The 57,671-nt window shown below is 61.4% G+C and carries 50 protein-coding genes (1 of these 50 running past the window's edge); 36 read left to right on the top strand and 14 right to left on the bottom strand.

Going from position 1 to position 57,671, the window contains the following annotated elements:
- The 7 genes from GY725_10465 to GY725_10435 form a co-directional block, all read left to right on the top strand.
- Positions 1-38, top strand: the end of a protein-coding gene (locus GY725_10465; GenBank protein MCP4004608.1) for a CpsD/CapB family tyrosine-protein kinase. 859 nt of this gene lie to the left of the window's left edge; only the last 38 of its 897 coding nucleotides appear in the window; the start codon falls outside the window, past its left edge; the stop codon is at positions 36-38.
- 65 nt (positions 39-103) lie between these two features.
- On the top strand, positions 104-1,273 hold the full coding sequence (locus GY725_10460; GenBank protein MCP4004607.1) for an undecaprenyl/decaprenyl-phosphate alpha-N-acetylglucosaminyl 1-phosphate transferase: 1,170 nt from the start codon (positions 104-106) through the stop codon (positions 1,271-1,273).
- 120 nt (positions 1,274-1,393) lie between these two features.
- Positions 1,394-2,725 (top strand): O-antigen ligase family protein, encoded by a 1,332-nt coding sequence (locus GY725_10455; GenBank protein MCP4004606.1) that lies wholly within the window; start codon positions 1,394-1,396, stop codon positions 2,723-2,725.
- An 89-nt stretch (positions 2,726-2,814) separates the two neighbouring features.
- A complete protein-coding gene (locus GY725_10450) occupies positions 2,815-3,846 on the top strand; it encodes a hypothetical protein (protein MCP4004605.1) in 1,032 nt (343 codons plus the stop codon).
- A 2-nt stretch (positions 3,847-3,848) separates the two neighbouring features.
- Positions 3,849-4,589: a polyphosphate polymerase domain-containing protein gene (locus GY725_10445; GenBank protein MCP4004604.1), complete on the top strand. Its 741-nt coding sequence runs from the start codon at positions 3,849-3,851 to the stop codon at positions 4,587-4,589.
- Positions 4,586-5,290, top strand: coding sequence for a DUF4956 domain-containing protein (locus tag GY725_10440; protein ID MCP4004603.1), 705 nt, complete (start codon positions 4,586-4,588; stop codon positions 5,288-5,290). The genes GY725_10445 and GY725_10440 overlap by 4 nt, the downstream gene beginning before the upstream one ends.
- Positions 5,277-7,832: a hypothetical protein gene (locus GY725_10435; GenBank protein MCP4004602.1), complete on the top strand. Its 2,556-nt coding sequence runs from the start codon at positions 5,277-5,279 to the stop codon at positions 7,830-7,832. Before GY725_10440 ends, GY725_10435 begins: the two co-directional genes overlap by 14 nt.
- Before the next feature lie 129 nt (positions 7,833-7,961).
- Here the strand turns inward: GY725_10435 and GY725_10430 are convergent, their stop codons facing one another.
- On the bottom strand, positions 7,962-8,963 hold the full coding sequence (locus GY725_10430) for a glycosyltransferase family 2 protein (GenBank protein MCP4004601.1): 1,002 nt from the start codon (positions 8,961-8,963) through the stop codon (positions 7,962-7,964).
- Between the two features lie 246 nt (positions 8,964-9,209).
- Here GY725_10430 and GY725_10425 point away from each other — a divergent pair, with 246 nt between their 5' ends.
- Positions 9,210-9,905 carry a sulfotransferase gene (locus tag GY725_10425; GenBank protein ID MCP4004600.1) on the top strand — a complete coding sequence of 232 codons (696 nt, stop codon included), beginning with the start codon at positions 9,210-9,212 and terminating at the stop codon, positions 9,903-9,905.
- Between the two features lie 56 nt (positions 9,906-9,961).
- On the opposite strand, the gene GY725_10420 is transcribed toward GY725_10425, so the two are convergent.
- On the bottom strand, positions 9,962-11,503 hold the full coding sequence (locus GY725_10420; GenBank protein ID MCP4004599.1) for an oligosaccharide flippase family protein: 1,542 nt from the start codon (positions 11,501-11,503) through the stop codon (positions 9,962-9,964).
- Positions 11,504-11,505: 2 nt separating this feature from the next.
- Complete coding sequence (locus GY725_10415) at positions 11,506-12,426, bottom strand: sulfotransferase (protein ID MCP4004598.1); 921 nt, start codon at positions 12,424-12,426, stop codon at positions 11,506-11,508.
- A 519-nt stretch (positions 12,427-12,945) separates the two neighbouring features.
- On the opposite strand from GY725_10415, the gene GY725_10410 reads away from it, so the two are divergent.
- The 11 genes from GY725_10410 (at position 12,946) to GY725_10360 (ending at position 25,411) form a co-directional block, all read left to right on the top strand.
- Complete coding sequence (locus tag GY725_10410; GenBank protein MCP4004597.1) at positions 12,946-14,631, top strand: HAD-IIIC family phosphatase; 1,686 nt, start codon at positions 12,946-12,948, stop codon at positions 14,629-14,631.
- 235 nt (positions 14,632-14,866) lie between these two features.
- Entirely contained in the window at positions 14,867-16,279 is a 1,413-nt protein-coding gene (locus GY725_10405; protein MCP4004596.1) for a sigma-54-dependent Fis family transcriptional regulator, read from the top strand.
- A 47-nt stretch (positions 16,280-16,326) separates the two neighbouring features.
- A complete protein-coding gene (locus GY725_10400) occupies positions 16,327-16,959 on the top strand; it encodes a polysaccharide export protein (protein MCP4004595.1) in 633 nt (210 codons plus the stop codon).
- Positions 16,931-18,574, top strand: a complete 1,644-nt coding sequence (locus GY725_10395) for a hypothetical protein (GenBank protein MCP4004594.1) — start codon at positions 16,931-16,933, stop codon at positions 18,572-18,574. Before GY725_10400 ends, GY725_10395 begins: the two co-directional genes overlap by 29 nt.
- A 241-nt stretch (positions 18,575-18,815) precedes the next feature.
- Positions 18,816-19,769, top strand: coding sequence for an NAD-dependent epimerase/dehydratase family protein (locus tag GY725_10390; protein MCP4004593.1), 954 nt, complete (start codon positions 18,816-18,818; stop codon positions 19,767-19,769).
- Entirely contained in the window at positions 19,766-20,707 is a 942-nt protein-coding gene (locus GY725_10385; GenBank protein MCP4004592.1) for an NAD-dependent epimerase/dehydratase family protein, read from the top strand. Before GY725_10390 ends, GY725_10385 begins: the two co-directional genes overlap by 4 nt.
- Before the next feature lie 8 nt (positions 20,708-20,715).
- A complete protein-coding gene (locus GY725_10380; protein MCP4004591.1) occupies positions 20,716-21,213 on the top strand; it encodes a VanZ family protein in 498 nt (165 codons plus the stop codon).
- Entirely contained in the window at positions 21,086-22,399 is a 1,314-nt protein-coding gene (locus GY725_10375) for a UDP-glucose/GDP-mannose dehydrogenase family protein (GenBank protein ID MCP4004590.1), read from the top strand. Before GY725_10380 ends, GY725_10375 begins: the two co-directional genes overlap by 128 nt.
- Positions 22,261-23,478 (top strand): NTP transferase domain-containing protein, encoded by a 1,218-nt coding sequence (locus tag GY725_10370; protein ID MCP4004589.1) that lies wholly within the window; start codon positions 22,261-22,263, stop codon positions 23,476-23,478. Before GY725_10375 ends, GY725_10370 begins: the two co-directional genes overlap by 139 nt.
- Positions 23,479-23,488: 10 nt before the next feature.
- Positions 23,489-24,151: a Crp/Fnr family transcriptional regulator gene (locus tag GY725_10365; GenBank protein ID MCP4004588.1), complete on the top strand. Its 663-nt coding sequence runs from the start codon at positions 23,489-23,491 to the stop codon at positions 24,149-24,151.
- A 72-nt stretch (positions 24,152-24,223) separates the two neighbouring features.
- Entirely contained in the window at positions 24,224-25,411 is a 1,188-nt protein-coding gene (locus tag GY725_10360) for an acyl-CoA dehydrogenase (protein ID MCP4004587.1), read from the top strand.
- Positions 25,412-25,433: 22 nt separating this feature from the next.
- Here the strand turns inward: GY725_10360 and GY725_10355 are convergent, their stop codons facing one another.
- The 5 genes from GY725_10355 to GY725_10335 all read right to left on the bottom strand — a co-directional run bounded on the left by GY725_10355 (position 25,434) and on the right by GY725_10335 (position 33,026).
- A complete protein-coding gene (locus GY725_10355) occupies positions 25,434-26,417 on the bottom strand; it encodes a branched-chain amino acid--2-keto-4-methylthiobutyrate aminotransferase (protein MCP4004586.1) in 984 nt (327 codons plus the stop codon).
- Positions 26,418-26,440: 23 nt separating this feature from the next.
- Positions 26,441-27,949, bottom strand: coding sequence for an NAD(P)/FAD-dependent oxidoreductase (locus tag GY725_10350; protein MCP4004585.1), 1,509 nt, complete (start codon positions 27,947-27,949; stop codon positions 26,441-26,443).
- Between the two features lie 74 nt (positions 27,950-28,023).
- Positions 28,024-30,186, bottom strand: a complete 2,163-nt coding sequence (locus GY725_10345; protein MCP4004584.1) for a molybdopterin-dependent oxidoreductase — start codon at positions 30,184-30,186, stop codon at positions 28,024-28,026.
- 74 nt (positions 30,187-30,260) lie between these two features.
- Positions 30,261-31,178 carry an alpha/beta hydrolase gene (locus GY725_10340; GenBank protein MCP4004583.1) on the bottom strand — a complete coding sequence of 306 codons (918 nt, stop codon included), beginning with the start codon at positions 31,176-31,178 and terminating at the stop codon, positions 30,261-30,263.
- A gap of 57 nt (positions 31,179-31,235) precedes the next feature.
- Positions 31,236-33,026 carry a response regulator gene (locus GY725_10335; GenBank protein MCP4004582.1) on the bottom strand — a complete coding sequence of 597 codons (1,791 nt, stop codon included), beginning with the start codon at positions 33,024-33,026 and terminating at the stop codon, positions 31,236-31,238.
- 173 nt (positions 33,027-33,199) lie between these two features.
- Here GY725_10335 and GY725_10330 point away from each other — a divergent pair, with 173 nt between their 5' ends.
- Together GY725_10330 and GY725_10325 are read left to right on the top strand one after the other, a co-directional pair.
- Positions 33,200-33,934 carry a c-type cytochrome gene (locus tag GY725_10330; protein ID MCP4004581.1) on the top strand — a complete coding sequence of 245 codons (735 nt, stop codon included), beginning with the start codon at positions 33,200-33,202 and terminating at the stop codon, positions 33,932-33,934.
- Between the two features lie 96 nt (positions 33,935-34,030).
- A complete protein-coding gene (locus GY725_10325) occupies positions 34,031-34,801 on the top strand; it encodes a class I SAM-dependent methyltransferase (GenBank protein ID MCP4004580.1) in 771 nt (256 codons plus the stop codon).
- Here the strand turns inward: GY725_10325 and GY725_10320 are convergent.
- Positions 34,782-35,519 carry a hypothetical protein gene (locus GY725_10320; protein ID MCP4004579.1) on the bottom strand — a complete coding sequence of 246 codons (738 nt, stop codon included), beginning with the start codon at positions 35,517-35,519 and terminating at the stop codon, positions 34,782-34,784. The genes GY725_10325 and GY725_10320 overlap by 20 nt on opposite strands.
- A 194-nt stretch (positions 35,520-35,713) precedes the next feature.
- Here GY725_10320 and GY725_10315 point away from each other — a divergent pair, with 194 nt between their 5' ends.
- Positions 35,714-37,021 (top strand): iron-containing alcohol dehydrogenase, encoded by a 1,308-nt coding sequence (locus tag GY725_10315; GenBank protein MCP4004578.1) that lies wholly within the window; start codon positions 35,714-35,716, stop codon positions 37,019-37,021.
- 21 nt (positions 37,022-37,042) lie between these two features.
- Here the strand turns inward: GY725_10315 and GY725_10310 are convergent, their stop codons facing one another.
- Positions 37,043-37,615 carry a helix-turn-helix domain-containing protein gene (locus tag GY725_10310; protein ID MCP4004577.1) on the bottom strand — a complete coding sequence of 191 codons (573 nt, stop codon included), beginning with the start codon at positions 37,613-37,615 and terminating at the stop codon, positions 37,043-37,045.
- Positions 37,616-37,805: 190 nt separating this feature from the next.
- Here GY725_10310 and GY725_10305 point away from each other — a divergent pair, with 190 nt between their 5' ends.
- Positions 37,806-38,399, top strand: coding sequence for a peroxiredoxin (locus GY725_10305; protein MCP4004576.1), 594 nt, complete (start codon positions 37,806-37,808; stop codon positions 38,397-38,399).
- On the top strand, positions 38,389-38,988 hold the full coding sequence (locus tag GY725_10300; GenBank protein MCP4004575.1) for a superoxide dismutase [Fe]: 600 nt from the start codon (positions 38,389-38,391) through the stop codon (positions 38,986-38,988). The genes GY725_10305 and GY725_10300 overlap by 11 nt, the downstream gene beginning before the upstream one ends.
- Before the next feature lie 345 nt (positions 38,989-39,333).
- Here the strand turns inward: GY725_10300 and GY725_10295 are convergent, their stop codons facing one another.
- The gene (locus GY725_10295; protein MCP4004574.1) at positions 39,334-40,179 is read right to left on the bottom strand and encodes a metal-dependent hydrolase; all 846 of its coding nucleotides are present in this window, start codon (positions 40,177-40,179) and stop codon (positions 39,334-39,336) included.
- An 81-nt stretch (positions 40,180-40,260) separates the two neighbouring features.
- Positions 40,261-40,761, bottom strand: a complete 501-nt coding sequence (locus tag GY725_10290; GenBank protein ID MCP4004573.1) for a YaiI/YqxD family protein — start codon at positions 40,759-40,761, stop codon at positions 40,261-40,263.
- A gap of 213 nt (positions 40,762-40,974) precedes the next feature.
- On the opposite strand from GY725_10290, the gene GY725_10285 reads away from it, so the two are divergent.
- The 5 genes from GY725_10285 (at position 40,975) to GY725_10265 (ending at position 47,894) form a co-directional block, all read left to right on the top strand.
- Positions 40,975-41,841, top strand: a complete 867-nt coding sequence (locus tag GY725_10285) for a hypothetical protein (protein ID MCP4004572.1) — start codon at positions 40,975-40,977, stop codon at positions 41,839-41,841.
- Positions 41,838-42,635, top strand: a complete 798-nt coding sequence (locus GY725_10280) for an enoyl-CoA hydratase/isomerase family protein (GenBank protein MCP4004571.1) — start codon at positions 41,838-41,840, stop codon at positions 42,633-42,635. The genes GY725_10285 and GY725_10280 overlap by 4 nt, the downstream gene beginning before the upstream one ends.
- Positions 42,636-42,742: 107 nt before the next feature.
- Complete coding sequence (locus GY725_10275; GenBank protein MCP4004570.1) at positions 42,743-44,125, top strand: sigma-54-dependent Fis family transcriptional regulator; 1,383 nt, start codon at positions 42,743-42,745, stop codon at positions 44,123-44,125.
- Between the two features lie 128 nt (positions 44,126-44,253).
- On the top strand, positions 44,254-46,689 hold the full coding sequence (locus GY725_10270) for a tetratricopeptide repeat protein (protein MCP4004569.1): 2,436 nt from the start codon (positions 44,254-44,256) through the stop codon (positions 46,687-46,689).
- A 98-nt stretch (positions 46,690-46,787) separates the two neighbouring features.
- Entirely contained in the window at positions 46,788-47,894 is a 1,107-nt protein-coding gene (locus GY725_10265; protein MCP4004568.1) for a LysM peptidoglycan-binding domain-containing protein, read from the top strand.
- A gap of 1 nt (position 47,895) precedes the next feature.
- Here the strand turns inward: GY725_10265 and valS are convergent, their stop codons facing one another.
- A complete protein-coding gene (gene valS, locus GY725_10260) occupies positions 47,896-50,535 on the bottom strand; it encodes a valine--tRNA ligase (protein MCP4004567.1) in 2,640 nt (879 codons plus the stop codon).
- A 32-nt stretch (positions 50,536-50,567) separates the two neighbouring features.
- Positions 50,568-51,260 carry a CPBP family intramembrane metalloprotease gene (locus tag GY725_10255; GenBank protein ID MCP4004566.1) on the bottom strand — a complete coding sequence of 231 codons (693 nt, stop codon included), beginning with the start codon at positions 51,258-51,260 and terminating at the stop codon, positions 50,568-50,570.
- A 51-nt stretch (positions 51,261-51,311) separates the two neighbouring features.
- Here GY725_10255 and dprA point away from each other — a divergent pair, with 51 nt between their 5' ends.
- The 7 genes from dprA to GY725_10220 all read left to right on the top strand — a co-directional run.
- Complete coding sequence (gene dprA / locus GY725_10250) at positions 51,312-52,400, top strand: DNA-protecting protein DprA (protein ID MCP4004565.1); 1,089 nt, start codon at positions 51,312-51,314, stop codon at positions 52,398-52,400.
- A 43-nt stretch (positions 52,401-52,443) separates the two neighbouring features.
- On the top strand, positions 52,444-53,763 hold the full coding sequence (locus tag GY725_10245) for a methylenetetrahydrofolate--tRNA-(uracil(54)-C(5))-methyltransferase (FADH(2)-oxidizing) TrmFO (GenBank protein ID MCP4004564.1): 1,320 nt from the start codon (positions 52,444-52,446) through the stop codon (positions 53,761-53,763).
- The gene (locus GY725_10240; GenBank protein ID MCP4004563.1) at positions 53,760-54,692 is read left to right on the top strand and encodes a tyrosine recombinase XerC; all 933 of its coding nucleotides are present in this window, start codon (positions 53,760-53,762) and stop codon (positions 54,690-54,692) included. Before GY725_10245 ends, GY725_10240 begins: the two co-directional genes overlap by 4 nt.
- 4 nt (positions 54,693-54,696) lie before the next feature.
- Positions 54,697-55,242: an ATP-dependent protease subunit HslV gene (gene hslV, locus GY725_10235; protein ID MCP4004562.1), complete on the top strand. Its 546-nt coding sequence runs from the start codon at positions 54,697-54,699 to the stop codon at positions 55,240-55,242.
- Entirely contained in the window at positions 55,239-56,561 is a 1,323-nt protein-coding gene (gene hslU, locus GY725_10230) for an ATP-dependent protease ATPase subunit HslU (protein ID MCP4004561.1), read from the top strand. Before hslV ends, hslU begins: the two co-directional genes overlap by 4 nt.
- A gap of 3 nt (positions 56,562-56,564) precedes the next feature.
- On the top strand, positions 56,565-57,428 hold the full coding sequence (gene argB, locus GY725_10225; protein ID MCP4004560.1) for an acetylglutamate kinase: 864 nt from the start codon (positions 56,565-56,567) through the stop codon (positions 57,426-57,428).
- Positions 57,412-57,671: ornithine carbamoyltransferase (locus GY725_10220; GenBank protein MCP4004559.1), on the top strand; the 260-nt coding region annotated here is incomplete at its 3' end. The genes argB and GY725_10220, both read left to right, overlap by 17 nt.

Genomic DNA, 57,671 nt, shown 5'->3' with positions numbered 1-57,671 from the left:
CGAAGCAGTCCCCGTATGGTACTTACGGCAAGGACTGATCCGGGAACTCGCCGGGTCGAAGAAATGAACGCCGGCCTTCGGGAAACTGTGAGATCCTAACGGTATGCAGACGTTCGGCCCCATTCTGATTGCGCCATGGCTGCTGGTCCTGGTCCTCACACCTCTGCTGATCCGCCTCGCGCATCGGCAGGGCTGGCTGGACCAGCCGGATGTGCGCAAGCAGCATCAATCCGCCACGCCACTTGTGGGTGGGGTTTCGGTCTTCATCTCGATCGTCCTCGGTCTGCTGTTGATCATCCCGGTCGTGCCAGACGTCGGAGCGGGGCTCTGGGGTCCGGGCTCGCTTTCCGCTCTCGCCGTCGGGGCTTTCGCGATGGTGGCGGTCGGTTTGTACGACGATTTCCGGGACATGGCACCCGTACTGAAGCTGGTCGCGCAGATCGGGGTCGGTGCACTTGCCTGGGGACTCGGTTTTCGCATCGATGCGATCTCGCTTCCCTTTGGCTGGATGATCAGTTCGGGCGGTGCGCTGTCCTTCCTGATGACCGTGGGTTGGATCGTCGTCGTCACCAATGCTTTCAATCTCATGGATGGAATGGACGGTCTGGCGTCCGGAGTGTCGATCATCGTCGCTCTTACGGTTTTCTTGCTCGCGCATGACAATGGCGCCACGGTGCCGGTCATCGCCGCATTGGCGCTTTCCGGCGCGCTCGCTGGGTTCCTGCGCTTCAACCTGCCTCCGGCTCGCATCTTTCTGGGCGATGCCGGATCGATGGGGATTGGTTTCACGACGGCCGTACTCTCGATGGCCGCATACCAGAAGGCGACCGCGGCCGTAGCCCTTGTCGTACCGCTTCTGATCCTGGGCGTGCCGTTGCTCGACATGATTCGCAGCGCGATTCGCCGGGCGATTTCGTATGTGAGAGATCCGGGTGAGAGCGGCTTGCGTCTGATCGAGGTTGCCCGGGCGATGTTCCGTGCGGATCGAGGCCACGTGCACCATCTGCTGCTCAGGGCTGGATGGAGCGTGCAACAGATCCTGATCGCACTCTACATTCTTTCGGCAGCGCTGGGCGCGCTGGGACTTTGGACCCGGACGGCCAGTTCGGGGGTTCGCTGGGGCCTGTGGATCGCGCTGTTGGCGGGCGGCTATCTCGCGTTGCAGATGTTGGAGCGCCGCGTCAAGCGCCTCGAGGCGGATGCCGATTCTGCTTTGAACGAGTCGTTGACAGCCGAGTCCGAGGTCCCTCAACGGGAGCGTGCCACAGGCTGATTGACGGTGCAGGGCAGGCATGGCACCGAATCTGCAAAAGAGTCAACCGCCCATTGAGAACCCACTCGGATGCGCCACGGACGGGCGCGCGCCAGAGTGGCAATAGGAGGACGATCGAGGATGGCGGAGGTACTGCAGTTCCCTGCGGGCGCGTTAGCGTTCATCGCCCTCGTTCTGTTGTTTTACAAGCCTGTCTGGGGCGTGATCGCCATCGCGGCGATCTACCCGATCAACCTCTGGGCGCCACGTCTGCCTGTTCCAGGTCTGAACACAGAGACCCTCCTCGTCGGTCTCGCAATGGCTTTTACTTTCTTGCGCTACGGCGTGCATTTCCCCCCGGTGCGCTACACGGGGCCGGTGGTTGCTTTCATCGGCATGATCCTGTTCGCCTTCCTCCTGGCCCTGCCCTGGGTTCGAAGCGTGCAGTTGGCCGGCGGCGAGTCTGCGCTCTGGAAGGTCTTCCAGATTTTCAAGAGCATGGTGTTTACCTCCTTCCTGTTCTTTCCCGCATTCTGGTTCTTCGGTGATCCGAAAGATCGGCGGCGTCTGATTCAAGCGATCTCGTTTGCGGGCCTCACGGTCGCCGTCTTCGGCATCTTCGATTACTTCATTCCGATCCATCCAAAGAGCGACGGCAGTCGTGCGCATGGGTTGCTCGACGATCCCAACGCCATGGCGCAGGTGATCGGCACGACCATGTTTGCGTCGCTGTATCTGGTGCTCCACGCCAAGGACCTCAGCCCCGTCAAACGCCTGTTTCATCTGGTTGCCTACGGGTTGAGCGGCGTCGCGATCGTGCTGAGTCTGTCGCGGGGGAATTGGCTCGCGCTGCTCGCATCGCATGCCTTGTTCCTTCTCTTCGTGAACCGACAGATGCTCGGGGTGGGCTTTGTCGGACTCGTGCTCGCGGCCACGATCGCGTTCCCGTTTCTGCCGAGTATCGTCCAGGATCGCGTATCTGGCGTGACTCAAAATCGCGGCCAGACCGTCTACCGGATTCCGGGGGGTGAGAACCTTGAGGGCTCGGCGGCGGCTCGCGTCGTGACCTACAGCGTGGGTCTCGAAATGTTCCAGGCTTCGCCCATATGGGGACACGGTCTGCACTACTTCACGCTAAAAACACCGGAGTGGGGAGCAAAATACGGTCTGCTCAAGATGAAGGATGCGCACAGCCTACCGGTCAAGATGGCGGCCGAGACGGGCCTGATCGGGCTGGCCGTACTTGCCTGGCTGTTCGGTTCCTGCGGATTGCACGGGCTCAGGCTTTGGTCGTCCAACACGCCTGAACGCGGTATGGGCACCATGTTCATCGGTGTAACCGCGTGGGTGGCCGTCGCCAACCTCACATCGACGGGTTTTCTCTACACCAAACCGATCGCCGCCTATTTCTGGCTCCAGTTCGGGATGACGGCGCGCGCCTACGTCGATCGTTTCAACGTCTCTCCAGACTAGCCCGGGAGCTTCTTGCGGTGCTCTCTTCGATTTCCTAATTGCTCGGAGATGCTCAGTTTTGAGCATCGCTCAGGAGCCCGGAGCCGACTTTGATCCAACTCAGAACCCTGTGGCCGGCCGCGCTTGCCCTGGTCTTGAGCCTGGGTCTCGTGGCCTGGCTCGGACCGGCAAACCGCGCCGCTCGCATGGCCAATCTGGACGTCGAGGCCTCTGGTTTCGCCAATACATTCCTCATGTTTCACACGACCGAGCGCGGATCCGGTTACGTCGTGGATCGCCGCGACTCCACCATGCGTCGTTCGGATCGCGGGCAGCCCGGCCGAAAGTGGAAGATCTTCCGCATCACTGGCGAAGACGGTCTGGGCGATCGCTGGCTGGTTCAATCCAAACGACGCGGCAAGGGCACCGTGTTCTTCGTTCCAGCTCTGAGTGTTGCGGACTGGACGTATCCCTATCTGTACGAGTTCGTACGCGAGCGGAACCCTGAACTCGCCTTGCCGCGCGTCGAATGGACCCAGTTGCACGTCGATCGCGTGTATCAGGGCTTGTATCTGCGGGTCGGGTTGCCCTTCGACGAGCGCAAGAAGGACGGAGGCAGCGGAATCTTGCGTGAGATCCTCACCGTCCAGGGCGATCGCGTGAATGTGGTCGATACTCGCTTCGACGATGCGCCGGGAATCTACATGGGTGCCGTCGCGTCCGGCAGCTTTCCGCAACTGCGCGCGCCGAGTGCACGGCTTGCCTGGCTGGCCCGGAAAAACCCTCTCCCCGAAACGGCCCTGTTGATGTCCAATCTCGAACCTCATGATCTCAGCCTCTTGCCCTTACCGATCTCGTTGCCGGAGTTGTTCGAGGCCAAGTCCGGTCGCCGGCCCTTGGAGGTGACCGACGAGCGCGCGCGTCGCTGGAGTGAGGGGGACTGGCGTGGCGCGGATGACTCACCCTTGTCCAAGGTAGACGAGCTTGATCTGGCCGCGGACTTTCCCGATTTCGCCCGCTCGTTGAGGGCTGCATTGCGAACTGACGCGGTTCTGCATCAGCGAGAGGAGCGGGTTCGCGTCGAGTTTACGAGGCGACGGTCGGCCGTTGCTGGTCTTGGTCTAGAAACGGGGGAACTCTGAAGATGAGTTCGATCATTCGGCCGTTTCGCGACGAGTTGAAGTTCCTGGTGCACCACAGCGTCCGGGAGATGCTGCTTGCACACTGGAGCCGCCACCTGGTACGAGCACCGTTTACAGACGAGCACGCGATGGCGCCGATTCTCAGTCAGTACTACGATTCTCCTCACCTCGACTTCTATGAAGAGAAACTCGCGGGTACGCAGAAGCGCAACAAGGTCCGGCTGCGCGTCTACGACATGCTCTACCGCAAAGGCACTACCGCGTTTCTAGAGATCAAGCACCGGTTCAACGATCAGGTGCAGAAGTACCGCTATCAGATCCGAGACTTCGACCCTTCCATTCATTTGGATCCCGACAACTGGCACTTCGACGATCCCGTCATGAAGAATTCCTTCCTGACCCTCAAAGAACGCTACCATCTGCGCGCTTCGGCTCAGACCTACTATCAACGCGAGGCCTATGAAGGGGTTGTCGAAGGCGACATCCGCGTCACGTTCGACAGCAATTTGATCGGCCTGTTTCCCGGCGAGAGGCTGACACCCGGGCTACTCTTGAACCGGTCGCGACACCTGATGCCCGAAACGCTGATGATCCTCGAGGTTAAGGCGACCAAAGGCATTCCAGGCTGGATTCACCAGGGAATCGTGCGCGCTGAACTCAAACAGCAGACGATTCCGAAATACATCACCGCCGTAGAAGTACTTCGTCTTCACGAGCTCAACGGTTCGGGAGTTTACGCATGAGCGAAGAGTCGAACTATTTCCTCGACAAGCTGTTTCAGCCGTCGCAAACGGATATCTTCAGCACCCCCGACCTCTTTCTCGCGATGACCGTGTCGACACTGCTCGCCTTTGTGCTGGCTCACGTCTATCGCTTCACGCATCGCGGCACGAGCTATTCCCAGTCCTTCCTTGTGACCATGTTCATGATGGCCGTGGCGACCAGTGTGGTCATGATGATCATCGGAAGCAATATCGCGCGAGCCTTCAGTCTCGTCGGCGCGCTGTCCATCATCCGTTTTCGCACCGCCGTCAAGGATTCTCGGGATACCGGCTTTCTCTTCACAGCGATGATCGCCGGGATGGGTTGCGGAACGCAGTTCTATCTCGCGTCCATCGGCATGACGTTCTTTCTGTCCGCGTTGTTGCTCGCTCTGTACTGGTTCGACTACGGGATCAAGCAGAAGCTGGAGAGCGTGCTTCGAGTCACATACAAGACCGATGAGGAGACGCTCCGGAAGATCGAAGCCGAAATCGATGATGCATTCCGCGAGTCACGTCTGATCAATCGGATCCTCGATTTCGGGGATGATGAGGAGACCAACGTCTATGTGGTGCGGCCGGATCCGGCCAAGCAGCCCGAAGATGTCGAACGGAGGCTGCGCGCGGTCGAGGGAGTCGTGAACCTCTCGATCTATCAGAGCGACCAGCATGCCCCATTCTAGGGACCTCTTCGACGGCGTCTACACGGGGCGCCCGGAGAAGTCCGCCAAGCTCAGAGTTCTCGTCGCAATCGGGGCCGCGGCCTTCGCCATCGCCGTGTTGTTCTTCGGCGGCGAGTACGTCCAGCGCTATCTGGCATACGGCGAAGCTCGCGTAGGCGTTCGGGGGGCCGAAGCTTTGCGCTGGAGCGATCCCCTGCGCACGATCGTCCTGAATACCAACGATCAGATACCGCGTCCCAGGGCCAGCCAGGCGCTGCTCGAAAGCGGCTTGCGTGTGTACGATCTGAGGATCGATCCAAAGGGCATGAAGGCACTTCAGACGATTGCCGAACGTGTGACCGCCCAACACATCTCTACCGACATCCCGCGCGACTACGTACCCGCGCAATTCCGAGATGCCGAAGGCTGGCGTCCGATCCAGGTGAAGTTGCGCGGTTTGTACAGCACACACTATTTGAAGAACCGTCCCTCGCTGCGTCTGAAGTTTCCGAAGGATCGACTCTTCGAAGGCAAGCGCCAGATCAACCTTACGGATCCCTACGACAAGGGTCTTACCGTCGACGTGACCACCAACTGGGAACTGGAACGCTACGGAATCCTGACCTGGGAAAGCCGTTTCGTGGTACTTCGGGTCAACTCCAGGACGGTGGGTCTCTTCCAGGAGATCGAACACTTTGGTCGCAGCATGGTGGATCGCACGGGGCGACCGGAGGGCTTTATCTTTTCGGGCTACGGTCAGCTCTTCGGCAAGCAGGGCGCAGCCTACGACAAGGCCGGTCCGGCCATGGAGCGACTCAAGTCTTGCAATACTGCGGAAGCGGCTGAGCCCGCACCACATTGCGCGCAGTGGTCATTCCTGCGCGACTATCTGGACGTCGATCGCTGGGCCTGGGCGGCTGCTCTCAAGCTCCTCCTGCACTCGAACCACGCCTGGCATCCCGACAACTTGCGAATGTTCTGGGATCCTGCACGAGGCAAATTCGAGCCCATCCCGTGGGACTATGCGGCGTATCCCCTGAATCAAGAACGCGACGTCGAGGGTGAGACTCTGGCCCGCGGTTACGGCCTGACGTTCTGCAGTGTTCCAGAGTTTCGTCGTTTGCGGGACCAGCGTGCCTGGGAGTTGATCACGAAACGCGTGGAGCCGATGATCGACCACGCTCAAAACCTGTTCGACAGGTTGACCGAACCCCTGCGTCACGACTGGCGCCACATGAGCCTGGAACTGGATCGGAAGCGCCAGGCGGACTATCTCGAAGCCCTGCGGGGAAATCGCGATTTCCTGCGTCTGTTGTTCGAACGCCGAGACATGCACGCGCGTTTCTGGAGGCTGCCTGCGGGGCGCGTGGCGATTGAGTTCGAGAATCCATCCAAGTCATTCGTTCGCATCACCGGATACACACTCGAACGGCCGCGAGGACTCGAGGAACGTCAGATGAACCAGCCGCTAATCGTGGATGGACTTTGGCAGGCGGAGCCGGGCCGGTCCGTGGTGGCGGTAAAAGCCCCGATCGACGCGAAGCTGGTCGGATTCGCGGCGAGTAACGGGATAACGGGGGAACCGATTGCGGACGCGGAGTTTTCAATCGAGGCGGGCAAGGGGCGTCCGCCCCAACAGCCGATGGTGGAGCAAGTCAGGCTGAATCTCGGTCTGGCCAATGTGAAGCAACGCGGCGATCTTCTGATTTTCGGTCCCGGACGAGTCGTGTTGAAGCACACTGTCGAGATTCCGGAGAACACAGATGTTCGCTTCGCGCCCGGGCTCGATCTGCAACTCGCAAGCGGCGTTGCGCTGATTCTGCATGGCGACCTAGAAGCGATTGGCAACTCCGATCGGCCCATTCGCGTGGGTGGGATCAAGGGTCGCCGGGATTGGGGTGCGGTCGCCGTACAGGGGACGCGCAGTGCGCCGAGCCGCGTTCATCTGGAGTATGTGCGGATTCGCGGAGGCAAGGGCGCGTCGAGCGAGCGGACCCATTTTACTTCTCCGTTTGCTGTCCACGATGGCGTTGTGATCCTGCGCGAAAACCGCTTCGTAGACGCTTTGGCTGACGATGGCCTGAACCTGAAGTACGCGGAGGTGCGGGTCGAGAACAACGTGATCGAACGTTCGCGCGATGATGCTTTCGACTGCGACTTCTGCGTCGGCGACGTATCTGGAAACCGTGTGATCGATGCGGGCGGTGACGGAATCGATTTCAGTGGGTCCGATGTTTCAATCGAACGAAACACCATCACGGGCTGCGGCGACAAGGGTATGAGTCTGGGCGAAGGCACCAGGGCACGGGTCGTGCGCAACCGGATCCGGGATGGCTACACCGGGATCGCAATCAAGGATCTTTCCGATGTCGAGATCCGAGACTCTTCCTTGTCGGAACTTCAGATCGGAATCGCCCTGTATGTGAAGAAGCCGACCTTTGGGCCGAGTAGGGCGTCGCTTTCCGGTGTCGACATGAAGAATGTGGCCACGCGCTATCTGCGCGATCTGGGTTGTGAGTTGACGCATCTCGACCCCGCGCCTGACGCCGAGGATGCTGGTTGATGTCCGACTTCGACTTGCGCGCCAACTGCCGAAGCACAGTTTCTGGTGGCAGCGCCAGCGTCAGCACTTCGTAGTTCGCGATCTCACTTCCAGCGGAGTTGTTCTGGAGAAACCTCGACCCTGGCTGCTTCAGTTCGATGATCTCGACGCGCCCTGAGTACCGAGGCGGCGTATCAACTCCAGTCGCGTCCTGCGAGTCGCAGCCCAGACCGACATCAGGAGGCGCCAGATCGGCTGTGGCGTCAAGAGCGCAATCGCGCTGATCGCACGCCAGCGCAGCGGAATCGCAGTCCCGTAGCTCTGCGAGATCTCGCGCAGTGCGGGAACATCCCGCTCGATCAGGGCGTTGCGCATGATGACCACGGTCCAGCGCACGATGAACGGGAGCGAACGTCGTTCCGCCTCGGGCCCGAGAGCGCGTGCGCGCTTCGCGCAGCTGCGAATGAACGCAACGGCTCTGTCGGGCGTGAAGAGTCCCTGCGTCATCAGCGATCCTTCGACTTCCCAGACGGTTACCGTGGCGCCAGGCCGATGACCGATCCTGGGAAAATGGAGGCCGATGCGGAACCAGAGATCGAGATCCTCGGCGATGAGCAGTTCAGTATCAAAACTGCCGACACGGGTGAAGACTTCACGGTGGATCACCGTGGCTGGAGTCGAGTTGCACCAGCTGTCCAACGTCTGGAAGTAGTCTTCGAAATAGTCTCCATCGACTAGATTCGAGGTGTCGGGTGCTGTCTGCAGACGCACCCCGCTCCTGATTTCCCAGTCGTAGGCGGCCCCGTACCACAACACCTCGGGGTGGTTTTCGAATACGGCGGCGGCGTTGCTGAGATGCGCGGGGTGCCATTCGTCGTCTGCATCGAGCAACGCGATGTACGTGCAACGCGCTTCCTCGATGCCGCGGTTTCTCGCCGACGACGCGCCACCGTTTTCCTGGCGGATGACGCGAACTGCACTCCCGAAGCTCTCGGCGATCTCGGTCGTCTTGTCGCTCGAACCGTCATCGACGACGAGGATCTCATCTGGAAGCCGCGTCTGGGCCAGGACCGAGCGCAGAGCGCGGGAGATGAACTTCTCCGCGTTGAAGGCGGGGATCACGGTCGAGAATGTCATCTCTTGCCCTTTCATGCACCGTCCCCGCCTGCTCGCCTTTCGGACGTGAATTGTAGGGCGGACCCGACCTCCTTTCGAGGCCGAGCGCCATCCGTCGCCGGCCTCAGCCAGGCGATGCGCCCGGATCTGCTCGGCTGGACCGCTTGGAATTTCCACGGTGTCTGGGCCGTCGAGGCTACAGCTCACACTCAATCAGGTGTTGCCCAGAGGCCTGCTAGACTATCGCTCCCGCCGAAGGCGACCCCACGGCTTGGAGATCCAATGGACACGATTCACCTCCTGATGCTCGGCGCACCGCGCAGTGGGACCACTCTTTTTGCATCGATGGTAGGGCGCCATACAGAAGTGGCGCTGCTGATCGAAAACGAAGCCTTTGCGATCTCTGAACTCGTGAGCAAGGGTGTCGTCGGCAACAAGCTCTGCACCCCGAATCAGATCGACTTCGGGCGCAAGGCCACCGCCTGGGTTCGAATGTTGCGCCGACTCGGCTTTCCACTGCGCAAGTCTCCGTCTTCTGTCTACTCGATCGAGGACTACCTTGCCCTCGAGAATTCTCGCGTGATGGTGATTCTGCGTGACGGCAACGATGTGCTCTCATCGATCGTCAAACGCGGGCACCAGACACTCGAACTCGCCGCATACCGCTGGGCCGAAACGGTGAGAATCACGTCCCGCCTGAAAGACGAGATCGGACCGAGGCGCTGCTTCGTGGTTGCCTACGAAAGCCTCGTCGAGAACCCCGAAGCCGAGATGCGTCGAGCCGCAGCCTTCTTGGGACTGGAGTACGAGCCCCAGATGCTCGAAGGGTACAAGTTCAATCCGATCTATCCCGGACGCGATGAGATCGACAAAGGTCTCGCCCATCGGGCGCAGCAGCAAGAAATCGATCACGGTCTCGCAGAGCGGTTCCCCGAGGAAGTTCGTCTCTATGAGGAGTTGCTCTCCAGCGTCGGTTGAGGCGTTGTGGAGCGTCGGCACATTTTTCGACCCAGATCACCACGACGCGACTCGTTCTAACTATCGGAACTCCGGAACACTCGGTTCAGACCGTCTCTGAGGTATTCGCGTGCTGTCTGACGATCGTCCGGACTCAATCCCACGAGCCAGATCAGCCCCAGGTAGACAGGAATACTCCCCGCCGCGGCGAGCACGAGGGCCAATAAGGGTTCGTCCGCCCATCTTCCAGAGATGAGCACCGTCATCGGAGCCAGAGCGGCCAGGCAGAGGGCGGGGCCGAGAAAGGAGTGGCGCAGATACCGAAGCACTCCGATCCGGCAGATTCGTGCGGAGTAGGCGATATAGATTGGCGAGAGAATGCACTGTGCTGCCAGCATGCCAATCGGTGGCCCGCTGATGCCGAGCTGAGTCGATTGCATCAGCCACACACCAAGTCCCAGGCCGAAAAACGCCACTAGAAGGTTGAGGACCGCCATCAGGCGCAGACGGCCCATGCCGACGAACAAGGTCCACGCCGGTCCCGTTGCTGACGAGAGCACCGAAGTAACACACCACAGCTTCAGAATCGTGGCGGTGTCCTCGAATCCCTGTCCCAGCCAGGCCGCGACGATAGGGTCGGCAAGCGTGCCGACGAAGACTGCGGCACCGCCCGACAGAAGCAGTGTATAGCGAGTACCGCGGATCAGGACGCGTTGGAGCCGTGCAAGATCGCCCGTGGCGTTCGTGCGCGTGATCACAGGCACGAGCTGCCAGATGAATGCGCGCGATAGGGGTTCCAGAGAAAGGACGAAAACCATTGCCGGCGTGTAATGAGCTACGGCCGAAACACCCAGGAACAAGCTCACGACCAGCGGGCCGCTGTTCTGGGTAAGCCAGGTGCCGAGACGCGATACCGAGGTGTAGGCCCCAAAACTAGCGAGATCGCGAAAGCCCGTTCGCGACACGAATTCGCGTCTGATCTGCAGCTCGGGACAGAGACGTCGGGCCTGATACCGCAGTACGAAGAATCCGAGCAAAGAGGCGACCAGCGAGCCGAGCGCCCACACGAACAGACGGGCGTCCCAGGCCAGGAAGACCACGACGATGAAACTCGCCCGTAAGAGCGAGCCCGCGATCTCGGTGTACCGGGAGATGTCGTAGCGGAGCTGGGATGCCAGTGCGGCGCCAAAGGGCGCGGTGAGCAGGGAGATGCTCAGCGCGAACGCAATCAGGATCACGGCCGTGGAGCTTTCGGGTAGGAGCGGCAGCGGTACGTTCATCCAGCGTAAGAATGGCGTGCCCAGAATGACGCTGATTGCCAGAAATCCCAGAGTGATCAGCGCGTAAAGCACCATCGCCGTGCTGGCCACCTGGTTGGCTCGCAGCGTGTTCTGCTGGGAGAGGAAGTGGGTGAATTGACGCGTGGCCGCCGGACGAATGCCTCCGTCTATCAGTACGATGAACCGCAGTAGTGCCGCAATTACGCCGATCACGCCGTAGGTTTCTTTTCCTAGATGGCTGAGCAGAAAAGGCACCATCAGGAATCCCACCACCGCGTTTGCGCCGCTGGTGGCGTAGGTGATGAGCGTGTTGAAGATGATCCGCGTCTGGTCGCGCAACGTCAGTCCGAGCTGGGGAGGTCGTATCCGAGTCGGGTCATGGTCTCGCCAGCTTCGGCGAGCATCCGCTCGATCACGTCTCGCGGTTGCTCGCGCCAGTTGCCGATGCTCGGCGAAAATCCGCGCGAGCGCGCGGCCTTCTCGTCTTGCAGGCCGATCCACTCGTCGTGTTCCTGTTCGTGGAAGCGAAGAACTTCGGGCTCCCATGCTTCACCCAGGAATTCGAACAAGCCTCGGACCGTCGGCTCGGGATCGCTCGCGAGCTGTTCGTAGCGGATTTCGTGGCAGCGATCGGGATGCGCGGCCTGGAATCCGAGCATCTTCTCGCACTGTGTGGACCAGTAACGCGCGGCACCAGCGTGGGCGTCGCCTTTGCAGGCTTCAACGAAGGGAGTGATGTCGCGATTGGGCATCTCGGCGATCGAGCACGAGGCATCGAGTCCGTGGCGATAGATCATCGGGTAGAGGCAGGCCGGCCCATACAGTTCTTCCAGCCGCGCAAGGTGCGACACGTAACTCGGAGTCTTGTCGGCCCAGCGCGGTTTATGTCGCGCTGCACAGTAGTTGTCGAAGAAGTAGGAGGCGGATTCTCGAATCCGCGCGATCACGTGTTCGCGCGAGAAACCCATCGCTTCAAAACCTTCCATAGCCTTTGCGTCATCGAGTACGGAAGCCAGCGGTGTGAGGAAGAATGACTCCGGTGGGCAGGCGAAGCGCGAATGGCTGTCGACGATCAGGCGCAATAGCGTCGTGCCGGAACGGTGCACGCCCGTCAAGAAGATGGGTGGCTCGCTGGGACTCGTGGATTCCGCGACTACGATCTCACGTCGTGTGCGTCGCATCTCGGCGAGCAGTTGGCTCACCCAGCGCCGCGCGATCCGGTCGATCTGCTTCAGGGGATTCGAATTGCCGTCATTGCTCAATGGGTTCTCGTTCCCGGAGAGGGTTCGGACTGTACTTGGGTCAGGCGCAGACGGATGTGTAACAGGCGCGGAAGGCGCCCGCGAGGGCCCGGAGCGCAGCTGCGGATCGAGCTCTTTTCTGGCTCGATGGGCAGGCGCACGACTTCCGCAGATCGTCGCACGGGTTGCCAGTGTCGGAGATCGCGCAACTGGGCCGCGCTCGGACATTCGAGGGATGCCCCGCAGGCTCAAACGCCTATGCGCAATTCTTCCGAGCGGACCGATGGAGAGGAAAGCGGGTGCGAACGAGGCTTGCCTGGAGTCTGGTCCGTTGGTAGAATTCGCTTTCAAAATAGCTACTTACGACGATTCTGGCGGCACTGGCAGGCGCGATCAGACGCGGAGTCGAAGTCTACTTGCGGCAGAGGACGGCATGAATCGGCAGCAGATCGCCCAGATCCGGTTCGAGATCATCGATCAGGTTTCCGAGACGCGCCCCGACGGGACTTTCGGGACGGTGGCCGCCGGGGTCCAGAGTTGATGGGGGATCAGAAGACATCGTGTCTGCTGATCTCCGATTTCAATCTGGGAAATCTGAGCGGCTATCTCGGCAATGATGACGAAGCGCCATCCGTGGTCGCGAAGCTGACGCCGTTTGGTCAGGTGATGCCGAGCCTGCTCGACGCCGGTGCCGAAGCGTGGCGGGACGCACACGATCTGGCGCTGGTCTGGACCCGACCCGAGGGCGTGATCGAGAGCTTTGCCGCTTTTCAGAGAGGTGAGTCGCACGATCTAGAGCGACCGCTCGAAGAGGTCGACTCTTTTTGCCGTGCGATCGAGGGCGCTACAGATCGCGTGAAAGCGGTACTGGTCGCGACCTGGACGATTCCCGGTTTTCGCAGAGGAACCGGGCTTTGCGACCTGAAAGGAGGCCTGGGCGATTTGCTCATGCGCATGAATCACCGCCTGATCGAGCGTCTGCGCGATGTACGAGGAGTGTGGGTGATCGATTCGCGTCGCTGGATGGAGGCCGCGGGTTCGGCCGCCTACGGATCCAAGTACTGGTACATGGCCAAGATTCCCTTCAGTCGCGATGTCTTCAAGGAAGCAACCGCCGACATCAAGGCCGCTCTGCGCACACTCGCGGGCGATACCCGCAAGCTGATCGTTCTGGATCTGGATGACACGCTCTGGGGCGGCGTCGTCGGTGACGAGGGCTGGCAGTCGCTCACACTAGGCGGGCACGATCCGGTCGGTGAGGCGTTTTGTGACTTCCAGCGGGAATTGCGCGCGCTCTCCAGTCGCGGAGTCCTGCTGGCGATTGCCAGCAAGAACGACGAAGCGATTGCACTCGAGGCGCTGCGCAAACACGAGGAGATGTGCTTGCGGGAATCCGACTTCGTCGCCCGACGCATCAACTGGAGTGACAAAGCGCATAACATCGCTGAGATCGTGAGCGAGCTGAACCTGGGTCTGCAGTCGGTCGTGTTCATCGATGACAATCCAGCCGAGCGCGCGCGGGTGCGTGAGGCCCTTCCGGAGGTGCTCGTCCCCGAGTGGCCGAAGGACCCGATGCTCTACTCCGAAGCCCTGCTCGGACTGCGCTGTTTCGACAGCCTGTCGATCTCCGATGAAGACCGGCATCGCACCGAGATGTACGCCAGTGAGAGCGAGCGCGGAAAGCTATTGGAATCGATCGGGTCGGTCGAGGAGTGGCTCTCCACGCTTCAGCTACGGGTACAGGTCGAAAAGCTCGGCGCCGCGAACCTGAAGCGTACCGTCCAATTGCTGAACAAGACCAACCAGATGAACCTGAGTACGCGGCGCATTACGGAAGCCGAACTCGGTGCCTGGCAGGACGATCCGGCGCACGAACTCTGGACCTTCCGAGTGGAGGATCGCTTCGCCGATTCCGGGCTCACCGGCATTGCCAGCCTGAGGTGTTCCGGTGACGACGCGAAGGTCGTCGATTTCGTGCTGAGCTGCCGCGTCTTCGGCCGCAAGATCGAGCGGGTCATGATGCACACGCTCGTAGAGCACGCCCGCAGCCTGGGCGCGAAACGCGTCGAGGCCGAGTACCTGCCGACTGCCAAGAACAAGCCTTGTCTGGAATTTCTGGGCGCCTCGGGTCTGGAGCGGATCGGCGAGGGCAATACCTTCGTGTGGGATACCCTCGAGCCCTACCCACTCCCGGACGCAATTCAGGTGCGTTCCGCCGACTCCTGAGCCGGTCAAAGCTCGAATAGTTCGAAAATCGAACTTCCCGAGCTGCCGTTTAGCAATGGGAAGCCGTCCACCGTTTCTCTGTAGAGCGATACACAGTGATCTGCATCTTCGGGTTTCTGCCGGTGATTTTCCGGCTCTGTGTGCGGATTGGCTACGCAATTCGCTGGAGTTGGACTTGGCACGCTTGTCGCACCCGCCAAGCGGGGTGGGCGTTCGTGCCCGGGGCCGGGTGAAGATGAATCAGACGCAGAAACTGCTGGTGGTGGACGACGACGAGGCTGCGCGGGGCTGGCTCGCGGCCTTCGCGGTCCGGCTCGGTTTCGAGGTGGCGATCGCAGAAACGGGCGAGCGGGCCCTGGATCTATTCGAGGCCTTCCAGCCCGACCTCGTGACGCTCGACGTGCAGTTGCCCGGGATTGACGGCATGACCACGCTGAAGGCCCTGAGGCGCATGAATGCCCACACCGCCGTGATCATGCTGGCGGGCGCGGGGTCGACCCAGACGATCGTGGAGGCGATCCGCAACGGGGCCTGTGATTTCTTGCGCAAGCCATTCGAGTTCGAGGAACTCGAGACCGCGTTCGACAAGGCGCTGGCGCGCACTCGGCTCGATCGCGAAGTCGAGTTCCTGCGCAATCGCCGCGGCTTTCCCGGCAAATACCTCAGTCTGGGCAGTAATCCCAAGATGCTTCTGGTCGAAGACGTGATCCGGCACGTGGCCGATACCGACATCACGGTGCTGATTCGCGGCGAGAGCGGAACCGGCAAGGAACTGGTCGCGCGTCGACTCTACCAGCAGTCGAGCCGTTCGAGCTGCCCCCTGATCAAGGTCAACTGCGCTGCGCTACCCGCGGAACTGCTCGAGAGCGAGCTCTTCGGCTATGAGAAGGGCGCGTTCACCGGCGCCCAGCGGCGCAAGCTGGGCAAGTTCGAAGTGGCCAACGGCGGAACGATCTTTCTCGACGAGATCAGCGAGATGCACCCGAGCCTGCAGGCCAAGCTCCTGCAAGTGCTCCAGGACGGTCAGTTCAGCCGGCTCGGCGGCGAACGCGACATCGAGGTCGACACCCGCGTCGTGGCTGCGACCAATCGCGACCTGGAAGCTTCGGTGCGCGCGGGCGCGTTCCGCGAAGATCTGTTCTACCGGCTGAACGTGGTGACGATTTCGATCCCGCCGTTGCGGGAGCGCAGCGATGAGATCGGACCCCTGGGGGAGTACTTTCTGGAAACGTACTCGTGTGAATACGGCAAGGAATGCACACGTCTTTCCGAGGAATTGCAGACCGCCATGTTGATCCACGACTGGCCGGGCAATGTGCGTGAACTCGAAAATCTGATCAAGCGGATCGTCGTGCTGGGAACGGAGCAGCCGGCGTTACACGAGCTCGCAGCCCGGAAATCACGCCAGTCCGTCACCTCCACCGCCTCCAGGCCCACAGAGCTTCAGAGGTATTTGTCGGGCGAGGCCGAGTCGGTCAGCCTCAAACGCATTGCCAGAGAAGCGACCTTGGTTGCGGAGAAACACCTGATCGAGCGAGTTCTCGAACGAACCCGCTGGAATCGCAAAGAAGCTGCACGAATTCTCCAGATCAGCTACAAGGCGCTGCTCTACAAGATGAAAGATGCCGGGCTGGTGGATTCAGCCTGATCCGAACTCCGGCATCTATCCGTCGTATGATAGAGGGAACGATGCCGTTGAGACGCCCCCCCATTTCAGCACTGATCCTGGCCCTGCTCGGGCTGACGATCAGTGCTTGTGTTCAGACCCTCCGCGACCAGCCCAGCGCTGCCGAGATGGATGCCTTTGCCCAGGAAGCGCGCCAGGAATACGTCATCGGTCCGCGTGATACGCTCGCTATCAGTGTCTGGGGCCAGTCGCAATTGAGCACGCCAAGTCTCGAGGTACGCCTCGATGGCAAGATCTCGAGTCCGTTGCTCGACGATGTGCAGGCCGCGGGCCTCACTCCGGCTGAACTCAAGGTCGTCATGACCGAGGGTCTCGAGGAGTTCATCAGCGATCCTCAGGTCACCATAACGGTCCTTCAGAGCCGGTCGAAGGTGATCTACATACTCGGCGAGGTCGTCAAAGAGAATTCGTTCCTCCTCCAGCCGGAGATGCGCCTGGTCGACGCGATCGCGATGGCCGGGGGTTTCCTGACCTTCTCGCGCAAGGATCGCATCAAGCTCATCCGCACCAAGGACAGCGGGCAGACCGTCGAGTTCATCTTCGACTACGACGCTTTCGTGAGCGGAGAAAATCTCGAGCAGAACGTACTGCTCCTACCCGGAGATCGGATCATTGTTCCCGATGAAGCCCCATTCTGGTAGCGCTAGCTCAACGCTTGCTTTCGTTTCACTGATCGGCCTGGTGCTCACCCTGGCGATGCCGACCTCTGCCCACGCGGGAAAGAGGATGGTGAGTCCGTCGATGTCGGTGTCGGTCGGCTACGACGACAATGTGCTCAACGACGAAGTCAATCAGCAGGACAGTTTCTTCACGCGCCTGCGCCCGAAGCTCTTCATCGAACGGGAGAGTGATTCGGGAACGACTGGCTTTACTCTGGGCGGTACCGGGCGGATTTACGAAGCCTATTCGGATCTCAACTCTTTCGATGTATTCAGCAAGTTCGAAATCGAGCGGCAGATCACTAAGCGGCTCACCCTGGTTTCAAACATTCGTTTCGACGACTACTCCAAACGGGATCGGTTCGAAGACGACAATGCGATTTTCGGTGGCCGTCCGGACCAGCAGGACACTGCATTCGGTGGTGGTTTGCGTTATTTGATCGATTCCCGTTCCCGGCTCAACATCGACCTGGGGTATGGCTCTGTCGACTACGATGAGCGGCTAGACATCTCAAACCTCAATGCTCGAGGTCGTCGCGACTCAACCAGAAACTGGGGACAGGTCAGCGTAATTCGCAATCTCTCATTGCTAGATGAGGTCAGCGTGACCTCGACCTACAGCGAGACGAATCTGCAGGACATCGGCGCGGGAGAGACCGACACGACCTTGTGGAACAACCAGATCGGCTGGAAACACATAATCAGCTCGCGCTGGGATACCCGAGTTTCGTTGGGCTTCCGTACCCTCGAGAAGGAATTCTCCGGTGCTACGGTAAAGACCACGGGGCTGGTCGGAAGTGCGACTGTGCAGCGTCGCTTTGCACGAGGATTTGCCAGTCTTTCCTACAGCCGAGACTCGAAGGCGACTTCGGGAGGGAGTTCCAGTGTGGACGTCGACACGCTGACGATGCGGTTGATTCGCAAGTTGTCCGAGCGTGTCACCTTCTCGCTGGTCGGCGAAGCCCGCCGCTACACCTCGACGGGTGATGTTCAGGATGTTGATGAAGGTGCCTTCGCGCCACGGCACTTGGTTTTGGAAGATGGGAAATTCCTGGAAGCCGGCCAAACTCTACCAGCGAAAAGCATATTGAAGGAAGGAACTCAGCTGACCGGCGACCTGCTGGAGAATATCGACGAGACTTTCATCGATTCGGGCGGTGTGCTTCTGCAAGACGTGCCGTCCCCCGAGTTCCCCGTAACGCTCAGTGAGAAACTGACCTTCGCGAACGGCATCAAGATCGCGATCCATGAACCCATCCTGGTCCTATTGAATGATTCAAGCGGTGAAGTCACTATCACTGAGGTGCCCGGAATAGCCAATGCATTTCCGCTGATTGACTGCAGTGAATACGCTGATAACGTCGGCGCTGCCTGGAGCGGCACGTCCGCCAGGTGTCTGCATCTGATCGACAACGATACGGATCGAGAGAATCTGTCGTTGTCCGCTCGTATCGACTGGCGGCTCAAGCGCCGCCTCACGACCTTCCTATTACTAAAGTGGTCGGACTTCGATTCACAGGACTACCAATCGAGTGAAAGCTACGACAAGGTCATCATGTCGTTCGGATTCCGGTACTTCTTCGATCAGGAATTCTAGGCACAGCGCTCCCGGGGACCTCGGGAATCTGCCGAAAACTCACATCCCTTTTTCAGATGGCTTCCGGGGCCGGGGCTTGCTCCCCGCAATCTCGCCGACCCGCTCGCCGGGGCGCAGATCTGCGTGCTGAACCCGACCGGCAGACGAGCTTCTGACCCGCCCCGAATTTTCTCGGTAATTGGCGGGACAAACCACCGATAAGACAAACCAGGCAACCGGCATCGAACGTCGGGGAGGCGTCATGAGAGTGCTCGTCACGGGCGGTGCAGGGGCGATCGGCTCCTGGGTCGTCGAAGCGCTTCTGGCACGCGGCGAGGAAGTCGCAGTGCTCGACTCGTTTCACGACTTCTACCCCCGGATTCGCAAGCAGCGCAATCTGGCCGCTGCACAGGCGCAACCCGGTTTCTACGAGCTGTTCGAGACCGACATCCGCGACACCGAGGGCGTTGCGCGCGCTTTCGATGCCTTCCGACCACAGGGTGTGATCCACCTGGCCGCACGCGCCGGCGTACGCCCGAGCCTGGAAGATCCGGTGACTTACAGCGATGTGAACCTGACCGGTACCTCTGTAGTTCTGGAGGCCTCGCGTCGCGCCGGGGTCGAGCGCTTGGTGTTTGCCTCGTCTTCCAGCGTGTACGGCGAGCGACCACGCGGACCCTTTGTGGAAGACCTGGTCGCGGATCGACCCCTTTCTCCTTATGGCGCGACCAAGCGCGCCGGTGAACTCCTCTGCCACGCCGCGTATTCCAGTACGGGCATGCCGATCAGCTGCCTGCGCTTTTTTACTGCGTACGGTCCCAGGCAACGTCCCGACCTGGCGATCCACCGCTGGTCTCGACTCGCGCTTGAAGACAAGCCGATTCCCGTTTTCGGCGACGGGTCCGCGGAACGCGACTTTACCTTCGTCCACGATCTGGTCGACGGAATTCTGAGCGCGCTGGATCGCGCGAACGCCTTTCGTGTGTACAACCTGGGTCGGGGTGAACCCGTAACCTTGAACGAGACGATTCGCGCACTCGAGAAAGCCCTGGGTATGTCGGTACGGCGCGACCAGCAACCGTGCGCGCCGGGCGATGTACCTCGTACCTGGGCTTCGATCGAGCGCGCCCGCGAGGAACTCGGCTATCAGCCGAAGACCCAGCTCGAGGCTGGAATCGCCGCGTTCGTGGACTGGTTTCGCTCGGAGATGACTTGAGAGTACTGGTGACCGGTGGCGCCGGCTTCATCGGTTCGCATCTCGTGCGCTCCTGCCTGGAGGCGGGCGACGATGTGCGGGTGCTCGACGATCTGAGTTCTGGACATCTCGCGAATCTGGACGGCGTTCTCGACGCTGTGGATTATTCCAAGGGCAGTGTCGTCGATCCCGACCAGGTCGCGCACGCGGTAGCCGATTGCGAAGTCGTCTTTCACCAGGCGGCGGTGGCCTCTGTACCACAGTCGCTGGATGATCCGATCGGCACCCACGCGGTGAACGCGACCGGAACGCTAAACGTCCTGGAAGCCGCCCGCCGTGCCGGAGTGCGACGCGTGGTCTTTGCAGCATCCTGTGCGGTCTATGGAGATTCTGAGGAGCTTCCCAAGACCGAAGCAATGCCCGCTCGTCCGCTGTCTCCGTACGCCCTGCACAAACATATGGGCGAGCGCTATTGCGAACTCTACAGCGATCTACTTGGCCTGGAGGCGGTCGCACTGCGCTACTTCAACGTCTTTGGTCCGCGCCAGGATCCGAAATCGATGTATGCGGGTGTGATCCCGATTTTCGTGACCGCACTGGTCGGCGGTCGCACTCCGCGTGTGGACGGTGACGGGCTGCAGACTCGTGACTTCGTCTACGTTCAGGACGTCGTTGCCGCGAACCGCGCGGCGGCTGTCGCGCCATCTGTGGCTGCGGGCAAGGTGATCAACGTGGGGCGAGGCGAGAGCGTGACCATCCTCGAACTCCTGCGCGAGATCGCGTTGGCTTTGGGCGTGGACCCTCCTGCGCCGGATTTCGCTCCGGCCCGACCCGGCGATGTGTCTGCGAGTCGTGCCGATATCCACCGGGCTCGCGAACTCCTGGACTGGCAACCCGGGGTCGACCTGCGAACGGGTCTACGCGATACGGTGGCGTACTACCGGGATGTCCGGAGGTAGTTCCGGCGATGGCCTGGCGACTGACGGTCTTGGCGGCATATGCGATCGGAACGATATTTCTCTCGTTGCTGCCGGGGCGCGATCTCTCTGTCTTCGGTTTTCCGAAGTTCGTCTGGGATCTCGCGCATCTGCCGCTCTTTGCCGGTCTGACGATTGTCTGCTTGTGGGCCACCGTCGGCGGTGGTCTGTGGCGCGTTGTTTTCGTGTGCGCAGCCTGCTTCGCCTTCTCAGCGACCGAGGAATGGCATCAGCGTCTCGTTCCGGGTAGGTTTGCCTCGCTTACAGACCTGAGAACGAATGCGATCGGGATTCTCGTGGGTGCTGCGCTCTGGGAGGGCTACAGGGCTCTTTCAGTGAAGCAAGAGGAGAACCACAGCAATGAACATAGCTGTGATCGGAACTGGATACGTCGGACTCGTGACGGGCGCATGTTTCGCCGAGTTCGGAATCAATGTGACCTGCGTCGACAAGGACGTATCGAAGATCGAGCGGCTCGAAGCGGGTGAGATTCCCATCTTCGAGCCTGGACTCGAAGAGATCGTGCGCCGCAACACAGAGGCCGGTCGACTCACGTTCACCACGGATACACGAAGCGCCATCCAGCGCTCCCTGGTCGTTTTCATTGCCGTACCCACTCCGCCCGCTGCCGATGGCAGTACCGACCTGAGCTACGTCGACACGGTCGCGCGCACGATCGGTGAACATCTCGATGGCTACAAGGTCGTGGTCACCAAGAGCACGGTGCCTGTGAAGACCGCCGAGCGCCTGTCGCGCCTGATCGCGGAATCGGCTCAGCAACACGGAAAGGCCGACATCCGCTACTCCGTCGCTTCGAATCCCGAGTTCTTGCGCGAGGGCAGTGCGGTCGACGACTTCATGCACCCCGACCGGGTCGTGATCGGGGCCGACGACACCGAGGCGATCGCCATCCTCAAGGATCTCTACGCGCCTCTGAACCTGATCGAGGTTCCGTTCGTCATCACGAACGTCGCGACCTCGGAGCTGATCAAGTACGCCTCGAACGCCTTCCTGGCCACGAAGATCAGCTTCATCAACGAGATTGCCAATCTGTGTGAGAGTGTCGGCGCAGACGTGCATCACGTGTCTCGTGCGATGGGGCTCGACGGGCGCATTGGTCCGAAATTCCTGCACCCGGGTCCCGGCTACGGCGGCTCGTGCTTTCCCAAGGACACCGCTTCACTGGTTCGCTTCAGCGAGGAATTCGGCGTACCCCAGCGGATCGTGTCGTCGGTCCTCGAGGTCAACGAGGCGCAACGCGATCGCATGGTGTCGAAAGTCGAAGAGGCCCTCGGTGGCGACTTGAAGAACCGCACGATCGGTGTGCTGGGTCTGAGCTTCAAACCCAATACCGACGACGTGCGCGATTCCCCGGCGATCGAAGTGATCGAGCGCCTGCTCGAGCGTGGTGCGCGGATCCGCGCCTACGATCCCCAGGCGATGTCGAATGCGGCACAGGACCTGCCCGATCTGACCTACTGTCAGGATTCGTATGACACGGCGAAGGGCTGCGACGCACTCGTGCTGGCGACGGAATGGAATCAGTTCCGACGGCTCGATCTTCAACGCATCCACAGTCTGCTAGAAGAACCCGTGATCATCGATATGCGCAATATCTACGATCGCCCGAAGATGGAAGAGCTCGGGTTCCGCTACACGGGAGTAGGGCGATAGCTTCCCAGACCACGCTCTGGCCGATCGTCCTGGCCGGCGGCGCGGGTACGCGTTTCTGGCCGGCGAGCCGCCAGGCTGTGCCCAAACCGTTCGTGAAACTCCTGGGCGAGCAGACGCTCCTCGACGAAACTCTTTTGCGCATGGCGCGCCTGAAGACTACGGCTCCGACCTCGGTGATTGCCGCGAGGGAACTGGCCGGTGTCATGCGCAAGGCTCTGCGACCGCACAAGGGAGTCACTCTCCAATTCGAACCCATCGCTCGGAACACGGCTCCGGCGATTGCATTCGCCGCAGCGTGCGCACTGGGGCAGGGCTGCGACGGTGTGATCGGCATCTTCCCGGCCGACCACCACATTCCCCGCCCGGATCAATTTGCCCGGACCGTCGATACTGCAGTGCGGGCAGCCGCGCGGGGAGAGAAGCTGGTCCTGATCGGTGTGCAACCGACCCGACCCGATACCGCCTATGGCTATCTGCGCATCGGCAAGGGGGGCCGCGGTGCGCAGCTCGTGAAGAACTTTCAGGAGAAACCAAAATCCCGGGTTGCGAAGCGTTATTTCAACAGCGGTGAGTATCTGTGGAATGCGGGCATGCTGGTCGCGCGACCGGAACTCATCCTGTCGGAAACCCGCGAGCACGCACCCGAGGTCTGGAAGGGTCTCGGGCCGGCGCTCGAGAGGATCGCGAAGGGTCAGCGCGTGACGCGTGTCGAGTTGCTGGGCGCCTTTCGCGCTGCTGAGGCGATTTCTTTCGACTACGCCGTGCTGGAACGGAGTGCGCGGACCTTCGCGGTGCGCGCGCGTTTTGCCTGGTCGGACCTCGGCAGCTGGGACGCACTCGAGGGGCATCTTCCCCAGATCGACGGCAATTCAGTTGCCGGGGAAACGCCGCTCAGTCTCGGAGCATCGGGCAATATCGTGTGGAATGAAGGCGGGAAAACCCTTGTTTTACAGGGCGTTCACGACCTTGTGATCGTGGACACAGCCGATGCCCTGTTGATCTGCCGAAAAGACCAGGCACAGGGAGTCCGAGAGGTCGTCAAAGAACTGTCCCTTCGGGGAAGGAAGGATCTGGCGTAGAATGAACGCCATGAAAGACAGGGTCGAAGCACTCCGCGGGATTCCGCTTTTTCAAGCGTTGGATGAAAAACACCTGCGCGAAATTGCCGGTCTGCTGATCGACCGGAAGATTCCGAAGGATGCGGTCATCTTCGAAGAGGGCACGCTGGGCGACTACATGTATGTGATCCAGGAGGGTCAGGTAAAGGTCGCCAAGATGTCCGACGACGGGCGCGAGAAGATCCTGGAGATCCTCGGTCCAGGGGAGTTCGTCGGTGAGATGTCCCTGCTCGATCGCGAACCGCGTTCGGCGTCCGTGAAGACGATGCAGCCCTGTCTCCTGCTCGCACTCTCGCGCAGCGATTTTCTCGCGCTGCTCGCACAGAACTCCGAACTTTCGCTCGAACTGATTCGCGAACTCACGCGTCGCCTGCGCGAGACCAACGAGCAGATCCGCGGCCTGCTCTTCGAGCGGGTCGAGGGTCGTGCCCGACGCCTTATGCGCAGACTCGCCCGGGAGACGCTCTCGGAATACCCCGACCGGGTCGCGACCTCGCCGATCACGCATCAGCAACTCGCCGACCTCGTAGGTACCAGCCGCGAGACGATCACTCGCGTCATCAAGGAACTCAAGAAGGAAGGCTGGCTCGCCCAGGAGGGCAAGCGATACCTCATCCCGAAGGATGAGCCCTGAACCGTCCCCGGTTTCTCGACAGATCGTTCCCGTAAGATAGGATTCGAGCCAGTCGAGAGCGGGGAGGGGACGATGGAGTTCGACGAGACACAGAAGGCGATGGAAGGCGTGATCCGCGATTTCTGCCAGCGCGAGATCGAGCCCTGTATTCCGAAACTCGAATCCGGCGATCTCCCGGTCTTCGAGGTCATGAGGAAGATGTCCGACGCCCTCGACATGGCGGGGCTGATCGGATCCGGTGCGATCGCCGATCCTACCGTTCCCGCGATCCTGGCCAAGGAACTCTCCCGGGTCAGCCCGGGACTGTGTCTATCGGTCATTTCGAATCTGGGTTGCGGTGCGACGATCGCCACCCGAGGCAATCCGGAATTGATCCAACGTTGTGGGATACCGGTGCTTTCTCTTCAGAAGGTCGGTTGCTGGGCTCTGACCGAATCGGAATCCGGTTCCGACGCTTTCGCGTTGAAGACGACCGCGCGAATCGAAGGGGATGAAGTCGTATTGAACGGCAGCAAGGCCTTTTCTTCGAATGCTCCCGTGGCCGACGTCCTGCTGATCTACGCGCGCCTCGCCGGTGGAGAGCGGGCTGACAAGAGCCGCATCTTTCCCGTCGTCGTAGAACGGGGAACACCCGGTCTCGAGACGGGGCCACCCCTCGAGAAATTCGGCATGCACGCCTCCCCCACTGGGGACATTTTTCTCGACGATGTGCGAGTGCCCCGGGGAAATCTGCTAGGGGATCCGGATCGCCCAGCGCGTGCTACCGCGGAGCAGACGCTGGCGACCGAGCGCATTGCCATCGTTGCGATGTGTCTGGGTGTCATCGAGCGGTGCCTGGAGGAATCGATTTCCCATACGACCCAGCGCGTTCAATTCGGAAAGCCGATTGCGGCCTTCCAGCTCACACAGCAGAAGCTGGCGCGCATCTACGTCGCCCAGGAAAACGTTCGCAACTCGATGTTCGCATTGATCCGCGCGCAAGAAACGCGAACGGTGACCGAACGTCAGGTGAGCGCCGCCAAGTGGTATGCGACCGAGGCCGCCGTCAGTGTGGCCCTCGATGCCATGCAGATCATGGGTGGCGCCGGTTATCTGCGCGAACACGCTCCGGAGCGGCTTCTCCGCGACATCAAGCTCTGGACCGTCGGTGGCGGAACCAGCGAGATTCAGCAACTCACTGTTGCCAAGGATCTCTTGCGCCAGCACGGATTCGCAATTGATCTCTCGGGCGGCTTCAGTGTCGACGGGGAAACCGCCTAAGAGTCAACGCTGCGTTGCAACTCTACTTCGCCAGTTCGTAGCGCACGGGAGTGGTGTCCCAGCCATCCCAGCGGTGTTCCCAGTAGCGGTTGTGCAGGGTCGTCGCGATCTCTCCGGGTCCTTCGCGCCCGCCAATCGCTCGGCCATCGATGGTTCGCACCGGCATGATGCTTCCGGCCGTCGTCGTGAGGAAGATCTCCTCCGCATCCTCGAGTTCACTGCTGTGGATCCGCGTTGCTTTCGCGTGGATGCCGAGCTCCGCACACAGGTCGAAAACGCTCTGGCGTGTGATGCCTTCCAGGCAACCGGAGTCGGGGGTAAGGGCGACGCCATCGCGAATCACAAAGACGTTGGCTCCGGTGGCTTCGGTGAGATATCCGTCTTCATCCGGGAGCATTGCCCATTCGCCGCCGCGCTCACCGGCTTCGAACAGTGCCATCTGCATGTCCAGCCAGTGGAAGTTCTTGGCCGTCGGATCGACGGCTCTCGGTGAGATCCGTACCCGCTCGCGGGAGAGCACGAGGTCGAGTCCGCGAGCTCGCTGATCGTCGTCGGCCAGCCACACGAACGGTGAGGCAAAGGCGTAGAAACGCGGCTGGAAATTCTGCGGGTCGATCATTTCGCCGCGACCCAGAGGTGGCAGGCCGCGTGTGACGGCCCACCAAACGTACGCGTCCTTGAGGCCAGAGAGGGCGACGGTTTCGTGCAGGATCTCGGCTTCCCGTTTCCGGTTCATCGGGTTCTGCAGATGGATGGCTTCGCATGAGCGTGCCAGTCGATCCTGGTGCTGATCGAGGCGGAAAAAGGCGCCGCGACTCACGCTTACCACGTCGTACACCGCATCGGCGTGCATGAAACCACAATCGATCAGAGGAACGGAGGCCTCGATCAGCCCGCAGTGATGATCCGCGGTGAAAGCGCCGCCGAGAGCGTAGTTCTGCGGGTGCGGAAGGCGTTGGTGTTCCGGGTGGGTCGCCATGATCTCAGCCGCGCGAATGATCTCCACGTTTCTCTCCTATCCGCCGGATCTCAGCTCTTGTCGGTTTCCGGTCGGCCTTCCATGTCTTCAAAAATCAGACCCGCTGTGTTGTGCCCCGAGGACATGGTTCCGCCAAATCCGGCAGCGGGAAAAGTCCAGGCTCCCGCGAGGTAGAGGCCGGGAACGGAGGTTCTCGGCTGGGGTCGGAAGACGCTATGCGAGTCTGGAGCCAGGGCGTAACCGTAGATCGAGCCGGAGGGATTGCTGGAGTAGCGTTTCATCGTGCGCGGCGTGCCTGTTTCGATGATTTCGATTCGATCGCGAACATCAGGAATCTGTTCGGCCAGTCGATCGACCAGGTAATTCTCGAGATCGCGTTTCTTTTCTGCGTAGGTATCATCATCGAGATCGACCCAGTGCTTTCCTACGGCGATGGTGGCCGCGTGCACGATCGAACGGCCTTTGGGCTCATGGCCGGGATCAGCGAGATTGTGGTTGCCCGTGAGCCAACCCTGGGACTCGTAGTCGCCGCGTTGAACGGCATCCCATTCCGCGTCCAGGTCGTAGGTCCGGTTGAAGAAGGCACCGCGGTCTGGAAGACCGATCTTCGACGCGTCGCCGCGCAGGCCGATATAGGACTGGTGAATCGAACATGCGACCGGCAACGACTCGTCGACCTCTCGATCGGCTTTCACGAGTTCAGGGCGATCGATGAGGTTGTTGAATGTGAGAGGAGCCGCCGCATTGCTCACGACGCAAGGTGCCCGGAACGAGCCCTTCTTCGCGGTTTCTACGCCGACGATGCGGCCTCCTTCCGTGACGATGTCCGTAACTTCGGTATTCAGGATCACGCGGCCGTTGTTCTCCTCGATCTCGGCAACGAAGGCATTGGAAAGCGCCTGTCCACCGCCCTTCATGTAGAAACAACCACCGAAGTGATAGCTGTTCCACATCATCGAGTAGATGAACGCCGAGGCTTTGGATGGGACGAGTCCGATATAGCCCCATAGCGTTCCGAAGATCGAAGTGATCCTCTCATCGCGAACGTGCTGATGAACCAGTTCTTCGAGGGTCAGACCCATTGTGGCCATTGCGGCTTCGTTGGGTCCGGTTTCGTCCTCGCTGCCCTGGATGCGACGCATCGTCTCGAACAGGTCGCGGATGCCACCGGCGTGTTCGGGAAAGCTGTCGCACAAGAGTGCTGCGTAGTCATCGGCATCTGCTGGAATCTGTAGATCGTGAGCAGGGCCGCGGGAGCGGTAGGCGATGTCGAATTGATTGAGCTCGATACGCTGTCTGATTCCGAGTTCACGCAACATGCGATCCATGCCCATGCCCGGTTTCAGGCTTCCAGTCTGGTGAAGCGCGACATCGAAGTCATAGACGATGTCGGTACCTCTAACCTTGCGCAAGAAATGATGAGCGTAACCACCAGCGAAGACGTGTTGTTCGATGACCAGCACTCGCAGGCCGGCTCGTGCGAGTCGGGTTGCGGCCGTCAATCCGCCCAGTCCTGAGCCTACGACAATGACGTCCCAGTTCGTGTCGAGCTTCTTCATGATTCGATCTCCTACTTCGAGCACTCGAAGGATATCCGTTCTTCGGGGGTGCGGTCTACCGGGGCTGTGCCCGGCTACTCTGCCCCGGTGCGGGCGAGCGGCGCCACCGAGACCGGGATTCCGCTGAGGACGGCATTTCCGGACAGTGCATCGACCCGCTCTGGATCGGTGAGGTCGTTCATGCTGGCTCCGGGGTGATCGGCGGCGATCTTCATGGCGGTTCCCTCCCGACCGTGACCGTAGCCGTGAGGCAGGCTGACGACGCCGGGCATTACCGCTTCTGTGATCTCGGCGGGCACTTCGATGCGGCCGATCCGGCTACTGACACTCACGTCACTGCCATTCGCAATGCCACGTTCTTGCGCATCTGCCGGATGGATGTAGAGCACACAGCGCATCCGCCCTTTGACCAGGCTCGGGAGATTGTGCGACCAGCTATTGACGCTACGGCTCTCCCTTCGCCCGATCAGTAGAAGACCGTCGTTTGTTTCCGGCTCCCAGTCTACGAGTTGAAGTACTTCCTGGACGATTTCCTTCGGCGCCAGGTCAATCGAACTCCTTCCTCCCGGCAGACGTCCCGGTAGCGCTGGTTCGATGGGACCCAGATCGATGCCGTGTTCTGCTTTGCGTAGCGACTTCAGGCTCAGCCCTGACCGCCATGGAAGCAGACCGCTGCCGTGTGGGCCCGTACGCAGAGCGAGGTCGAGCAGGATCGTCGCAGCCCGGTCCGCGCCCAGGCGCAGCGCGGCAGAAAGTGCCAGCGCTCGCACTCGACTCGTTCCTCCGCGTCCGCGACGCAGTCGCTGCGCGAGTTCCAGGAGGATCGCCCCGTCGCTTCGCTCGCCCACAGGTGGATCGAAGACTCGCGGAGACCAGCGAGGCACGTTGCGCACCGAAAAAAGCGAAAACGCCACCTCGAAATGATCGCGTTCGAGCGGCCCCACCGGAGGCAGGATCAGGTGAGCGTGACGCGTAGTTTCGTTCAAATAGAAATCGATCGACACCATGAAATCGAGTTCGCGCAACGCCGCATCAAGCCGTTGGCCACCCGGAGAAGACAACACCGGATTGCCTGCAACCGTGACGAGTGAGCGAACCTGTCCGTCCCCCGGGGTCGAGATCTCTTCGGCCAGGCTTGCCGAGGGCAGCTCTCCCATGAATTCAGGGGTTCCTCGTATCCGGGAGTGCCAGCGTCCGCGCCGGGTCGGTGGTTGAAGCGAGATCACGTCGACCGGTGGTTGCGGGAACATCGCACCCCCGGAGCGATCGAGATTTCCCGTGATTGCGTTCAGGACTTCGACGAGCCAGCTCGTAACGGTTCCGAAGCGGACAGTGCTGGTTCCCATACGGCCGTAACAGACTGCGCTCTCGGCATCGCCGAACGAAAGGGCCAGTGAGCGGATCACGTCTTCGGGAATGCAAACGCGCGATGCAACGACTCGCGGCGCGAAACCGGCGACGGCCCGTTTCAGCGTTTCCAGGCCTTCACTGAATTCCCCCAACCGTCCCATGCGCAGCCGATCCTCGGCGAAGATCGTATGGATCATCGCAGCGAGTAGAAGCGGATCCGTGTCTGGCCGGATGAAGTGATGTTCATCGGCAAGTCTGGCCGTCTCCGTGCGCACGGGGTCGATCACGACGACTCGGCCCCCACGTTTCTGGATCGCCTGGAGCCGTCCGCGCATCCCGGGTGCGGTCATCAGGCTTCCGTTGGAGACCACGGGATTTGCCCCGAGAATCAGCATGTGGTGAGTGCGGTCGATGTCCGGAACCGGAATGAACAGGCCGCTTCCATACATCCAGTGGCAGGCGAGTTGCTTGGGGAACTGGTCCAGGGAATTCGCGCTAAAGCGCTTGTGTGTGCCCAGCGCGCCAATGAACTCATCGCTGAAGAGGATCGAGCCGAGATTGTGGACTAGCGGTTCACCCAGATAGGCAGCGAGCGCATCTTCGCCGTGTTTGCGACGCACCGCCAGAATTCCTTCGCTGGCGAGTTCGAAGGCCTCGTCCCAGGAGATGCGCTCCCAGCGCTGATCTTTGCGGCGAATCGGCTGACGCAGGCGTTCGGGATCTTCGTGCAGATCCTTGAGTGCCCAGCCCTTTGCACAGATGTGCCCGCGGCTGAGAGCATCCTTCGCGTCACCCCGGATCGTACTGATCCGGTCTCCATCCACGTGTACCGAGATCCCGCACGAGGCTTCGCACAGAGTGCAACTGCGATGAACGACTCGCTCCATGGTGTCGACACCGTGCCGCTTCGGGCCGGGCAGGGCAAGCGGCACATGTCTGCGCCAGACCGGCCTCTCGCTCATCAAGTGCCGGTCAAGTGCTCCAGCAAGAAGCGCTTCGCAGCTTGTGAAGATTGCTCGAAGCCCTTTCCATCGTAGGGAATGAAGTGATGCCCCTCGATCATCACCAGTTGCTTCGGTTCACCGGCGCGTTCAAAGGCCGCTACGCTGACCGCGGTTTCGGCCAGGCGGTCTTCAGTTGCGACCACGAGTAGCAGGGGTTTGGGACTCAGATGGGCTATACACGCGCCGGGGTCCCACATCGGCTCGGTTCCCATGCCATTGCTCAGCGTGACCGAGTTGATCCAGTTCGGTGCACTGGAAACCTGGCCCCCGAACCATTCGCTCGACTCGGACTGGTCGAGCAGGACGGGTGCTTCCGGGGCGTCGCCCGTCAGACGGACAACTGGCAGAGGTCCGACCGAGACGTCCCGGCGATCTGCCAGACCCGCTCCGCTCTCGTCGCAGACCTCATCGCAAATCGCCTCGCAACGCTCTCTGGTGTCGCTGTAGTCGACACCGGCATAGCCTGTGAAAGGAACATTGGCCACCACGGCCTTTACGCGTTCGTCGCAGGTACCGACCACGAGCACCTCGCCTCCGCTGTAACTGCTGCCCCAGATGGCGATGTGCTTCGCGTCCACCTCTGACCTTCCGCTGAGCCAGTCGATGGCACGTCGATAGTCACGGGCCTGTGCCCAGGGGTTGATTTCCTGCCTCTGCTCGCCGTCACTGGAGCCGAGGTTGCGATGATCGTAGGCCAGTACTGCCAGTCCGGCGTCACAGAAGACCTCGGCATAGCGGTCCAGAGCCATCTCCTTCACGGCCGAGAATCCGTGTGCCATGATCACTCCCGGCGCTTTACTCACACCGGATGGCAGATACAGCCAACCGCGCAGGATGGTTCCGGAGTGTCCTGGAAATTCGACGTCTCGTCGCATTCTCTTCGTCCTTTCGGGCGGTCTGCCTGCCGCCTCAGAGCGAAACACATTGCGGTGTCAGTCTGAACAACCAGAATCCCCGTTCCGGATCGTTCCGTCGAGAAGAACGCCCAAAATCGCGGCCAGTTCAGCCCCCACGTAGGGTTTTCGCAGAAAGCTCACGTCCGGCTCCCGGACCAGTTGACTTGCGGCTCTTTCTGCTTCATAGCCACTGGTCAGGAGGATCGCCGCGCAAGGATGTGCTTCCCGAAAGCGTTTGAACGTCGTGCGGCTGCTTAGCCCCGGCATGGTCATATCGAGTACGACCGCGTCGAGTTCGCTCAAGCCGCGAGCCGTTTCCAGGGCCTCCTCTCCATTTGAAGCCTCGTGGATCGTGCAACCGAAATCCTCCAGCACCCGGCGAACGAAGCTCCGAATCGCTTCTTCGTCATCTACTACAAGGATCGCACGTCCCGTCAGGGACCCGGCGACGGGTTGGTACTCCGCTTTCCGGGAGTTCTCTTCGCTCTCGGGAATGAAGAGGCGAAAGCGCGAGCCTCTCTTCGGTGCGGATTCGAGTGTGAATCCACCGCCGTGTCCCCGTGCGATGCCGAGCGCCGCGGCCAGTCCGAGACCGCGACCCTGGCTCTTCGTCGTGAAGAAGGGATCGAAAATGCGGGAGTGGTCCTCCTGAGGGATCCCCCGGCCCGTGTCACTGACCTCCAGGCACGCGTAATGCCCCGCGGACCGGTCTTCGGGCGGATCTAGTTGGAAGGCCTCGACGCGGTCGAGCTGTTCGTTGCTCGAGCACACGCGGATCAAACCGGGCTTCCCAGAAAGGGCCTCTCCAGCATTCAGCAAAAGGTTCATGACGATCTGCTGCAACTGACCGGGATCTCCCGCCACCATCAGATCGCGCTCTGCCAGATGAAACTCGATACGGGCATCCGAAGAAAGGGATTCGCGGACGATCTCCACGGCCTGGTGCACCACTGTGTTCAATTCCAGAGGCTCGAGGCTGACCCGTCCCCCTCCGGCGTAGGAAAGCAATTGGCCTGTCAAAAGAGAGGCCCGCTCGGCCGCCTGAATCACTTCGTCGAGGTTGCCACGGACCGATGCCGTGGCTGAAAGTCCGGCGTGCGCCAGTTCGGCATGACCGAGGATGATCATCAGGAGGTTGTTGAAATCGTGAGCAACACCACCGGCCATCCGGCCCAGGCTCTCGAGGTTCTGGGTCTTGAGCAGTTCTGCCTGGAGTCTCTCGCGCTCCTGTACTTCGAATTCGAGGGTTGCCACGTTGCGTTCGAGTTCGACTCGCCGGTCTTCACTTTCCCGACCTAGAGCCTCGAGGCGCTTCACGAAGGCACTTCGCCAGACATGGATGATCAGGGCGAGGGCTCCACACGTCGCGAGAAGGACGCCCGGATTGCCCCATCCCTCGGTCGCGTCGCTCCTGGCCACAGACAAGGCCACAACTGCAGCAACACTCGTCAGCAGCGCGCCGAACCACACTCGTGAGGTCAGGAAGAGGCCACCGCCAACGACGACCGCTCCCAGTCCGTGGAAAAACTGCGGCTCGGGATAGAATGTGAGAAACAGGGTGTCGTTCGCCAGAATTCCGAAGCAGATGCCGCCCACGCAAGCGTCGACGAGCCGTTCTGGAGGCGGTCGCTGGATCCAGCGCAGCCCGCAGCCGATGAGAACGAGAGCCGTGATCGCGCACGCTCCTGATATCCAGAACGCCGGGCCGGCCGGGAGAGTGCGAGCCTGAATCCAGATGAGTAGCGCGTACCATAAGCCGAGGATCAGTGCACCCGTACCCAAAGTGGTTCGAACTGAATAGGTGTGTGCGATCGTGGAACCCGGCATCCCTTTGATCTTACGATCTCCCGGCATCCGAGGCATCAGAAAACCTGTATCGGGCGAAGCAATCGGCACGCGAAGAGCTGGTCTGGCCTGCTCGTCCTCGCACTCGTGGTCTCATTGGCCTATCGCTACCGTACCCCCGCGAAGCAGAGCGTCATCCATGTCTGGGGAGTGTCTTGCCTAATCGTTCTGAAAAAAGGCTGAGCGATTTCAAGGTCGGCGCCTATCGTTCTGTGTCGGCGATCACACTTTTCCTGCTGATCGCGGTCGGGAGTTCCGCTGCGGAACAGAAATCTCCTGCTGCATCGGCTTCTTCCTCCACGTGGAAGTACGACGCGGGCAATGCCCGGGACATTCTGGAGACCTGCGCAGCCTGCCACGGGAAGAGTGGGGAGGGTGGCAAGCAGGGCGCCTACCCCAGGCTCGCCGGACTGAATGAGGTGTATCTCGCTCGCCAGCTGCGTGCCTTCAAGACGCGCAGTCGAATCAATATTCCAATGTATCCCTACGCGACCGAACGAGAATTGCCTCCGGACGACGTTCTCGATATCGCCCGCTATCTCTCACAGATCGAACTCACCACCCAGATGCCCGTCCTCGACCCGAAAATGGGAGCCTATGAGCGGTTGAAAATTGCTCAGGCGGTCTTCAATGTTCCCGGAGTCAAGGGAGACATCGCACAAGGCGCCGAAATCTACCAGGAGGAATGCGGCGAATGCCACGGCGATGAGGGTTGGGGGGATGAGGATACTCCGCAGCTCGCGGGCCAGCATACCTACTACCTGCGCGTGCAGATCGAGAAGTACCGCACAGGGAAGCGCGGCAGCGACGATATGGACGGCCTCTTCGATGAGCTGAATGCCGGGGATCTGGAGAACCTCTTCGCCTATCTGGCCTCGAGAGACGATTGATCGGATGCGTTCCTGCGCAGTCTGTTAGTCCATGCGTTCGCTTCGTGTTACCTTGCTCGTTGCGCGAAGCCCGTTCCAGGGTTCGAAGGAGACAGTCTGGACATCTGGAAGCTGCATGCGATCACCCACGGGAACCTGACTTTCTGCAATCCGATGGCGGAGGCCAAGTTCGACGAACTGATCGAACTGCTCGATCTGCCACAGGAAGCGCGCGTACTCGATATCGCCTGCGGAAAGGCCGAATTCCTGTTGCGTTGCGCACGCCGTTTCGCATGTCGCGGTGTGGGGGTCGACATCTCGCCCCATTTCGTTCGCGAAGCCCGCGAGAAGCTGGAAGCCGCGGGGCTCGCATCGCAGATCGAAACAATCGAGGCGAACGGAGCAGACTACGAGGCTGCGCCCGATTCGTTCGATGCAACGTTCTGCATCGGTGCGACTTGGGTCTGGGGAGGATTTGAAGGAACACTGCGCGCACTCGCGCACTGGACCAAGCCCGGTGGCCTGGTCGCGGTCGGCGAACCCTTCTGGCACCGCGAACCCTCGGCTGAATATCTGGAAGCTGCCGGTCTTCAGCGCTCCAGCTTCGCGAGCCATCAGCAAAATGCCGAGGCCGGGCCGGCGCAGGGTCTCGGCTTTCTGCATGCGATCGTCTCGAGTGTCGACGACTGGGACCGCTACGAGGGCTACAAGACCTATGCGACGGAGCGCTACGCGCGCAGCCATCCGGAAGACCCCGACGCCGACGAGATTCTCGGGATAGTGCGCGAGGATCTCGGGAACTACCTGCGCTGGGCTCGCGACGAACTCGGCTGGGCGGTCTATCTCTTCCTGAAGGATCCGCGACCTTCTAGAACTCGATCAGTGTGATTTCCGGCGGGCAGGCAACGCGCAGAGGAATCACGGCGGTGCCGACACCGCGGTTCACGTAGAGCGGGCCTCCGGCCGTTTCAAAGGAACCACTGTCATAGTTTCCCACGCCGAAGGGCACGAACGCCTTTTCAACGCCCGGTAGGCGAATCTGTCCGCCGTGCGAGTGACCTGCGAGGATGAGGTCGAACGGGGAGCCGTCGAGTTCGTCGACGAAGGCGGGGTAGTGGGTGAGCAGGATGTTGCGCTCGGTCCGAGCCGAGCCCAGCGCTTCGTGATCACGCTCGGCCACGCCGACGATGGTCAATCCCTTTTCCGGTACGGTCGCCGTCCGATTGACCAGCCAGGCGCCGCCGCTCGCCCCGAAGCGCCGATCGTATTGCTCGAAAGGAGCCTCGCACCAGTACTCATGGTTGCCCGGGACGCCGAATAGCGGAGCTTCGATTCCCGCCAGATGTTCCAGTGCCTCGTCCAGGTGGTGTGTTTCCTCGATGAGATCTCCGGTGAAGCAGACGAAGTCCGGCTGCAATCCGTTGATGCTGTTGATCACGCGTTCGACGTAATCGACATCGCCTTTGTAATGAAGGTCGGAAAACTGTACGAGTCGGCATTCTGGAGCGGCGCTCAGGCGAACGGACTCGATGCGAAGATCCCGCGTGCCGTACGCTGCAACGCCGAAGGTCGTTCCGAGCGGAAGTGCCGCAATCGCAGTGGCCATGAACGCACGTCGGCTGACTCCCCGTCCGGAGTGAGATGTGTCTTCCTCAGAAGCGGACTCGTCGCTTGATCGGGTCACAATTGCACCATAGCAATTCGGTTCGGGACCAGCAGATCCTGACTTGCGAATCTGACGGACACTCGCTTTTGTGGCGACTCGCGTAGACTTCATCAGTCCATCCAGGAGGAGCCGACATGGCCTGTTGTCACTACTACGCTCCCGAAACGGGCGGTGATACGGCGTTTTCCGTCGACACGTCATCAATCACATTCGGGCGCGGTGTGCTCGCGGAGGCCGGCGATCACGCACGGGCACTCGGGATCCAGCGCATCGCACTACTGACGGATCGCGGCTTGTCCGCGAGCGAGCACGTGCGGAAAGTGCGCGAATCACTGCGTGTTTCTGGCATCGATGTAGTGTTCTACGACGAGGTGCAGATCGAGCCGACCGATGTCTCTTTCCTCGCCGCGAGCGACTTCGCGCGCGAGAGTGAAGTGGATGGATTCATCGCGGTCGGCGGTGGGTCCGTGATCGATACGACGAAAGCGGCCAATCTCTACTCGTCGCATCCGGCGGACTTCCTGACCTATGTGAACGCGCCGATCGGCGCAGGCGAAGCGGTTCCGGGGCCACTCCGTCCATTCATTGCCTGCCCGACCACATCGGGTACCGGGAGTGAGTGCACGGGAATTGCCATCTTCGACCTCTTGTCGATGCAATCCAAGACCGGCATTGTTTCACGAGCTCTGCGGCCGACTCGCGCACTGATCGATCCAGATACGACGCGCACGCTGCCGGATCGCGTACTCGCCGCCAGCGCACTCGATGTGATGAGCCATGCGCTCGAATCCTATACCGCGTTGCCCTATAGCCAGCGCGCCGCCCCGACGCGCCCGAGTCTGCGACCGATGAGTCAGGGAGCCAATCCATGGAGCGATCTCGGCTGTCGTGAGGCGCTCAACCTTGCGGGACGCTTTCTCGTTCGCGCAGTGGCCGATGTGGAGGACGACGAAGCGCGAGAGCAGATGATGTGGGCCTCGACACTCGCCGGAATCGCGTTCGGCAATGCGGGCTGTCACGCACCGCACGGAATGTCGTATTCCGTTTCGGGTCTGGTGCGTGAGTTCTGTCCCGACGGGTATCCGCCGGGTGTACCCATCGTGCCTCACGGCATGTCGGTGATCGTCAATGCGCCGGCGGTGTTTCGATTTACGGCCAGCGCCGCACCGGAGAGACATCTGACGGCGGCCGAGTACCTGGGTGCGGATGTGAACGGAGCTACTGCCGAAGATGCGGGGGTGGTTCTCGCGGATCAGATCGTCAAGCTGATGCGTGCGACGCGCATCCCCAATGGTTTGTCTGGTGTTGGCTACGACGCGTCCGATGTCTCGGCACTGACCGAGCGCGCATATCCCCAACGCCGCCTCTTCTCGAACGCGCCGCGCGAGATCAGTCGTGGTCAGTTGGCCGACCTGTACCACGCTGCGATCTCGTACTGGTAGGCGGAATCAGCTACAGGCGATCTACCTCATCGCCATGACCACCGCCGAGATTGCGCGAACTGCGGCGCGCCGCGAGCGATTGCTGTAGCGGTGGGGCAGGTGGCCGGGAAACTGGATCAACTGACCCGAATGAAGCGCGACCTCTTCATTGGCAATGAGCAGGGTCGCCGTTCCCGAACGGACCAGGAAGAACTCCTGTGAACCACGGGGGTGTGGACGTCCCGGCGTATCGCATTCGGGTTTCAGTTCGACGCTCTGGATCTGTACGCCTTTGGTGGCGAGCGGCGTCAGCAGGCGCGCCCGGTATCTCCCGTGATCGCTCTGACTCTCGTGGACCGTCGACTCGTCGACCACGAAGAAGCGTCGTTCCGGCGGAGCCAGCACCAGTTCGTCGAGCGACACGTTGAGTGCCGTGGCTACGGCCAGAACGCTGTCCAATCCCGGATTGGCCCCTCCGTGCTCCATGCTGGCCAGGGTGGCTCGGGGAAGCCCCGCCGTATCGGCCAGCTTCTGTTGAGTGAGATCAGCCGCTTTTCTCAGGTGCCGCAGATTGTTCGCCAGATGGTCGGGTCGGTGGGGTGCATTTCTCGACATGAATGACAGAATCATAGCAAAAACAGTCAAAATTCTAGCAGGCAGGACCGGCAGTTCCGATTGCTCGAACTACACTGTTCAGCCCAAGCTCAACTCTGGCTTTGCCCGGAACCCTTTGGTCCGGCGGGCGACGCAATTTGAAAACCGGCGGAACCTTCCGCCCTTTGACCGACGATCTGGAGGACGCGAAATGACCTCGCTAGTAACCCGAGAAGCTCCTGACTTTACCGCCAAGGCCGTACTCGCGGACAACAGCATCCAGGACGACTTCAAACTCTCCTCGCTACGCGGCAAGTACACCGTTCTCTTTTTCTACCCGCTCGACTTCACATTCGTCTGCCCCTCGGAAATTATCGCCTTTGACCGGAAACTCGACGAATTCAAAAAGCGAAACGCCGAAGTCGTGGGTTGCTCCGTCGACTCCCACTTCACGCATCTGGCCTGGAAGAACACCAAGGTCGAAGGCGGGGGCATCGGAAACGTGCGCTTTCCTCTGGTGTCCGATTTGAGCAAGAGCATCGCTCGTGAATACGGTGTTCTCGTCAATGACGAGGTCGCCCTTCGCGGATTATTCTTGATCGACAAGAGCGGTGTGGTTCGCCATTCACTCGTCAACGATCTGCCACTTGGTCGCAACGTCGACGAAGCCCTGCGGATCCTGGATGCGTTGCAGTTCAACGAAGAACACGGTGAAGTCTGCCCCGCCAACTGGCGCAAGGGAGAAGACGCCATGACGCCAACTGCCGCCGGTGTTGCCAGCTATCTGGCCAAGCATGCCGGTTGAAAAGGAGAAGAACGTGATCAAGCTACCCGACCTTCCGTTCGCCATGGATGGGCTCGCTCCGCATATCTCGCGGGAGACACTCGAGTATCACTACGGCAAGCATCACGCGACCTACGTCAGCAAGTTGAACGCCGCAATCGAAGGCACCGATCAGGCCGATGCGTCTCTGGAAGAGATCATCAAGTCTGCTTCCGGCGGTCTGTTCAACAACGCAGCCCAGGTCTGGAATCACACCTTCTACTGGAACTGCCTGAGTCCGACAGGAGGAGGGGAGCCCAGCGGCGCCTTGGCTGACGCCATCAATCGCGACTTTGGCTCATTTGCCGAGTTCAAGCAGAAGTTCAGTGACTGTGCCGCCACCACCTTTGGTTCTGGCTGGGCCTGGCTCGTGAAAAACAAAGACGACAAGCTGGGTCTCGAAAGCACCAGCAACGCCGCTACTCCCATTACTGGCGACGCAACGCCTCTACTTACCTGCGATGTGTGGGAGCACGCGTACTACATCGACTACAGGAACGCCCGTCCCAAGTACATCGAAGCTTTCTGGAATCTGGTCAACTGGGAGTTCGTCGCAAGCCAACTCGGTTAGTTCGGGTTGGGCCCGGAAGATTGTGCCTGACGATTTCCGAAGACCGGATTCGCTATTTCGCACGCCAGTACAAAGCTCAGTGCAAGCGTTGTCACGGCGCTGATGGACGGGGTCGGATGAGAATGCGGCCGTGCAGCGGGTGGCACCCCGTGATTATTCCGATGCGGCCTTCATGGCAACCCGCAGCGATGGCCAACTCTTCTACCAGATACTGACGGGAGGCGGTGAGCGCTCCGCCATGCCCGCTTATGGACCGGAGTCGGAGGTCGGCTGGAGCGAGGAGAAGATCTGGAAGAGGGTGCTCTTCGTTCGCCGATGCGCCGATGCGAACTCGCTAGCGGAAACTCATCCGCGTGCGAGGTACTGCGTGTTTTCGACCTCCCACGCGGGGATCAGATCTCGATTGTCGACATCCCAGGGGTGGAATTCGCGGCGGAAGAAGGTCTTGAGTTCCGGAAGGACGGCTCTGACGAAGCCCCCCTTGCCCCAGATGAAGAGCAGGCTCTTCCACAGCGTCCGCAGACTCCCCGACCGCGGGTCGGAAAAGAGGATGCCCAGTTGGAAGAGCGTGATCATCACCGGGAACCCCATCATGATCCTCGCCATCACCAGCACGCGCATCCAGTACTGGCCACCGACCTGCTGATAGACGTCGAAGCACACTGCCTTGTGTTCGGTCTCTTCGACCGCGTGCCACAGCCAAAGAGGTTTGACTGCGGAGTGCATGCCTTTGGTGAGATCCGGGTTCGTGAGCAGTTGGTTCGCCAGAACGGCGGTGAAATGCTCGAGTGCCACGGTGATGGCCAATTGAGTCTTGTGGGACATGATCTTCCGCACCAGGCCAAGAGCGCGTCGCAGAAAATTCTCGTAGCATTCGGTGTTCAGTCCCTGCGCCGCGACGAGGGAGTTGTAGATCCGATGCTGGTACGTGTGGTGTGCTTCCTGTTTGACGAACTCGCGAATCTCTTCGCGGGTCTTCGGGTCCAGGTCCGCGTCTTCGAAGTGCCGCACGGAATCGATGAAGAACTTCTCGCCCTCGGGAAAGAGCAGGGATAGCGCCGTGAAGAAGTGGGTCTTGCCGGGATCTCCGCCGTGCCAGTAACGGGGAACCTCTGCATCGAGTTCGAAGTGCATGCGTCGGTACGTGATGTTCACGCCATCGGGGAGTGACGAGGTCAGCGCTCGCTCCATGGTATGGCCTCCTGCGCCTTTGCCCGCGGAGAAGGTAGCGTTCCGTCGGGAAGAAAACGGGGCCTCGGAAGCGCCTGCCTCTCAGGCCCGCGACACCCTCTGGGCTTCACCGACGAGTTGATCGAGTCTCGAGAGGAAGCGCGATCGGTCTTTGGGCGAAAACTCTTTCGGCCCGGACGACTCGACTCCCATTTCGCGAAGCTGAGCCTTCAGATCGCGGGTGGCGAGAGCGCTGCCGATGGACTCCTCGGTAAAGGGGCGACCGTTATTGCCCAGCACGCGCGCACCCTGTTTCAGACAGCGAGCGGCCAGTGGGATGTCGGCCGTGATGACCACGTCGCAGGGTTTTACGTGTTCTGCGATCCAATCGTCGGCCGCGTCGAGATCGCGTCCGACCACGATCATCTGTATCTCGAGATCCTCGGGGATTCCCATACGGCTATTCGCGACCAGCAGAACGGGAATGCGTCGCCGCGCAGCGACGCGATAGACTTCTTCCTTGACCGGGCAGGCGTCGGCGTCGACCAGGATCCGGGTCGACGCTTCCCCTCTTGCGTCCGCGAGTCCTTCAGGATTTTCCATGCGAGGTCTTCCCCACTCTTTTTCGGACGCTTTTCCAGAGGTAGGGCCGCACCCGAGTTCGAGCAGGCGGTCGCGCGGACAACAGGTCGTGGCAAGGAGCGTCCATGAGAGCGCTCATCCTACAGGTGGCGATGCGATCTGCGGCATCGTTCTCGCCGAACGCGTCGTGATATCGTCGGCCGGGTGGGAATTTCCCTCTCCAGGAGGAAGCCGATGTTGACTCGAATCGACCGAATACAACTGGCCGTTCCGGATGCGGCGAACGCGGCGAGCGGCTGGACGAGCCTGCTCGGAGCCGAGCCCGCAGGGGAAGACAAGCTGCGAGGACTCGGCGCTCGGCGATCCAGTTACAGGCTCGGGCGGGGCTTCGTAGAAATCCTCGAACCCGACGGCGCAGGGCCGGTCGCGGATGCGCTCGCGGCCCGGGGTGCGCATCTTTTCGCCGCGGGAGCAGCGACGCCCGACGTTGCTGCTCTCGAGGCGCGACTGCGCGGGGCTGGAATCGAAGTCCTGTGCGAAACCAGCCAGCTTCACGTCGACTCGCAGGGCCGCGACGGCCACGGTCTGCGAATGGTGATCAGCAAGCACGAAGAGCGCGAATCCGTGGGTGCGATCGACTTTCTCTACGAGGTGACGAATCTGGTGAGTGACGCGAAGAGCGCCGTTCCGCGCTTCGCCGATATCTTCGGCCTCGATGGAGCTGCGTTCGTCCCGATCGACTCCGACCACTACGGCTACGCGGGAACCCTGACGCTCTTTGATCCGGAGCGTCTCGACCGGATCGAGATGATCACACCGAGTGTGCCCGAGAACACCATGGGCCGATTCTTCGCTCGTTGTGGCGAGAGTCTCTACATGGCCTTCGCCGAGAGCGGCGAACTCGCGAGCATCGAGAAGCGCGCTCTCGAAACGGGCGCGGGCCATACCACCGTGCCGCCCGTCGAGAAGCGCAAGGGAGCAGGTGCGGACACAGTCTTCCTGCATCCACCGGCACTCGGGGGAATGATGCTGGGGTTGTCTCGTCGTAGCCAGGCCTGGAGCTGGTCGGGTTCGCCCGAGCGAGTAAGGGACGACGCATGAGCGGTTTCGCGGAACGTGGACTCCGTGTCGAAGACGAGGGTCGGATTCGCCTACTGACGCTCGATCGTCCGGACGCTCTCAATGCCTTCGACGATCAGTTGTACGACGCAGTGGGCGATGCGCTACGCGATGCAGCGTCCGACCCCGGGATTGCCACAGTCGTCGTTACCGGAGCTGGCCGCGCTTTTAGCGCCGGCCAGGATCTCGCGGAGATGGCAAATCCAGCGCGCCACCCCGCAGGTGAGCGCCACGGATTCCAACCCTTCATCGAGACCGTCGAGAGTTTCCCAAAACCGCTGCTCGCGGCGGTCAACGGGATCGGGGTGGGGATTGGTCTCACGTTCCTGCCACACTGTGATCTCGTGTTGATCGCTCGTGGTGCCCGTCTGCGCGCACCCTTTGCGAGTCTGGGCGTCACCGTCGAGGCGGGGAATAGCGCACTCCTTCCCGAGCGTGTGGGCTGGCAGAACGCCGCACATCTTCTCTATACCGCAAACTGGATCGACGCCGAACGCGCGGTCGAGATCGGCCTGGCTTGGCGCGTCTGTGAGCCCGATGAGCTGCTCCCGCAGACTCTCGAGGTCGCACGGGAGATCGCCGCCATGCCGATCGACTCGCTCGTAGCTACGAAGCAGTTAGTTCTCGACACCCGGCTCGAACAGGTCCGCGCGGCGCGCGCACGTGAAAACAGCCGATTTGCGAAGCTCGTCGGCGGTCCGGCGAACCGCGAAGCGCTGGCCGCGTTCAAGGAGAAACGCGCACCTGATTTCACGAAGCTGAGCGAGCGCGGCTGAGAAGGGCCAGGTCGAAACCGTACCTCGGGGCACCAGGCACGATCCGTTCAAGTTGGGCCAATCGAGCGCCCGATAGGCGAAGCACGTTTTCGTTCTTGGATGGGGTAATGGTGCAACCGCTTGTCTGGCTGGTCCTGGACGACCCAGTCGTCTGCTCTCGGGTATCGCAGGCCTTCGAGGCTCGCGGATTCTCGACCGAATCCGGAGATCTGCCCGAGTCGCCCCGCCCCGACGTTCTCGTCGTAGAGTTTCCCGGGAACAACGGTACCGGTCGTGAACGGCTGCAGGCGGGCATTCAGCGCTGGCCGCGAATCGCGGTCGTCGCCCTCTGCCCCCACGGCATGATCGAGGCGGGAATCGCCGCGCTAAAAGAGGGGGCGGACGATTTTCTGCTCCTGCCGTTCGATCTCGAGGAACTGGAGCTGCGGGTCGAGCGCTCTCTAGAGGTGCGTCGCGCGCTGGGAGCCCGACGCGAGTCCGAGCGCGCAGGAGCGATCGATCCGGCAACGCGTCTGCGCGGCGGAAGTTCGGCAATGCTCGAACTTCGCGATCATGTGGGACGCATCGCGCGCGGTCGAGCCACGGTGCTGATCACGGGGGAAACCGGAACGGGCAAGGAACTGGTTGCCGGTCTGATCCACGCGGGCTCACCCCGCCGGGCCGAAGCGATGGTCAAGGTGAACTGCGCGGCGCTGCCCGATCCGCTGCTCGAAAGTGAACTCTTCGGTCACGAACGCGGGGCGTTCACGGGCGCGGAGCAGCGTCGGATCGGCCGTTTCGAGGAAGCGGATGAGGGCACGCTCTTTCTCGACGAGATCGGGGATATGCAACTTCGGACTCAGGCGAAGGTGCTGCGTGCCCTCCAGGAGCAGGAGTTCGAACGTCTGGGTGGGACGCGGACCATCCGGGTCGATGTCCGGGTCATCGCAGCCACCAACCAGGATCTGCCCGAACTGATCGCTCGCGGGCGCTTTCGCGAGGATTTGTTCTATCGCCTGAACGTCGTGCCAGTGCACCTGCCTCCGCTGAGAGAACACCCGACCGACATCCCCGAGTTGGCAGAGCAGTTCGTGAGCGAATTTGCCTCCGCCCAGGGCCGGGATCGACTTTCCCTGGCACCGGGGGTCGCGAAGGCTCTGGCGAGCTACGCGTGGCCCGGCAACGTCCGTGAACTCCGGAATGTGCTGGAGCGCGCGGTACTGCTGGAGGACTCCGATCAGATCCAGGCCGAGCGCCTGTCCTTGAACTGTCTTTCCAGCGAAGCCGGGTCTCCTCCGGACACCGACCCGGTGGGGTTTCAGCTGCCGTCGGGGGGTATTGACTACAGTGAAGCCGAACGGCAGCTGATCCTGCAGGCGCTCGAGAGGGCGAACTGGGTCCAGAAGGACGCCGCCGATCTGCTGCGCATGAGTCGTAGAAAGCTCAACTACCGGATTACCCGTCTGGGCATCACCCATCCAGGCTGGCGAAAAAACTGCGGCCCAGCGTAGACTGCCGTACAGAGCACCGGCTCGGTTGCTTCTCGCGAATAGGGAGGAACCCGAGCCGAGGTGTTGCTACGGTCCCCCCCTTCGAAGCTCTCCAGGAGGAGAGCCGACTGAGCTAGAGGAGTCTTGTGATGCGAACGGCGAGGATTATCGGTTCCCTTCTGGTGCTACTGGCGCTGGCGTGCACCTCTCAAGAGGAGAAGATCGAAAAGCACCACACGGCCGCATTCCAGTATTTCGAGGATGAGGAGTGGAGTGAAGCCAAGATCGAGTTCCTCAACCTCCTGCAACTCACTCCCGACGACGCGGAAGCGCACTACAAGATGGCTGAAACCCTCTGGAATCTGGAGGAGTACGGCGAGGCGCTCTGGCAGTACAACGAGACCGCCCGATTGGCGCCGGATAACACCGAATGGCGCATGAAGGTGGCCAAAGTCGAGTTCACGGCTCGACGTTACGACTCGGCCGCCGAGCATATCGCTGCAGTGCTCGAGCAGGATCCGAACAACGTCGAGGCGCTGCTCTTGCGCGGAGCGCAGAAGTCTGTGAAAGGCGACTTCGCCGGGCTGATGGAGGACGTGGACAAGGCCCTCGAACTGGATCCCGAGAGCAAGAGCGCGCTGTCGCTCAAGGCGCAAGCCCTGAGCCGATCGGGAGATTCGACCGGCGCCGAAGAGTACATGCGCAGGCTTTTGAAGGTCGAGCCGACGATGGCCAACCACCTGAGTCTTGCACGCTATCTGGCGCTACTGCAGCGGCCCGAGGAAGCCCTAGTCGAGATGAGGGCCGCGGTCGACGCTGCGGAAGACAAGGAACAGAAAACGAACGCGCAGTTCTTCCTGGCCAACTTCCACCTGAACCAACGCAAGTCCGGGGAAGCCGAAAAGGTCCTGCTCAGCGCGAAGGCAGACGATCCCGCAAACCCGAAGATTCTCCAGGCACTGGCGAAGTTCTACTACACGCAAGGAGACAAGGAAAAGGCTGTTTCCATGCTCGAGGAGAATGTTCAGCAGCATCCTGAAGACGTCGAACCGGTTCTGGTTCTCGCGGAATACCATCGCCAGATCGGCGCTCGTGAGGAAGCGCTGGAGACGATCCAGCGTGCGCTGGATTTGGATCCGATGTCCGAGCAAGCACGTCTGCGTCGTTCGGAGATGCTCGTCGTTCCGAACGAAGATGGAACCGCGGAGATCCCCGAAGAGGCGTGGAGCGTCGTGCGGCAGGTACTCGAGGAGAATCCCAAGAGTACGATGGGTCTGTTCAACGAAGGCAAGTTCTTCCTGCTGGAAAGCAAGTATGAGGAGGCTGCCACTAGCCTGCGTCGCGTGATCGATGAACAACCCACGGCGAACGCGCATGTGCTTCTCGGTAGTGCCTATATGGCGATGAAACAGGATGACCTCGCTCGCAGTGAGTACCTGTCCGCGCTGCAACTCGACGCGCAGAACTACCCCGCGCGTTCACAGCTCGCGGTGCTCTACTTGCGCACAGGCGAGAACGAGCTGGCCGCACGTGAATCGAAGACCGGACTCACGCGCAATCCAAACGACATGCAGCTTCGCCTGACCTATGCGGAAGCTCTGATTCGCCTCGACCGACAGCACGAAGCGCGTGACGTCCTCAAGGGCGTGGGGGATGCGGGAGTAGACGTGTCGACCACGGTCAAGTTGCATATCGCCCGACTGTTGCGCCGGTCGCGCGATCGCGATGGGGCGCGAAAACTGCTCGAGGGGATGCTCAAGGCCGATCCGACCAGCGAAGACGTGATGCGAGAGATCATCGCCGTCGATGTAACCAGTCGCGACCCCGAGAAGGCGCTGGACCGCCTCGACGAGTGGATCATCGATCAACCCGACAACCCCGCTCTCTACGACCTGCGCGGCCGGGTTCGCCTCAGCACCGTCTCTGGTATGGACATGGAGAAAGCGGATGCGATCGAAGCCGATCTGAAGATGTCGTTGAGCAAGGGATCGAAGCGAATCGAGCCTCTCGTATCTCTGGCGGAACTGTACCGCAGCCTGGGCCGAGTAGATGACGCGGTCGAAACCTACAAGCGCGCACGCGATAGCTTCCCCGAGGATGCGAGCGTGCGTTTGCAGCTGGCGGTCCTATACGAATCTCTGCTGCGTACGGAAGAAGCGAAAGCCAGCTATGAGGAGGTCTTGAAGCTCGACGAGTCTCAGCCAGAGGCCAAGAATAATCTGGCCTGGTTGCTGGCAAACGCTCAGTCTCCGACCGAAAAGCAGCTCGATCGCGCTCTTCAGCTGGCACAGGACGCCAAAGAAGCCCTTCCCGGAAACCCGAGCGTCACCGATACCCTCGGCTGGATCATGTACAAGAAGGGCATCCCCGCCGCGGCCATCTCACTGTTCCGCGAGGCCATCGAGGGCTACCCGGAGGCGCATCCCCTGCGCGGTACGGTTCGCTATCACCTCGCGAAGTCCTACGAGGACAACGGTGAGACGGGACGAGCCATCAGCGAACTGCGGCGGGCACTCGATGAGGTTGCCAGCTTCGCCGAACGCAAGGATGCCGAGGAACTTCTGGAGAAGCTCGAGAAGTCCTGAGCGCACCTGGTTCTGAAACTTCGGCTCCCGGGATCTTGAAGCTCCCCTCAAGTGGCTCGCGCGTACTGCCGATTTCGTGGCGGAAGGGGGAGCTTCGTATGGCTTCGTTCCGCTTGTATATTGCATTTTTGGCTTTTCTTGCGTTGCCCGGGTTGTGCCTGGCGCAGGGGTACGGGGTATCACCCGACGGCAAGAAAGGACGTATCCACAAGGTCGTGACTGGAGATACGCTTTGGGACATCACCAAGACGTACCTCGGCACGCCCTGGATCTGGCCTTCTGTCTGGAAGGAAAACTCCGACATCGCCGATCCCCATCTGATCACTCCCGGAGATCTGATCTGGATCAGCAAGGGAATGATGCGGAAGCTCTCGCCTGAGGAGGCGGAAGAGTTCGCCAACCGGCATGCCGAGCAGCCTGCGCCCGTGCCCGCGGCGCCTGCACCGCCACCGATCGTGCAAAAGGCGCCTCCGGCCGAGCGCCCGGACCCGTTTGCGGCGTTGGACGCGAGCGACATGGGCGATGAGCGTTTTGTCGAGGTTCCGGACATGCAGCGCTACTCGTTCGTCTCGGCCGAGGAGTTCACGGGTAGTGGTGCGGTCATGGGCAACCACAACGCGAACTACTGGTCCTCGCAGGAGCAGAGCACGATCATCAGTATTGGCGAAGGCGCGGCACATGTCGGTGATTCCTTCGCCATGTTCCGCATTCGCCGGCGCCTATTGCACCCAAGGACAAACGAACTCCTGGGGTACTTCGTTCAGGTCCTGGGCCGAGCCGAGGTTACCGAGATCCACCCGGAGGCTTCGTTCGTAAAGATCGTGACCTCCTACGGTGAGGTCCAGCCCGGCGACCGGGTCGTGCCCTTCGTGGAGGATGAGACGCGAATCCGAGAGATTCGCGACACCGGTCTGGTCGAAGGACAGATTGTCGCCTACCAGCCGTACCGGCTGCGAAGCGGTGGGGGTGACCTGGTGGTGCTGGACGGCGGAATGAACCAGGGCGTGAAGCCCGGGCGTCGTTTCGAGATCTTTCGCCAGGGCAAGGAAGTGCGAGATCCACTCACTCTTACGAAAGTTCTCGTGCCCGACGACGTGATCGGTGAGGCCTTTGTCCTGAAGTCATCGGACAAGACGTCGCTGGCGTTGGTGACGCGCGCGGATACCGATCTGTTGATCGGAGACCACTACCGCACCAAGTTCTGAATCAGTTCTCGGAAGCTTCCGCTCCGAGAGTTACTTCGACGGTGAAGCGTTCGTTCTCGGGCGCTTCACCGATTCGGAGTGTGCAGGCCGGTTCGGGTACGCCACCGGAAGCGAGAACGTCGCCGAGGGCCGAGCGAAGTCCTTCGACATCGGCGTCGCTCGCGGCGACTTCGAGCCTCTCCACAGGCCAGCGCAGGCTCTTGCGCGCCTGCGTCTTCGCAGCGCGGATCTTCTGACTTACCTCGACGGCGGCCGAGTATACGTTCGGCAGCCTCGTGTCCTCGATTGCAGCCAGTTCGTCTACAGTGGGCCAGGGGCTGGTGTGGATGAACTCCTCCCGTCCGGGTTGCGCGAAGCGCCAGGACCAGACCTCTTCGGTGACGAAGGGCATGAACGGCGCAAACAAGCGCAAGAAGATGCGCAGCGCCAGGCGCAGAGTGGCAACTGCGGAGCGTCGTTCTTCTGAATCGTCCTCGGCGTAGGCTCGCACCTTCACGAGTTCGAGGTAGTTGTCGCAGAAATCCCAGAAGGCTTCTTCGGTCGACTGCAACGCGATCGAGTATTCGAAACGATCCAGGGCGTCTGTCGCGCGCTCGAGCAATTCCCTGAGCTTGCGCATCAGATCTACGTCGATCGGCGAGCGAATGGCTTCGGCACCGTGCGACTGCTCGGACGCCTGCACTCGATCGATCTGCATCAAGACGAAGCGACTCGCGTTGAAGATCTTGGTGGCCAGTCGCTTGCCCACCTTCAGTACGGTCTCGTCGAAAGCGGTATCGGCGCCCAGACGCGCTCGCCCGGCCCAGTAGCGCATGGCGTCCGTCGAGTACTGGTTGAACAGATGTTCGGGAGTGACCACATTCCCCTTGGACTTGCTCATCTTTTTGCGATCGGGATCCAGGATCCAGCCACTGATTACGACGTTATGCCAGGGGATGCCCTCTCCGTGCATCCACGCTTTGGCGATTGTGTAAAACGCCCACGTGCGAATGATCTCGTGCGATTGAGGGCGTACGTCCATGGGGAATAGCGATTTGTGGCGCTCCGGGTCGAGCTTCCAGTGGCTCACGATCTCGGGCGTCATCGATGAAGTCGCCCAGGTGTCCATCACGTCGTGATCACCCGTGAACCCGCCCGGTTGATCGCGTTGCGCTTCTTCGAACCCCGTCGGCACTTCGTACATCGGGTCGACCGGGAGTTGATCCGAGGCCGCGTAGATCGGGTTGTCGAAGCCGGTCTCGCCGTCCGCATCGATCGGATACCACACAGGAAAGGGCACGCCGGAGAAACGCTGCCGGCTGATGCACCAGTCCTGATTCAGGCCGTCGACCCAGTTCTCATAACGGGTCCGCATATGGTCGGGCCGCCAGTGGATTTTTCGGCCCTGTTCGATCAGCTCCGCCTTGTGATCGAGCAGGCGCACGAACCACTGCCTCGTCGGCACGAACTCGAGCGGTCGTTCGCCGTTCTCGTAGAATTTCACCGGGTGAGTGATGGCGCGTGGCTTGCCCACCAGCGCGGGATTCCCGTCGATGCCGCTGCCCTCTGCGCTCAGCAACTCCACGATCTTCTTGCGGGCCTGGTTCACGAACAAGCCCTCGATCTCGGCGTAGGCGTTGCGCGCCTTTTCCGGGTCGAGGGTCTCGAAGGCCCCCTCGCCGAAGCTCACCGGGAGCAGTCGGCCCGACATACCCACCAGTTGCTTGAGTGGAAGATCGGAGCTCTTCCAGTAGTCCACGTCCATCAGGTCGCCGAAGGTGCAGACCATGAGAATGCCCGTGCCTTTTTCAGGATCTGCGTGATCGGCGGGCAGGATCGGTACGGGCGCGTGGAAAAGCGGCGTGATCGCCTTCTTGCCGAACAGGGCCTGATAGCGCTCGTCGTCCGGATGGGCGACGACTGCGATGCACGCACCGAGAAGTTCGGGGCGAGTCGTCGAGATCTCGAATGTACCTCCGCCTTCGATGCCGAAGCGGATATCGTGGAATGCGCCGGGTTTCTCGCGATCCTCGGCCTCGGCCTGGGCGATCGCGGACTTGAAATCGATGTCCCACATCGTGGGCGCGAGCATCCGGTACACATATCCGCGTTCCACCAGGTCCAGGAACGACATCTGCGAGATGCGCCGGCAGTGTGTGTCGTTGCTGGCGTACTCCATCGACCAGTCGATCGAAAGGCCCAGTTTTATCCATAGGGCCTTGTACGTGCTCTCATCCTCTTCGGTGAGCAGCGTGCACAGTTCCACGAAGTTGAGCCGTGAAATTTCTTCGATCGCGTCCTTCTTGCCTTTGTCACGGCGAGGCTTCCAGTCCGGGTCGTAGGGCAGATTCGCGTTCGGTCGTACGCCGAATACAGTCTGGACACGGCGCTCGGTAGGCAGCCCGTTGTCGTCCCATCCCATCGGGTAGGCGATGTTCATGCCCCGCATGCGCTGGTAGCGAACCAGGAGATCCTGATGGGTGAAGCTGAACACGTGGCCGAGGTGCAGCGATCCCGAAGCCGTCAGCGGGGGGGAATCGACGACGAAGGACTCTTCGCGACCCCTCGAAGGATCCCAGTGGTAGATCTGCTTGCGGTCCCAGACCTCGCCCCACGCGGCCTCCGATTTGACGTAGTCGTACTTCTGCGGGATCTCGCTCATATCTGCCTTCTCCAGCGGGGGAAACTCGGTGGCTACCAGAGGGTCCAGTGACCGCTCGCGCGCACGTACAGGCCCAGGGCGATGTTCGTGACCGCGTGCGCGGTCATGCATGATACGAGGTCCTTGCGCACGATCCAGAGGCCACACATGAGCAGGCCGTAGGCGAATGCAGCCAGCCATTCCGCCTCGGTGTGGCCAAGTGTAAACAGGAGCGTCGAGATTCCGATCGCCACCCAGGTCCAGGCCCCGGGATCGAGTGTCCTGATCGAGTCGTGGTCGAGAGCCTGAGCGAAGGCATCTTTGCGTCCCGCGCGGCGAAGTCGGTCCCACTGGGTGGCAACACCCAGCACATAGCCTCGCAGGAAGAGTTCTTCGAAAAGCGGTGGGAGCGTCGCGGCGACCAGCAGACGCAGAGCCCAGCTGCGCTCATCCCAGGGCTCACCGCCAGCGCCGACAAACGGCATCAGCAGGGCGATCCAGAGGACGGTTCCGATCAATCCCGCCGCGAATCCGATACCGATCGAACCCAGAGTTGCTCCGGCCCTCGAGATCGGGGCGTAGCGCCGCCAGCCCCAGACCAGAGCCCCACCGCACAGGATCAGGCGCAGCAGGTAGATGATTTCGCGCTGCGATCCATCGCCGAGCACCACTCCGGGCAGCACGTACATCAAGTACGGCAACAAGTAGGGCAGTAGCAGGTCTCGATTGTTGTCGGGTCTTTCCACGAGGTGGGTTACTCTACCGTCCTTGCCCCGCGCGGTCCCGCGGAGTTTCCCTTGGACGAGATCCTCTGTCGTCTGGCGCTGCGCAACGCGCCGGGTCTGGCACGCGCGCGATCGAGTCAGTTGATCCGGCACTTCGGGAGCGCTCGGAGCTTGATGTCGCGCTCTCGTCGCGCCCTCGAGTCTTCTCTCTCCCCCGGAATCGCGGCCCCGTTGCTCGGATCCGCCCTCGACGCAGCCCGGCGCCAGCTCTCGCTTGCGAACAGTCTCGGGCTCGGCGTGTTGCTTCCAGAAGATCCGGCCTATCCCGGGACACTGCGGGGTATCCCGGACGAACCGCTGCTCCTCTTTGTCCGCGGATCGCTGCCGGATGGCCCCTCCCTGGCGGTCGTGGGCTCGCGCCGTCCTTCTGCGCGGGGGCGCGCGACCGCGCACGGCTTCGCCCGCGAAGCCTCCGCTGCGGGCGCGGTGGTGATCAGCGGTCTGGCGTTTGGCGTCGACGCAGCCGCCCACGAAGGCGCGCTGGCGGCCAGTGGCAAGACGGTCGCCGTTCTCGCTTCCGGGCTCGACGGGCCCACGCCCAGGGCCAATCGGCGACTCGCCCAGCGCATACTCGATTCGGGCGGAGCCTGGGTTTCCGAGCATCCTCCGGGCACCGCCGCGCTCCCCTTCCATTTCCCGGAACGGAATCGCCTGATCAGCGGCCTGGCGAGTCACGCCCTGATCATCGAGGCCCGCGAGCGCAGCGGATCGCTCTGGACCGCGCGGCACGCTCTGGAGCAGGGCCGAGAGGTGTTGACCGTTCCCGGGCCCATCGACACAGAGCAGTGCCGGGGCTCCAACGGGCTGTTGCGCGACGGCGCCACGCCGATTCTCGACTCGCACGATCTGCTCTTCGCCGTGCTCGGCCTCGCACCGGGTGAAGTCTCCGTTTCCGGGACCCGAAAAGTCCGCCTGCCCGATGGAGCCTCGGCCGAAATCCTCGCCCTGGTCGACGCGCTGGAGGATGGACCTCGGGATCTGGACGACCTGGGGCGGGCGTCGGGCCTGACGGCGCCCGCGCTGGCCGGAGAGCTCCTGGAACTCGAACTCGCGGGCGTGATTCGCAGGCAGGGCAGGCGGATCTCGCTTTGCAGGGTCTGAGCGCCGCCTGCGACGCGAGCCCGCGCTATCCTCCGCGGCTTCCATGGAAGAACGTATTCAGGTCATCGGAGGAGGGCTGGCGGGATGCGAGGCGGCCTGGCAGATGGCGCGTCGCGGGGTCGACGTGCGCCTGCACGAAATGCGCCCCCAGCGGTCTTCGCCCGCGCACTCCAGCGAGCACCTGGCCGAGTTGGTCTGCTCGAACAGTCTGCGCTCCGATCAGATCGGAAACGCTGTGGGTCTGCTACACGAGGAACTCCGCCGCCTCGATTCGCTCGTACTCGCTGCAGCGGATGCGACTCGGGTTCCCGCCGGACGCGCACTGGCGGTCGATCGCGAGCGGTTCTCGAGCTTGATCACGGACAAGATCGAAGCCGAGCCCCGCATCGAAATCGTGCGCTCGGAGGTCACCCAACTCCCAGAGGGTCTCGCGCTCGTTGCTACGGGTCCGCTCACCTCGGACGCTCTGGCCCAGGAGATCGGCAAGCTCGCCGGTGACTCCCTGTATTTCTACGATTCGATCTCGCCCACGGTCTACGAGGACAGCCTCGACATGAAGGTCCTGTTTAGCGCGTCGCGCTACGAAGACGGAGAAGGGGACTATCTGAACATTCCCCTGAATCGCGATGAGTACCATCGCTTGATCGACGAGGTATTGCAGGCCGAGAAGAACCCGCTGCGGGACTTCGAGAAGGCGATCTATTTCGAGGCGTGTCTGCCGATCGAGGTCATGGCGGAACGCGGACGCGACACGCTGGCCTACGGTCCGATGAAACCCGTGGGCCTGATCGATCCGCGCACCGGGCGACGACCACACGCCGTGATCCAGTTGCGCAGGGAAGACGAGAAAGGCTCTCTGTACAATCTGGTGGGCTTCCAGACGAAGCTGACGATCTCCGAGCAACAACGAGTGTTCCGCATGCTGCCGGGCATGGAGAAAGCCGTGTTCGCCCGCTACGGGTCGGCGCATCGCAACACCTACCTCTGCGCTCCTGAACTGCTCGACGAGCGTCTCCAGATGCGCAAGCGAGACGGACTCCATTTCGCCGGGCAGATCGCCGGAGTGGAAGGCTATGTCGAGTCGGCTGCTCTAGGTTTGCTCGCGGGGGTTTATCTGGCATTTCGCGCGCGGGGCAAGGAGTCGCCGCTGGCGCCGATCACCAGCGGGATCGGTGCGCTGAGTCGCCACTTGCGGGAAAGTCGGTCGAAGAGCTTCCAGCCGATGAATATCAACTTCGGCTTGTTTCCCCCACTTGAAGAATTGGGCAGGCTCTCGCGCAAGGATCGCAATGCGAAGCTCGTTGCGCGCGCGCTCGAAGACCTTCAAACCTGGTCGGAACGGGTGCGCCCGGAGGCCGTGTGACGACTGCGGACGAAAGAGCACTGGAGGGCTTCGCCCGCTACCTGACGAGCGAACGCGGTTATTCGGATCACACGCTGCGCGCGTACGGGAGCGAGGTCAGGCGCTTCGCGGACAGTGAAGAGTGCAAGCGCTGTGGCGGACTCGATCAAACCGATGCGCTGGCGCTGCGGGCCTATCTGGCCGGATTTCACAAACAACACAAGCCGTCGACCCGCAATCGGCGGCTTGCGTCACTGCGCGCGTTCTTTCGCTATCGGGTTCGAGTGAAGGCCATCCCGGTCGATCCCAGCGAGGGCCTGCCGGGTCCGAGGTCCGAGCGTCGCCTGCCCTCACCGCTCAGCGCCGAAGAGTGCGAACAGCTCATCGAGGCTCCCGAGACTCATCGCACTCCCCGGCTGGAGGCCCGCGATCTGGCGATGTTCGAACTCCTGTACGGAACCGGTCTGCGCGTGGGCGAACTCGTGAGCCTGGATGTGCGCGATCTGGATCGCTATCGGCGTGAACTGAGCGTGCGAGGTAAAGGCAATAAGGAACGCGTCGTGCCTGTTCCCGCGAGCGCGTTTGACGCGATCTCCTCCTATCTCGAGGGCCGGAAGGAGGCGGGATTGCTCGGTCAACCCCTCTTCGAGAATGCGCGGGGCAAACGCCTGACGGACCGGGGGGTGCGGCACCTCCTGCGCCGACGTCTACTCGAAGCCGGTATCCTGCGCTCAGCCAGCCCGCACACCCTGCGTCACAGCTACGCCACCCACTTGCTCGATGCGCAGGTCGACCTGAGGGCGATCCAGGAATTGCTGGGCCACGAGCGCCTGGCGACAACTCAACGCTATACCCAGGTCTCTGCAGAGCGGCTCGCGGCCGTGTACCGTCAGTCCCACCCACGGGCTCGGATCCGCTCGAGCCCGTCCAAATCCCCCAGCGAGGAGTGAATCGATCTTGAAGCCCCAGATTCGAAGTACGACCGTACTGGCCGTCCGACGCGATCGGCGAGTGGTGCTGGCCGGCGACGGTCAAGTGACGATGGGAGAGAGTGTCGTCAAGACGGGCGCCCGCAAGATCCAGAAGTTGCGAGGCGGCTCGGTATTGGCCGGTTTCGCGGGTTCGACGGCCGACGCGATCGCGCTCGTCGAGCGTTTCGAGGCCAAGCTCGAATCCTACGGCGGCGTTCTGCGCCGTTCCGCTGTCGAACTGGCCAAAGACTGGCGCACCGACCGTATGCTGCGTCGGCTCGAAGCGCTCATGATCGTCGCGGACGAAGCCGAGACCCTGCTTCTGTCGGGAACGGGCGACGTGATCGAGTCAGACGACGGCATCGTAGCCATCGGTTCCGGAGGCAACTACGCGCTGGCTGCTGCGCGCGCACTCTCTTCCGCCACTGAACTCTCGGCTCGTGAGATCGCCGAGCGATCGATGAAGGTGGCGGCCGACATCTGCATTTATACGAACAACCAGATCACGATCGAGGAACTCGGCGCGTGAGTGTCAATTTTACCCCCCGCGAAGTCGTTTCGGAACTCGACCGGTTCATCATCGGTCAGCTGGCTGCCAAACGGGCCGTCGCGATCGCCCTGCGCAATCGCTGGCGGCGTCAGCAGGTGACCGGCGATCTGCGCGAGGAAATTCACCCCAAGAACATCCTGATGATCGGCCCGACGGGCGTCGGCAAGACGGAGATCGCTCGGCGCCTCGCGAAGCTTGCGCGTGCCCCCTTCGTGAAGGTGGAGGCGTCGAAGTTCACCGAAGTGGGCTATGTCGGCCGGGATGTCGAGTCGATCGTGCGCGATCTGACCGAGGTCGGCATCAAGCTAGTGCGAGAAGAGGAAAAGAAGAAGGTCGAGGCTTCAGCGGAGCGCATCGCCGAAGAGCGCTTGCTCGACGCGTTGTACCCCAACCCGGATGGCGGCGACGCGGCGGGCAGGGAGGACAGCACGCGCGAGCGCTTGCGAGAGAAGCTCCGGGCCGGAGAACTCGAAGATCGCGAGGTCGAAATCGAAGTCCCGGAACGCACCTCGACCACCATGGAGATATTCTCGCCGCAAGGCACGGAGGAGATGGGTTTCTCACTGAAGGATTTCATGGGAAACCTCGGTTCGAAGCGCACGCGAGTTCGCCGCGCCAAGGTATCCCAGGCGCGCGAGAGTTTGATCGAAGAAGAAGCGCACCGCCTCATCGATGAGGATGCAGTGCGCGAGCGCGCGATCGAGCGTGTCGAGGACTCTGGAATCGTCTTCATCGATGAGATCGACAAGATCGCCAGGCGTGAAACCCAGGGCACCGACGTTTCGCGCGAAGGCGTTCAGCGAGATTTGCTACCGGTGATCGAGGGTTGCTCGGTCCAGACCAAGCACGGGTCGGTGCGCACCGACAACGTGCTCTTCGTGGCCGCCGGCGCATTCCATGTCTCGCGTCCTTCAGATCTGATTCCGGAGCTTCAGGGGCGCTTTCCCATCCGCGTCGAACTCGAAAGCCTCGACGATGCGGCGTTTGTGCGGATTCTCCTGGAACCGCACAATGCCCTGATCAAGCAATATCAAGCACTGTTGAGAACCGAGAACGTCGAGTTGGAGTTCAAGCCGGATGCCATCGAAGAGATCGCCCGGATTGCGGGCGAGGTGAATCGGACCACCGAAAACATCGGTGTTCGACGCCTCCATACGGTGCTCGAACGGCTGCTGGACGATACGCTATTCGAGGCCCCAGACATGGGGGAGTGCAAACTGGTGTTTGACGCTCAGAAGGTGAAGGAGATCCTGGCGGAGATCGCGGGCGATAGCGATCTGTCCCGCTTCGTGTTGTAGACCATGGAAAAGACGATCGAAAAGGCTCGTGTTCTCGTCGAGGCGCTTCCCTACATCCGGGCGTTCTACGACAAGACTCTCGTCATCAAATACGGCGGGGCGGCGATGGTCGACGAGAAACTGAAGGCCTCCTTCGCGACCGACGTGACCTTGCTGCGCTACATCGGTCTGCGGCCGGTCATCGTGCACGGCGGTGGGCCGCAGATCGGTCGCATGCTCAAACGCCTGGACATCGAAACCCGCTTCGTCGATGGGATGCGGGTCACGGACCAACAGACCATGGAGGTGGTCGAGATGGTCCTGGGTGGGCATGTCAACGCCGAGATCGTCTCGCTGATTGGCCGGGCCGGAGGCCAGGCCGTTGGACTGACGGGCAAGGATGGTGGGGGCTTCATGCGCGTCCGCAAACTCGATGGTCCACGCGGTGAGGATCTGGGTTGCGTGGGGACGCCCGAGCACATCGAGCCCGAGTTGATTTCGTCTATGACCCGGGACGGTGTGATTCCCGTGGTTGCTCCGATCGGCATTTCCGAATCGGGCGACACCTACAATGTGAATGCCGATATCGCGGCTTCCGGAATCGCGCAGGCGGTGTTGGCGGAGAAGTTGATTCTGCTCACCGACGTCGAGGGAGTGCTGAGTGCTGCCGGGGAGTTGCGCGCGCAGATGACATCGCTGGACGTCAGCGAAGCCATCGCGGATGGCTCCGTCAAAGGCGGTATGATCCCGAAACTAGAGTGTTGTGTCGACGCGCTCCAGAACGGTGTGACCTCAACACATATCATCGATGGGCGTGTATCCCACGCTTTGCTGCTGGAGATTTTTACCGACGTCGGAGTGGGGACCAAGCTTGTCCACAATCGCTGATAGGCCGGGGAGTTTCATCTCGATCGCCGACTGGTCGCGTTCGGATCTCGAGGCGATGCTGGCGCGGGCTGGGGAATTGAAGGAATTGCGCAGACGGCGTGAGCCGACCCGAACGCTCGAAGGCTGTTCCGTGATCCTCTACTTCGAGAAGCCGAGTCTGCGCACATTCGTCACTTTCGAGATCGGTGTGACGGAACTCGGCGCATTCCCGGTTCATCTCCCTCCCGGACAGGTGAAGATCGG

The organism is bacterium (assembly GCA_024226335.1).
Classification (GTDB): Bacteria; Myxococcota_A; UBA9160; order SZUA-336; family SZUA-336; genus JAAELY01.
The sequence above is the reverse complement of the archived record's forward strand: the minus strand, read 5'-3'. Positions and strand labels throughout refer to the sequence as shown.

What these genes read in the sequence shown, in the direction of transcription:
- GY725_10310 (MCP4004577.1), bottom strand. Translation starts at nt 37,615, where the DNA reads ATGTCGAGAAATGCACCCCACCGACCCGACCATCTGGCGAACAATCTG.
- GY725_10340 (MCP4004583.1), bottom strand. Translation starts at nt 31,178, where the DNA reads ATGCGACGAGACGTCGAATTTCCAGGACACTCCGGAACCATCCTGCGC.
- GY725_10285 (MCP4004572.1), top strand. Translation starts at nt 40,975, where the DNA reads ATGTTGACTCGAATCGACCGAATACAACTGGCCGTTCCGGATGCGGCG.
- argB (MCP4004560.1), top strand. Translation starts at nt 56,565, where the DNA reads ATGGAAAAGACGATCGAAAAGGCTCGTGTTCTCGTCGAGGCGCTTCCC.
- GY725_10315 (MCP4004578.1), top strand. Translation starts at nt 35,714, where the DNA reads ATGGCCTGTTGTCACTACTACGCTCCCGAAACGGGCGGTGATACGGCG.
- GY725_10410 (MCP4004597.1), top strand. Translation starts at nt 12,946, where the DNA reads ATGGGGGATCAGAAGACATCGTGTCTGCTGATCTCCGATTTCAATCTG.
- GY725_10350 (MCP4004585.1), bottom strand. Translation starts at nt 27,949, where the DNA reads ATGAAGAAGCTCGACACGAACTGGGACGTCATTGTCGTAGGCTCAGGA.
- GY725_10455 (MCP4004606.1), top strand. Translation starts at nt 1,394, where the DNA reads ATGGCGGAGGTACTGCAGTTCCCTGCGGGCGCGTTAGCGTTCATCGCC.
- GY725_10430 (MCP4004601.1), bottom strand. Translation starts at nt 8,963, where the DNA reads ATGAAAGGGCAAGAGATGACATTCTCGACCGTGATCCCCGCCTTCAAC.
- GY725_10305 (MCP4004576.1), top strand. Translation starts at nt 37,806, where the DNA reads ATGACCTCGCTAGTAACCCGAGAAGCTCCTGACTTTACCGCCAAGGCC.
- GY725_10380 (MCP4004591.1), top strand. Translation starts at nt 20,716, where the DNA reads ATGGCCTGGCGACTGACGGTCTTGGCGGCATATGCGATCGGAACGATA.
- GY725_10335 (MCP4004582.1), bottom strand. Translation starts at nt 33,026, where the DNA reads ATGCCGGGTTCCACGATCGCACACACCTATTCAGTTCGAACCACTTTG.
- GY725_10365 (MCP4004588.1), top strand. Translation starts at nt 23,489, where the DNA reads ATGAAAGACAGGGTCGAAGCACTCCGCGGGATTCCGCTTTTTCAAGCG.
- GY725_10295 (MCP4004574.1), bottom strand. Translation starts at nt 40,179, where the DNA reads ATGGAGCGAGCGCTGACCTCGTCACTCCCCGATGGCGTGAACATCACG.
- GY725_10275 (MCP4004570.1), top strand. Translation starts at nt 42,743, where the DNA reads ATGGTGCAACCGCTTGTCTGGCTGGTCCTGGACGACCCAGTCGTCTGC.
- GY725_10300 (MCP4004575.1), top strand. Translation starts at nt 38,389, where the DNA reads ATGCCGGTTGAAAAGGAGAAGAACGTGATCAAGCTACCCGACCTTCCG.
- GY725_10440 (MCP4004603.1), top strand. Translation starts at nt 4,586, where the DNA reads ATGAGCGAAGAGTCGAACTATTTCCTCGACAAGCTGTTTCAGCCGTCG.
- GY725_10270 (MCP4004569.1), top strand. Translation starts at nt 44,254, where the DNA reads ATGCGAACGGCGAGGATTATCGGTTCCCTTCTGGTGCTACTGGCGCTG.
- GY725_10370 (MCP4004589.1), top strand. Translation starts at nt 22,261, where the DNA reads ATGGAATCAGTTCCGACGGCTCGATCTTCAACGCATCCACAGTCTGCT.
- GY725_10460 (MCP4004607.1), top strand. Translation starts at nt 104, where the DNA reads ATGCAGACGTTCGGCCCCATTCTGATTGCGCCATGGCTGCTGGTCCTG.
- valS (MCP4004567.1), bottom strand. Translation starts at nt 50,535, where the DNA reads ATGAGCGAGATCCCGCAGAAGTACGACTACGTCAAATCGGAGGCCGCG.
- GY725_10320 (MCP4004579.1), bottom strand. Translation starts at nt 35,519, where the DNA reads ATGGCCACTGCGATTGCGGCACTTCCGCTCGGAACGACCTTCGGCGTT.
- GY725_10280 (MCP4004571.1), top strand. Translation starts at nt 41,838, where the DNA reads ATGAGCGGTTTCGCGGAACGTGGACTCCGTGTCGAAGACGAGGGTCGG.
- GY725_10245 (MCP4004564.1), top strand. Translation starts at nt 52,444, where the DNA reads ATGGAAGAACGTATTCAGGTCATCGGAGGAGGGCTGGCGGGATGCGAG.
- GY725_10445 (MCP4004604.1), top strand. Translation starts at nt 3,849, where the DNA reads ATGAGTTCGATCATTCGGCCGTTTCGCGACGAGTTGAAGTTCCTGGTG.
- GY725_10435 (MCP4004602.1), top strand. Translation starts at nt 5,277, where the DNA reads ATGCCCCATTCTAGGGACCTCTTCGACGGCGTCTACACGGGGCGCCCG.
- GY725_10360 (MCP4004587.1), top strand. Translation starts at nt 24,224, where the DNA reads ATGGAGTTCGACGAGACACAGAAGGCGATGGAAGGCGTGATCCGCGAT.
- GY725_10265 (MCP4004568.1), top strand. Translation starts at nt 46,788, where the DNA reads ATGGCTTCGTTCCGCTTGTATATTGCATTTTTGGCTTTTCTTGCGTTG.
- GY725_10375 (MCP4004590.1), top strand. Translation starts at nt 21,086, where the DNA reads ATGAACATAGCTGTGATCGGAACTGGATACGTCGGACTCGTGACGGGC.
- GY725_10290 (MCP4004573.1), bottom strand. Translation starts at nt 40,761, where the DNA reads ATGGAAAATCCTGAAGGACTCGCGGACGCAAGAGGGGAAGCGTCGACC.
- GY725_10345 (MCP4004584.1), bottom strand. Translation starts at nt 30,186, where the DNA reads ATGGAGCGAGTCGTTCATCGCAGTTGCACTCTGTGCGAAGCCTCGTGC.
- GY725_10390 (MCP4004593.1), top strand. Translation starts at nt 18,816, where the DNA reads ATGAGAGTGCTCGTCACGGGCGGTGCAGGGGCGATCGGCTCCTGGGTC.
- GY725_10405 (MCP4004596.1), top strand. Translation starts at nt 14,867, where the DNA reads ATGAATCAGACGCAGAAACTGCTGGTGGTGGACGACGACGAGGCTGCG.
- GY725_10425 (MCP4004600.1), top strand. Translation starts at nt 9,210, where the DNA reads ATGGACACGATTCACCTCCTGATGCTCGGCGCACCGCGCAGTGGGACC.